This window comes from Mycobacterium ostraviense, from assembly GCF_002705925.1.
GTDB lineage: Bacteria > Actinomycetota > Actinomycetes > Mycobacteriales > Mycobacteriaceae > Mycobacterium > Mycobacterium ostraviense.
On record NZ_NKRE01000001.1, the window covers coordinates 2,504,870 to 2,559,181 of the forward strand.

Annotated in this window: 44 protein-coding genes and 4 pseudogenes; 13 read left to right on the forward strand and 35 right to left on the reverse strand. The window is 66.9% G+C overall.

Features of this window, described 5'->3' with window-relative positions; all coding sequences use genetic code 11:
* Positions 1 to 489: PE family protein (locus CDN38_RS11465; protein WP_099318963.1), on the reverse strand; the 489-nt coding region annotated here is incomplete at its 3' end.
* A 519-nt stretch (positions 490 to 1,008) separates the two neighbouring features.
* Between CDN38_RS11465 and CDN38_RS11470 the strand changes: the two genes are divergently transcribed.
* Together CDN38_RS11470 and CDN38_RS11475 are read left to right on the forward strand one after the other, a co-directional pair.
* On the forward strand, positions 1,009 to 2,364 hold the full coding sequence (locus CDN38_RS11470; protein ID WP_075509485.1) for an adenylate/guanylate cyclase domain-containing protein: 1,356 nt from the start codon (positions 1,009 to 1,011) through the stop codon (positions 2,362 to 2,364).
* Between the two features lie 1,183 nt (positions 2,365 to 3,547).
* Positions 3,548 to 3,853 carry a hypothetical protein gene (locus CDN38_RS11475; RefSeq protein ID WP_233026851.1) on the forward strand — a complete coding sequence of 102 codons (306 nt, stop codon included), beginning with the start codon at positions 3,548 to 3,550 and terminating at the stop codon, positions 3,851 to 3,853.
* Between the two features lie 1,277 nt (positions 3,854 to 5,130).
* Here the strand turns inward: CDN38_RS11475 and CDN38_RS11480 are convergent.
* From CDN38_RS11480 to CDN38_RS11515, 9 genes and pseudogenes are all read right to left on the reverse strand, one after another.
* The gene (locus CDN38_RS11480; protein WP_082276995.1) at positions 5,131 to 6,492 is read right to left on the reverse strand and encodes a glucose-6-phosphate dehydrogenase; all 1,362 of its coding nucleotides are present in this window, start codon (positions 6,490 to 6,492) and stop codon (positions 5,131 to 5,133) included.
* Positions 6,492 to 8,330 (reverse strand): glycoside hydrolase family 15 protein, encoded by a 1,839-nt coding sequence (locus CDN38_RS11485; RefSeq protein ID WP_075509660.1) that lies wholly within the window; start codon positions 8,328 to 8,330, stop codon positions 6,492 to 6,494. The genes CDN38_RS11480 and CDN38_RS11485 overlap by 1 nt, the downstream gene beginning before the upstream one ends.
* 362 nt (positions 8,331 to 8,692) lie before the next feature.
* A complete protein-coding gene (locus CDN38_RS31765) occupies positions 8,693 to 8,824 on the reverse strand; it encodes a hypothetical protein (protein WP_267888221.1) in 132 nt (43 codons plus the stop codon).
* Between the two features lie 202 nt (positions 8,825 to 9,026).
* Positions 9,027 to 9,563, reverse strand: a pseudogene (locus tag CDN38_RS33550) (serine/threonine-protein kinase); the annotation flags it as partial.
* On the reverse strand, positions 9,449 to 10,462 hold the full coding sequence (locus CDN38_RS11495; protein WP_075509596.1) for a serine/threonine-protein kinase: 1,014 nt from the start codon (positions 10,460 to 10,462) through the stop codon (positions 9,449 to 9,451). The pseudogene CDN38_RS33550 and the gene CDN38_RS11495, both read right to left, overlap by 115 nt.
* A gap of 36 nt (positions 10,463 to 10,498) precedes the next feature.
* Positions 10,499 to 11,995 carry a bifunctional phosphatase PAP2/diacylglycerol kinase family protein gene (locus CDN38_RS11500; RefSeq protein WP_075509597.1) on the reverse strand — a complete coding sequence of 499 codons (1,497 nt, stop codon included), beginning with the start codon at positions 11,993 to 11,995 and terminating at the stop codon, positions 10,499 to 10,501.
* A 20-nt stretch (positions 11,996 to 12,015) separates the two neighbouring features.
* On the reverse strand, positions 12,016 to 12,630 hold the full coding sequence (locus CDN38_RS11505) for a muconolactone Delta-isomerase family protein (protein WP_099318964.1): 615 nt from the start codon (positions 12,628 to 12,630) through the stop codon (positions 12,016 to 12,018).
* Positions 12,631 to 12,688: 58 nt separating this feature from the next.
* Positions 12,689 to 13,570 carry a glycoside hydrolase family 16 protein gene (locus CDN38_RS11510; RefSeq protein WP_075509599.1) on the reverse strand — a complete coding sequence of 294 codons (882 nt, stop codon included), beginning with the start codon at positions 13,568 to 13,570 and terminating at the stop codon, positions 12,689 to 12,691.
* Positions 13,571 to 13,697: 127 nt separating this feature from the next.
* Positions 13,698 to 14,717, reverse strand: coding sequence for an NADP-dependent oxidoreductase (locus CDN38_RS11515; protein WP_075509600.1), 1,020 nt, complete (start codon positions 14,715 to 14,717; stop codon positions 13,698 to 13,700).
* 56 nt (positions 14,718 to 14,773) lie between these two features.
* Between CDN38_RS11515 and CDN38_RS11520 the strand changes: the two genes are divergently transcribed.
* Positions 14,774 to 15,508, forward strand: a complete 735-nt coding sequence (locus tag CDN38_RS11520) for a DUF3060 domain-containing protein (RefSeq protein WP_075509601.1) — start codon at positions 14,774 to 14,776, stop codon at positions 15,506 to 15,508.
* A gap of 4 nt (positions 15,509 to 15,512) precedes the next feature.
* Here CDN38_RS11520 and CDN38_RS11525 read toward each other — a convergent pair whose 3' ends face one another.
* From CDN38_RS11525 to CDN38_RS11540, 4 genes are all read right to left on the reverse strand, one after another.
* A complete protein-coding gene (locus CDN38_RS11525) occupies positions 15,513 to 15,896 on the reverse strand; it encodes an Rv0313 family protein (RefSeq protein WP_075509602.1) in 384 nt (127 codons plus the stop codon).
* 67 nt (positions 15,897 to 15,963) lie between these two features.
* A complete protein-coding gene (locus tag CDN38_RS29395; RefSeq protein ID WP_099319375.1) occupies positions 15,964 to 17,373 on the reverse strand; it encodes a DUF7159 family protein in 1,410 nt (469 codons plus the stop codon).
* Positions 17,374 to 17,599: 226 nt separating this feature from the next.
* Positions 17,600 to 19,489 carry an Hsp70 family protein gene (locus tag CDN38_RS11535; protein WP_075509603.1) on the reverse strand — a complete coding sequence of 630 codons (1,890 nt, stop codon included), beginning with the start codon at positions 19,487 to 19,489 and terminating at the stop codon, positions 17,600 to 17,602.
* 153 nt (positions 19,490 to 19,642) lie between these two features.
* Positions 19,643 to 20,872, reverse strand: a complete 1,230-nt coding sequence (locus tag CDN38_RS11540) for a hypothetical protein (RefSeq protein WP_075509604.1) — start codon at positions 20,870 to 20,872, stop codon at positions 19,643 to 19,645.
* A gap of 43 nt (positions 20,873 to 20,915) precedes the next feature.
* On the opposite strand from CDN38_RS11540, the gene CDN38_RS11545 reads away from it, so the two are divergent.
* The gene (locus CDN38_RS11545; protein ID WP_075509605.1) at positions 20,916 to 21,428 is read left to right on the forward strand and encodes a nuclear transport factor 2 family protein; all 513 of its coding nucleotides are present in this window, start codon (positions 20,916 to 20,918) and stop codon (positions 21,426 to 21,428) included.
* Positions 21,429 to 21,437: 9 nt separating this feature from the next.
* On the opposite strand, the gene CDN38_RS11550 is transcribed toward CDN38_RS11545, so the two are convergent.
* Both CDN38_RS11550 and CDN38_RS11555 read right to left on the reverse strand, forming a co-directional pair.
* Positions 21,438 to 22,094 carry a L,D-transpeptidase family protein gene (locus tag CDN38_RS11550; RefSeq protein WP_075509606.1) on the reverse strand — a complete coding sequence of 219 codons (657 nt, stop codon included), beginning with the start codon at positions 22,092 to 22,094 and terminating at the stop codon, positions 21,438 to 21,440.
* Positions 22,095 to 22,196: 102 nt separating this feature from the next.
* Entirely contained in the window at positions 22,197 to 22,865 is a 669-nt protein-coding gene (locus CDN38_RS11555; protein ID WP_075509662.1) for a phosphatase PAP2 family protein, read from the reverse strand.
* A gap of 57 nt (positions 22,866 to 22,922) precedes the next feature.
* Here CDN38_RS11555 and CDN38_RS11560 point away from each other — a divergent pair, with 57 nt between their 5' ends.
* The 3 genes from CDN38_RS11560 (at position 22,923) to CDN38_RS11570 (ending at position 25,608) form a co-directional block, all read left to right on the forward strand.
* Positions 22,923 to 23,405, forward strand: a complete 483-nt coding sequence (locus tag CDN38_RS11560; RefSeq protein ID WP_075509607.1) for a hypothetical protein — start codon at positions 22,923 to 22,925, stop codon at positions 23,403 to 23,405.
* Positions 23,406 to 23,460: 55 nt separating this feature from the next.
* The gene (gene bluB, locus CDN38_RS11565; protein ID WP_075509608.1) at positions 23,461 to 24,111 is read left to right on the forward strand and encodes a 5,6-dimethylbenzimidazole synthase; all 651 of its coding nucleotides are present in this window, start codon (positions 23,461 to 23,463) and stop codon (positions 24,109 to 24,111) included.
* A 66-nt stretch (positions 24,112 to 24,177) separates the two neighbouring features.
* Positions 24,178 to 25,608, forward strand: coding sequence for a sulfatase family protein (locus CDN38_RS11570; RefSeq protein ID WP_408633070.1), 1,431 nt, complete (start codon positions 24,178 to 24,180; stop codon positions 25,606 to 25,608).
* Between the two features lie 504 nt (positions 25,609 to 26,112).
* On the opposite strand, the gene CDN38_RS11575 is transcribed toward CDN38_RS11570, so the two are convergent.
* A complete protein-coding gene (locus CDN38_RS11575; protein ID WP_075509609.1) occupies positions 26,113 to 26,895 on the reverse strand; it encodes a trans-aconitate 2-methyltransferase in 783 nt (260 codons plus the stop codon).
* Between the two features lie 153 nt (positions 26,896 to 27,048).
* On the opposite strand from CDN38_RS11575, the gene CDN38_RS11580 reads away from it, so the two are divergent.
* Entirely contained in the window at positions 27,049 to 28,260 is a 1,212-nt protein-coding gene (locus tag CDN38_RS11580) for an alpha/beta hydrolase family protein (RefSeq protein WP_075509610.1), read from the forward strand.
* On the opposite strand, the gene eccE is transcribed toward CDN38_RS11580, so the two are convergent.
* From eccE to CDN38_RS32185, 16 genes and pseudogenes are all read right to left on the reverse strand, one after another.
* Entirely contained in the window at positions 28,247 to 29,242 is a 996-nt protein-coding gene (gene eccE, locus CDN38_RS11585; protein ID WP_099318965.1) for a type VII secretion protein EccE, read from the reverse strand. The genes CDN38_RS11580 and eccE overlap by 14 nt on opposite strands.
* Positions 29,239 to 30,639, reverse strand: coding sequence for a type VII secretion-associated serine protease mycosin (gene mycP, locus CDN38_RS11590; RefSeq protein ID WP_075509612.1), 1,401 nt, complete (start codon positions 30,637 to 30,639; stop codon positions 29,239 to 29,241). The genes eccE and mycP overlap by 4 nt, the downstream gene beginning before the upstream one ends.
* Positions 30,636 to 32,054, reverse strand: coding sequence for a type VII secretion integral membrane protein EccD (gene eccD, locus CDN38_RS11595; protein WP_099318966.1), 1,419 nt, complete (start codon positions 32,052 to 32,054; stop codon positions 30,636 to 30,638). The genes mycP and eccD overlap by 4 nt, the downstream gene beginning before the upstream one ends.
* A gap of 64 nt (positions 32,055 to 32,118) precedes the next feature.
* A complete protein-coding gene (locus tag CDN38_RS11600) occupies positions 32,119 to 33,024 on the reverse strand; it encodes an ESX secretion-associated protein EspG (protein WP_075509613.1) in 906 nt (301 codons plus the stop codon).
* Between the two features lie 8 nt (positions 33,025 to 33,032).
* The gene (locus CDN38_RS11605) at positions 33,033 to 33,323 is read right to left on the reverse strand and encodes a WXG100 family type VII secretion target (protein WP_023369886.1); all 291 of its coding nucleotides are present in this window, start codon (positions 33,321 to 33,323) and stop codon (positions 33,033 to 33,035) included.
* Positions 33,324 to 33,368: 45 nt separating this feature from the next.
* Entirely contained in the window at positions 33,369 to 33,662 is a 294-nt protein-coding gene (esxG, locus tag CDN38_RS11610) for a type VII secretion system protein EsxG (RefSeq protein WP_036410178.1), read from the reverse strand.
* 33 nt (positions 33,663 to 33,695) lie between these two features.
* Positions 33,696 to 35,261 carry a PPE family protein gene (locus CDN38_RS11615; protein ID WP_075509614.1) on the reverse strand — a complete coding sequence of 522 codons (1,566 nt, stop codon included), beginning with the start codon at positions 35,259 to 35,261 and terminating at the stop codon, positions 33,696 to 33,698.
* Positions 35,262 to 35,263: 2 nt separating this feature from the next.
* Positions 35,264 to 35,572, reverse strand: coding sequence for a PE family protein (locus CDN38_RS11620; protein WP_036410182.1), 309 nt, complete (start codon positions 35,570 to 35,572; stop codon positions 35,264 to 35,266).
* Positions 35,569 to 39,561: a type VII secretion protein EccCa gene (gene eccCa / locus CDN38_RS11625; protein WP_075509615.1), complete on the reverse strand. Its 3,993-nt coding sequence runs from the start codon at positions 39,559 to 39,561 to the stop codon at positions 35,569 to 35,571. Before eccCa ends, CDN38_RS11620 begins: the two co-directional genes overlap by 4 nt.
* Positions 39,558 to 41,144: a type VII secretion protein EccB gene (gene eccB / locus CDN38_RS11630; RefSeq protein ID WP_075509616.1), complete on the reverse strand. Its 1,587-nt coding sequence runs from the start codon at positions 41,142 to 41,144 to the stop codon at positions 39,558 to 39,560. The genes eccCa and eccB overlap by 4 nt, the downstream gene beginning before the upstream one ends.
* Entirely contained in the window at positions 41,141 to 42,994 is a 1,854-nt protein-coding gene (eccA, locus tag CDN38_RS11635) for a type VII secretion AAA-ATPase EccA (protein WP_201258252.1), read from the reverse strand. Before eccA ends, eccB begins: the two co-directional genes overlap by 4 nt.
* 498 nt (positions 42,995 to 43,492) lie before the next feature.
* Positions 43,493 to 44,392, reverse strand: a complete 900-nt coding sequence (locus CDN38_RS31770) for a hypothetical protein (RefSeq protein WP_075509618.1) — start codon at positions 44,390 to 44,392, stop codon at positions 43,493 to 43,495.
* Positions 44,325 to 44,876, reverse strand: coding sequence for a PPE family protein (locus CDN38_RS30685; RefSeq protein WP_075509619.1), 552 nt, complete (start codon positions 44,874 to 44,876; stop codon positions 44,325 to 44,327). Before CDN38_RS30685 ends, CDN38_RS31770 begins: the two co-directional genes overlap by 68 nt.
* Before the next feature lie 134 nt (positions 44,877 to 45,010).
* A complete protein-coding gene (locus CDN38_RS11645; protein ID WP_075509620.1) occupies positions 45,011 to 45,916 on the reverse strand; it encodes a class I SAM-dependent methyltransferase in 906 nt (301 codons plus the stop codon).
* A 10-nt stretch (positions 45,917 to 45,926) separates the two neighbouring features.
* On the reverse strand, positions 45,927 to 46,145 hold the full coding sequence (locus CDN38_RS32180; RefSeq protein WP_075509621.1) for a PPW family C-terminal domain-containing PPE protein: 219 nt from the start codon (positions 46,143 to 46,145) through the stop codon (positions 45,927 to 45,929).
* Positions 46,146 to 46,269: 124 nt separating this feature from the next.
* A pseudogene (locus CDN38_RS32185) lies at positions 46,270 to 46,800 on the reverse strand (PPE family protein); the annotation flags it as partial.
* 255 nt (positions 46,801 to 47,055) lie between these two features.
* Here CDN38_RS32185 and CDN38_RS11660 point away from each other — a divergent pair.
* From CDN38_RS11660 to CDN38_RS11680, 5 genes and pseudogenes are all read left to right on the forward strand, one after another.
* A pseudogene (locus CDN38_RS11660) lies at positions 47,056 to 47,682 on the forward strand (PE family protein); the annotation flags it as partial.
* A gap of 8 nt (positions 47,683 to 47,690) precedes the next feature.
* Positions 47,691 to 48,599, forward strand: a pseudogene (locus tag CDN38_RS11665) (MFS transporter); the annotation flags it as partial.
* A gap of 78 nt (positions 48,600 to 48,677) precedes the next feature.
* Entirely contained in the window at positions 48,678 to 49,820 is a 1,143-nt protein-coding gene (locus CDN38_RS11670; protein ID WP_023369822.1) for a uroporphyrinogen-III synthase, read from the forward strand.
* Positions 49,817 to 50,542, forward strand: coding sequence for a sirohydrochlorin chelatase (locus CDN38_RS11675; RefSeq protein WP_023369820.1), 726 nt, complete (start codon positions 49,817 to 49,819; stop codon positions 50,540 to 50,542). Before CDN38_RS11670 ends, CDN38_RS11675 begins: the two co-directional genes overlap by 4 nt.
* Before the next feature lie 97 nt (positions 50,543 to 50,639).
* The gene (locus tag CDN38_RS11680) at positions 50,640 to 51,095 is read left to right on the forward strand and encodes a TetR/AcrR family transcriptional regulator (RefSeq protein ID WP_023369818.1); all 456 of its coding nucleotides are present in this window, start codon (positions 50,640 to 50,642) and stop codon (positions 51,093 to 51,095) included.
* Between the two features lie 37 nt (positions 51,096 to 51,132).
* Here the strand turns inward: CDN38_RS11680 and nirD are convergent, their stop codons facing one another.
* On the reverse strand, positions 51,133 to 51,489 hold the full coding sequence (gene nirD, locus CDN38_RS11685) for a nitrite reductase small subunit NirD (protein WP_023369816.1): 357 nt from the start codon (positions 51,487 to 51,489) through the stop codon (positions 51,133 to 51,135).
* A 14-nt stretch (positions 51,490 to 51,503) separates the two neighbouring features.
* Positions 51,504 to 54,077 (reverse strand): nitrite reductase large subunit NirB, encoded by a 2,574-nt coding sequence (nirB, locus tag CDN38_RS11690; protein WP_099318969.1) that lies wholly within the window; start codon positions 54,075 to 54,077, stop codon positions 51,504 to 51,506.
* Between the last annotated feature and the right edge of the window lie 235 nt (positions 54,078 to 54,312).

Genomic DNA, 54,312 nt, shown 5'->3' on the forward strand with positions numbered 1-54,312 from the left:
GGCGGGGCCGGTGGGTGGTTGTCTGGCAATGGTGGGGCCCGCGCCAGACCCGCCGGCCCCACCATTGCCAGACAACCACCCACCGGCCCCGCCATTGGCCCCGGTCCCCGGTGCCCCATTGGCGCCGTCGCCGATCAGCTTGCGCCCGGTCAGCGTCACGAAGGGCGCGTTGATCAAGTCGAGCAGACTCTGCAGCGGCGTGGCAACGGCGGCCTCGGCGCTGGCATACGAGCCCGCACCCGCTGCCACGGCCTGCACGAACCGGGCGTGGAACTCCGCGGCCTGCGCACTGAGCGCCTGATATCCCTGGGCGTGCCCGGAAAATACCGCCGCGACGGCCGCCGACACTTCATCGGCGCCCGCGGACAGCACCGCGACCGTCTGAGCCCTCGCGGCCGCGTTGGCCGCGCTGAGCGCCGACTCGATACCGGCCAAATCTGAGGCCGCCGCAGAGAGCGCCTCGGGCACCGTGATCACGAAAGACGACATCTGAAACCTTACAACTTCACGGCCATTCAGCCATGCCGACCCGGGAACCGCTTCGTCCAATTCGCGCAATCCGCAGGAGCACATCGTACCCATATGCCAAAAAGAATCATCCGAAAAACGAATTTGGGTTGTCTGAAATTGTTTTCCGGTCACGGACCAATCCTCCTGCGGCACACATTTCGGGGACGCTGGACCCCCGCATGGGTCGAGCAACAACTTCGGGCTGCCGCTGTTGCTCCTCTTCGGGGTAGCGGGTGCGCCGGTTGCCGCATTGGACGGGCTCGCCAGTGGAGGCCGAATTGGCAAAAGCCCACAGGCTCAAAGCTATCCATGGTGGCCGGCTATTGAGCATCACCGCGAGAAGGCGCCGGAGGGGCCGTGAGTGGCTGTCGGTGCGAAGTAGCGGCGTGGCTGTGATCACGTCAAGGGTAGGTCGCGCCCCGCCGTGGCGACGCCGCGCCCGGAAGCGCATGAGTGAAATCCAAAGACCTTCGACCCGGCTGATGCCAAGATGTTGACGTGAGTGACGCGCCGCTGCGCTATGCCCGCAACGGGGACGTGCGGTTGGCCTACCGCGTATTCGGTGATTCCGGCCCATTCCTCATTTGGGTGTCCGGATGGGTGCTGAGCAACGTCGACACGATCGACGAACCCGGTAGCCTGTATGCGGAATTCGTCGACCTGGTTTCTCAGTCGACCCGCTTCATCGTGTGGGACAGGCGCGGGACGGGCCTGTCGGACCCGTCGACCGAGCCATTGTCATTGGACCAGCGGATCGACGATGTGCGGGCGATTCTGGATGACGCCGGGGCCGACCGGGCGGCATTCCTGGGCACCAGCGAGGGCGGCTCGGTGAGCGTGCTATTCGCCGCCACCCACCCGGAACGGGTTGCCTCCCTTGTTCTTTACGGCACCGCGGCACGGTATTCCCAAGAGCTGCCCGAGTTCCCGTGGGGATTCACGCCCGCCGATATCGAATCTCAGCTCGACGAGATCGACAGTCGCTGGGGAAAGGGCGCACTCGCCGATCTGTTCTACGGCGCGACAGCTGACACCACGGGCATGCGAGAAATGTTCGGCAGGCTCCAGCGCGCCATGGCGAGTCCGACGATGGCCAAGCTGTGGTGGAAAGCGTTCATGGAGATCGACGTCCGCGGCGTACTCGCCTCCGTGCGAGCGCCGACCTTGGTCATGGCGCGCCCCGGTGATCGGTTGGTGCCCATGGAAGCAGCCGCGGCCTTGGCCGCCGGCATTCCGGAGGCGCATTTTCAGCCACTGCCGGCGGGTCCCCATAGCCCCTTCGACATCATGGCCGACCGTGCGCATTCGGTCCTGGAGTTCGTCTGCGAGAAGCCAAGCGAATTGCCCGACGAGCGGATCCTGAAGACGGTGCTGTTCACCGACATCGTCGGCTCCACCGAACAACTCGGCGCCCACGGCGACGCGCACTGGCGTCGTCAGCTCGATGCGCATGACAGGGCAGTCGACTGGCTGTTGGAGAAGTACGGCGGTCACCGGGCCAAACACACCGGAGACGGAATCTTCGCGCTCTTCGACGGGCCGACCAAGGCGGTTCGGTGTGCGTTGGAGCTGGTGCCGACCCTGGCCACCCGCGGCATCCCGATCCGAGCGGGCGTCCACATCGGGGAGTGCGAGCGACGCGGCGACGAGTGGAGCGGCATGGCGGTACACACCGGCGCTCGCATCGGCGCATTGGCGGGAGCCGGTGAGGTGCTGGCCAGCCGCACCGTCCGGGACCTCTCCGCCGGGTCGGGCCTGACCTTCGAAAGCCTTGGGCCACAACACCTCAAGGGTCTACCCGAAACGATCGACGTCTACCGGGTCACTACACCGACGAGCGGCCTGACGACGTAGCGCTATCCCGTTGCCCGCTTCTGCTTCAGCAGCGTGTCCGCCACCGAGGTACCACCGGCCAATCAGGAGAATTCGTTTGGCTGCGAGCTGACGCCGGTGCACGTGAATGGCCGCCGCGGGGCGCGGGCTTGCCGGTGACGACGTCCGTCATGCCCTCGGTGCACCGCGTTCCCGACCGTGGCTTCGCTGGGAACCACCAGCGTCCAACGTTATTGCGGTGCTTCGGAGACCAAACGACGCGGTAGCTGCATCGACCAATCATTTTCCGTAGTGCCTCCTTGGTTCTCGTGCACCTGATGCCAGCGAGCGACCCACCGGGCAAGCGGTCAAACCGGCCAGCCCGTGTGAGGCATCAGAATCACAAGGCAGCATTGGCTTCACTGCGCGAAGAAAACGGATAGCGCTAAACGATCCCTACGGGCCGGCCACATATCCTTCTCGATTGTAGCGGTGCGGGGCGGGTCTAGCCCGTACCAACTACCCGAAATCCATTGATGTGAGCGAACACACGCATGCACCATGCGCTGAGGTCGCCGCGCGGGTGGCGTCGAGCCTGCATCTGAAGCGGGAAGCAAGGGCTAACGATCTACCGGGTCGCCAAGGTAGCAGCTGCACCAAATGTTTGGCCCGGAACCGGTTGTGGTGGTGAGGATCGCTGTGTCCGACGTCGTGGGCGCCGTGGAGCACCGCCACCTGCCGCATTTCGACTTACGTCAACGACTTGGCGTGGCCCAACAGAGTTTGCCGGGCGGGCCTGGTAGTTATGGGGCAATTCGACACAAGCGGCTGCCTGGCTCAGGACCGCCGTGGACGCCGACGGTGGATCCGCCCGAGCTGGACCCACCTTCGGCCGCTTCCCTGCCCGACCCCCCGACCTCTGTGGTCGAATACCGTTCCGACACAGGGTGTTACCCCGCATTTGTCAGGAAACATGAGATGCCATCGGTATTGGCGCCGGGCCGCTGGTGTGCACGATCGGCCTCGAACTCGACGGCGGCCTCAGCCTCATTGGCGAACCCCGCAGCGCTTCAAGCGGGTTCTTTCACCATGCCGTCGCCGGCCTTCGAGCACCGAAGACCGATCGCACGGAGCAACGCAGTTCCGCTGACCGTGGAGTGATCAGCGCACCAATGGGTATGACCAAAGCATGCTTGTACGACAAATACTGCTTTTCGCTGGCGCGGTGGCGTTACTGGTGAGTTTCGCGGGGCTGCTGGCTCCGGTGTCGGTTTCCCCTGGATTGCACACCGTCTGGTGCGGAAGCGCTGTGGCCCCGGATCTCTCCGCCGCCCGAGGCAGAGACGACCGGACCCCGGTCAATATGCCGATTGGCGGCGAGGTTGTTACGGATATCAATTACACAAGGCTGTGTCAGATGGAGATCGAGGATCGACGGATCTGGACGATCAGCCTGGCCTCGGCCGGAGCGCTCGCGGTCATCGTGGCGGTGGCGCTGGCAGTGTGGTTCAAGCGCGCGCCACGGCGTTGATAAGATCGACACTTCAAGCGCTCTCCTGACTACGACGCGGTGCGCCGATCGATTCATTCGCAAGGCGCCCGCTGCAGAGCGAGTCCTCCATCGTTGCCGAATTGATACCTACTCCGGTGTTTCAGCCGGAATTTCTGTGGCTACGCCATCGTGGAAGGTGATCTCTCACCGAAGGCGGCAGCAACATGCATCGGCGTGCGCGGTTTGACCTGACTTGAAAGTACCTGGTTGCGCCGCCGCATGCCGTGAGCAAAATGAGTGTCGTAGTCACGTGAAAGGTTGGTATTGCGTTGCATAACCGAGCCCTCAGGGCAACGACGGCGGCATCGGTCATTGCCGCTGTCGTAGCCGGATGCTCGTCGGAATCCCACGCTCGGGTGGAGGCCCGCACCATCAAAGTGCTCATTACTAAGCCGCGCATAAGTAAGGCGACACACGGTGTACGGTGCACCGTCTTTCCGGGGCGGTCGTGTTGACTTATTACTATGCGGGACAACGATGGTCGTAAGCTCGACCATGCCACGACTTCAAAGGCGAGTCAATACGATCCGCGGATTCTTCGCCGACCCTCACCTCGCTTACATCACCGCCTAAGTCGCCTTACTAACGCTCGGCTTAGTAACTTAATTTTAATGCGGTCGGCACGCCGATCTGTCCCAAACTGGAAGTATTTGCCGGGATCACGGAGGATGTTGTGGTGCGTGATGGAGGTTCTTGCGGCGAGCACCGGATGGGCCCGTCTCGCGGTATCGGCATCGCGGCGGACGTCGACATGAATGAGCCTGCAACAGATTGGCGGTGTGCGGGTCACACCACGGCGCGAAGGAAAGTATCGCCGCATCCACTATTTCGGTTCTAGCGCAACGATTATCGCTGCGGAGCTCGCGCCGCCTCCGCGTGTGTTCGCTCGACATCCCTCCGTTTCACTTGCGCCGGACCCCGCCTGGCGCAACGAGGCGCGCAGCATGTCCGGGTCCGGAGCCGCAACCGGGGAAGACCTCACTGTGATCCAGCGTCGGGTGGTGCAACTCCAACTTAGCCGCCTAGGGAATACCCGTTGGAACCAGCGCCACGACCACCGCCAGCGCGTCGTGCATCCCAGAGTTTCAGGAAGCGACCACCTTTGAAATGGGCCGGCCAGGAAACCATCACTGGGGATCAGATCGGCCGGGTTGCCGAAGGTGTTGTTGCGTAGGACAATCCACGGGTGACGACGGATCGCACGAGTCGTGCACCGGCTGGCGAAGGTATGGCGAACATGGACAACAGTCCGGTGTTCAAACGAACACCGGCGCAGAGCCGCTTGGGTATTCGCGGAGCGGCACAACATCTCGCGACCATGCATCGAGGACCGGATCGATGATGCGCCAAGATTCCTCAGCCTCGGCAGCGCTGATCGACATCGTCGGCTCACCGGCCAACACGTCGAGCAGCAGGCGCGCATAGGCCGGCAGCCGTTGTGGCGCCAGTTCCGTGCTCAAGCTGGCCCGCTCCAGATCGAACGGATCACCGGCACCATTGAGATTCATGGTCAACCCGATGCGGTCTGGGTTGAGGCTGAGTTCCAATACGTTGCGCGCCGGGTCGTGGGACTGACCGAACACCGGGTGCGGCACGTCACGGAAGGTGATCACCATCGCGTTGCGCTCCTTGGCTAGAGCCTTGCCCGATCGGAGCATGAAAGGCACACCCGCCCAACGCCAGTTGTCGATCCAGCACGTCATTTCGGCGTAGGTCTCCGTGTTACGAGCTGGGTCAACTCCGGGCTCGTCGGCGTAGTTACCGATCTCGCGTTTTCCGATTTTGCCGCTGGTATAGCGAGCCCGCACGGTGTGCCGGGCGACATCGTCAGCGCCCAAAGTGCGCACCGCCCGTAGCACGTCGGCCTTTCGACCGTGGAAATCGCAAGGGCTCAACGTAAGTGGCGGCTCCATAGCCACTAGACACAGCAGCTGCAGCAGGTGGTTCTGCACCATGTCCCGCAACGCACCGGCCCTGTCGTAGTATTGGGCGCGGTTTTCCAGCGTCAACGTTTCGTCCCAGACGATGTCCACCTGCTCGATGTGCTGTGCGCTCCACAATGGCTCGAAGATTCGGTTCGCGAATCGCAACCCGATGATGTTTTGCACCGTCTGCTGAGCCAGGAAGTGGTCGATGCGGAAGATGTTCGACTCGCCGACCACCTCGATCAGCAGCCGGTTGAGCTTGCGAGCGCTGTCTTGGTCTATCCCGAACGGCTTTTCGACGACAATGCGGCTGCCCGGGGGCAAACCTGCCTCGTCGAGAGCACGCACGACGCCGTCGAACACAAGGGGCGGTAGCGCCAGGTAGCACGCGACCGGCCCCGGCAAGTCACCGAGGGCCGCTTTGATGCCCGCGGGCGCAGTGGCGTCGACGGCGATGTAGTCGAGTCGGCCAAGCACGTCTGCGCGGTTCTCGACCGGCAAGTCTGCGGCGAGAGAATCGAGCCGCTCCCACACATAACGGGCGAAACTACTTGTGCTGAAGTCGTTTTGGTCCGCGCCGCGGATGCGCAGTCCCGAATCGAGTTGTCCTGCGACCGATAACTCGACGAGTGCGGGAATCAGGTGTCGCGAGGTCAAGTCACCCGCCGCTCCGATGATAAGAAGTGATTTCATCACGGTGAATTGCCCCTTCGTTGGCCGCAGTTCTGCAGGCACCGCACCAAATTGATGCCCGAGGAAATCACGCCGATATGGCTGAACGCCTGCGGATAATTGCCCAAAAATTCGCCGCTGTTCGGGTCGATCTCCTCGGGCAGCAGACCGAGCGGACCGGCTCGCTGGCACAGGGAGTCGTACAGCTGCATGGCCCGGTCCAGATCACCTTGCGCGGCAAGGTTATCCACCAGCCAAAAACTGCACAACAGGAACGCGCCTTCATGCCCGGCAAGTCCGTCCGGCGAACAATTGGGTAGATATCGGTACAGCAAGCCGTCGCCCGCGCCCAGGCGCGCTTCCACAGCGCGTGTAGTGGCGACCATGCGCGGATGCGCCGCGTCGATCACCCGACGCAACGGCAGCGCCAATACGCTGGCATCGAGTTCGTCGCCGCCCATTTGATCAGTCAACGACTGCGCCCGCTCGCTCCATGCTTCTTGCACGACGAGTCGTCGAAGCTCCTCGGCCTGTGCGGCAAGCCGCGGGGCGTCGCAGGGCAAGTTCAGGTCGCGGCTCAGCCGCGCAGTGCGGTCCAGGGCCACCTGGCACATCGCGACCGAATAGGTGAAAGGCTTACCGGCAGTGCGTACTTCCCAGATGCCGTGGTCGGGCCGACGCGCACTTCGGGCCGCCAATTCGGCGAATTGGACCAGGTGGGACCAGAGCTGGCCGTCGAGATGGTTGCCCGCGCGCGCCCATTGATATGCGCAGTCGATTATCTCGCCGTACACATCGTGCTGGGTCTGGCCGGCGGCCGCGTTGCCCCAGCGCACGGGCCGCGAACCCCGGTAGCCGGCGAGTCCGGAATCCAGACGTTCGTCAGGCGGTGGTAGACCGTCGAGTGAGTACATGACCCGCGGAGCGCCGTCGCGCTCCACAGCGTCGAGTACCCAAGACAGGAACCTGTCGGCTTCGTCGGGCAGCCCGATGCGGCGCATCGCGTAGACGCTGAACGCGGCATCGCGCACCCACGTGTACCTATAGTCCCAATTGCGTGCGCCGCCAATCTCTTCAGGCAGACTCGAGGTCGCCGCGGCGATGATCGCGCCGTTCTGGGTGTAGTCGAGGAGCTTGAGGGTCAGCGCCGAGCGCCGCACCAGGTCTCGCTGCGGTCCGTCATAGTCGATCCCGGCAGCCCACCGGCGCCAGGCCGACACCGTCGGAGCCAGATCGCGGGGCCATTCGGCGCGGTGCAACCGACCGGACCCCGGTGCCCAGCGCAGCACGACATCGGCCTGTTGACCGGACTCGAGCACGACGGGTTGATCCACATCGAGCGCAGGGTCGACGAACAGGCGCAATTCCACACGGCCGGGAGCCTGCGGCTGCAGCAGAACTCCCGCCCAGAACCTCGACCTTCGCGCCGGTGAACGCAGTGCAAGATCGGGATGGACCGCCACCCGGCCCGAAACCACCCGAATACGACGTAATAGCTCTCCCCTGCCGACGTACGCCTCCCGACGCAGGTCAGCGTCCGAGCACAATAGGAACGCATCGGTGACCTCGGCGACGCCGTGATCGGTGCGCACCGTGGTGACCGTCACGGCGGTGTCGTCGACATATGTCTGGGCCCCGGCCACGACGTCTTCGGCCACGATACGAAACGCGCCGCCGCGATAAGGGTCGAGCAGTCCGCACAGCACCGGCGGGCAGTCGAATCGTGGTACGCACAACCATTCGATCACCGAATCGCGTCCGATCAGCGCACAGCCGTTTCCGTCACCGGCCAGCCCATAATCTGCAATCGGCAGGTGGCCGCCGATGCGCGCGACCCTGCGCAGGTCCGCGACCGTCATCGCACAACTTTCGACATGCATCCATTTCCTCGGCAGGGCAAACCACGTTGCCGACCAGGCTTCCCGGCACGCCAGTCCCAGTTTTACCCGTCATCTTTCGCCGCCAAACCGATCACGCGTAATGTCCTGGCGACCGCGTGGATTACGTTGTCGGTCAACCAACGACGCCGCCAACCAACCCGGTGTGTTCCGAACTGTGTAACCGCCACCGCGGCCGAAGGCAGGCCACCGCGAGCCTAATCGCCGGTGCGCTCGAATGTTTGGTCGAACTCGACGCTGAGGGTGCACGACGTGATCTGTTCATGGTGACCGTGCGCGGTGAGCAGCATGATCGGATCCTGCGGCGGTTGCGGCAGGGCGAACTACGCGGTGTCTTTGACCGGCGTCGTGCCGCCGCCGGCGCAGGTCGCTTCCCGCTCGGTCGACAGGATCCAACTCCTGCTGCTGAACACCAGCGGCTTGGAGCCGTCCGGTGGCGCGTGAAAAAAGCTCATGCACCGCTCGCCGGTGCGCAGACAGTCGGTGCGGACGGCCCAGTCGTATTGCTTGGGTGTCGCGCCGTTGGCCCATTTGACCGTGTCGTGGTAGCGGCCATGCAGTGCCCTCGGCCGGCGACACCACCCGCGGCGCCTGGCTCGCCGGATCCGACACCGCAGTGACGTCGACGTCTCCGGTCCGGGTGAAGGTGACGGATTTCTTGATCGCGCAGCCGTTGGCGCTCGTCTTGCTGATTTCGCCGGCCAGCGTGCCGTCGGGACGCGGCTGCAGCATCATCACCACCCAGAATTCGGCGTTGGCGCCCTGGCAGGTGTCGGTGGCGAGACCTACCGCCAGCCAGTGGCCGCCGACGTCGTCGAACACCATCGTCGGCAACGACGTCGTTTCGCCGCCCAGACGTGCCGCGGTGGCAACGCAACCGGTATTGCGGCACACCGAGCGCACGCCCCACGTGGTCGTCGAAGGCTTTGCACCCGGGATCAATTGGCCATCCAGGCCGGGGCCGGTGGCCGCGTCGTAGTCGCCCCGGTAGGTTCCGGTGAACGGACCGGGGCTGGGCACGGCGGCCGAAGGCGCCCCCGCCACCGCCGCGCTGCTCCGACTGTGGTTCCCGGATAGTTTCACGGCCGCCAAGACTGCGGCCGCGCTGAGCACCGCGACGGCCACCAGCGCGGCAACCAGGACCCGAGTGCGCCGTACCGGCCGCTTGCCGATGTGCTGCTGGGCTGGCGGCACCGGGGCCGCACGGGTCGGCGCCAATTGGGTGTCCTGGTGGTGTTGCCCCTGAAGGGTCGCCGGCACGCAACGGAGTCCAGATGCTCGGTGAAGTCGCGGCAGTGGCCGAACCGCTCGGCCGGCTTCTTGGCCATCGCCGTGGCGAACACCGGGTCCAGGGCCGCCAGTTCGGGGCGGAACTCGCCGATCGGTGGCGGCGGGGCCATCACATGTTTGGTGATGACGGCCGCGGCGCTGGGCGACTGGTAGGGCTGGGTGCCGGTGAGCATATGAAAAGCCGTGCAGGCCAACGCGTATTGATCCGCGCGCCCGTCGATCGGCTCGCCCATCAGCTGCTCGGGAGCGGCATAGGCGACCGTGCCGATCGCGAAGTTCGTGGCGGTCAGACCCGCGGTGTCGTCGACCGGCCGGGCGATGCCGAAGTCGGCCAGGAACACCCGTTGTGACTCCGACCCGGGATCGGCGATCAGGATGTTGGCCGGTTTGACGTCACGATGCAACAGACCGCGCTGGTGTGCGTAATCCAGTGCCGACCCCACCGCGATGATGATCGGCACCGCCAGGTCCAGCGGCATGCCGCCGGGATAGCGTTCGCCCAACAGCTTGGCCGCATCGGTGCCGGCGACGAAGTCCATGGAAATCCAGAACTGGCCGCCGGACTCGCCACGGTCATGGATGCCGAGAATGTTGGGATGCCACAGGCTGGCGGCGATGTCGGCTTCCCGCAGGAACCTGCCCCGGTACTGCGGGTCGGCGGTGAGCTCAGCCGAGAGCACCTTGAGCGCGTCGCGGCGCGGCAACCGCGGATGCTGAGCCAGGTATACCGTGCCCATCGCGCCCGCGCCCAACACCCGCAGGATGGTGTATCCCGCAAACACCTCGCCCACCGCGAGCGGCATTGGCACATGGTAGGTCGGCGTTTTCGGTCACCGAGGTCAATTCGGGGGAAGCGGACGAAAAACCGGCAACGCCCGATACTTGGCGCTAAAGCTGGCCTTGTCGTATTCCTCGCCGACTTCGCCGTCATGAGCGACGACGGTGGGCCCGTCGACGGCGACGAAGCTGAACTCCGGCACTTGCAGTTCGTGGTAGAGCGGGCTGCGTTGCAGACGGCCCAGCGCCAGCGCGCCCAGAATCCGCATGGTCGCCAGTCGCCGGCCGGTTTCCAGGATGCGGACGTCGATCAGGCCGTCATCCATGCGGGTGCGCCGCGCCGGGGCGAACCCGGCGGGCAGATAGACCGAGTTGCCCAGGAAGAACAACGAGGTGTGCACGGTCTTGTTGTCGTAGCGGATGCGCACGGGCTGATCGTTGCGCAGCGTGTGCAACGTGGCATAGATGCTGGCCAGCGGCTTGCCGATGCGTCTTTCCAGCTTTTCTCGGTACCGCACGAAGGTGGGGTACGCGCCGATGCTGGCGTTGTTGACCACCATCCGGCTTTCGTTGAGGCACACCAGGTCGACGCAGGCCACGCTGCCGGCCCGGATTGCGTCGACGGTCTTGCCCACCGTGTCGCACCCGATGTCCTTGGCGAAATGGTTGAACGTCCCGGCCGGAAACACCGCCAGCGGGAGCCCGGCATCGTAGGCGACCGCCGCGGCGGTGGACACCGTGCCGTCTCCCCCGCCGACCGCCAGCACCTCGGCGCGCCCGGCCGCGGCACGCAGCACCTGTTGCGGGTCGTCGTCGGGAGCCAGCTCGACGATCTCGGTCCGAGATAGCTCGGAACGTATCTCGTCGAGCACCTGGGCGCCGTTACCGCCGCCCGATGCCGGGTTGATGACCAGGACGACTCCGGCGCCGTCGGGTCGGGGCGGGGTCTGTACCCGGAGCGGTTCGGTAGTCGGCAACGTCGTCTCGACGATCGCTGGCACCAGCCGCCCGCCCAGCACGGCGATGCCGGCGCCGATTCCGAAACCGGCAAGGACATCGCCCGGGTAATGCGCTCCGGTCGCCACCCGGGACAAACCCACCAGGCCGGCCAGCAATGCCAGGGCGAACCCCAGCGGTGGGTTCTCCAGCCCGACCCCGACGGCGAACGCGGCCGCACTGGCCGAATGCCCGGACGGCAGTGAATTGGAGGTGGGGCGCCGACGCACTCGTCGGACCAGCGGTACCGAGTCGTCGAAGGGACGCGGGCGCCTACGGATTCGCTTGGCGACCTGGTTGGTCACCAAGCTGGTGACCCCCAGCGTCACGACGCCGCGTACCGCGCCGCGCTGCGCCGCAGGCCGTTTCGTGGCGAGCAGGCCCGCAGCGATGGCGAACCACAACTTGGAGTGATCGGCCGCGCGAGTCAGCGGCGGCATCACCGAGTCGAGCAGCGGAGTCTGCGCCTCGGCGATCACCCCGAACAGTTCCCGATCGAGACTGCCCAGGCCCCGGGTGATCGCTGTGATACTTCGCGCGCGTTGCCGGGGCCACCTGTTCACTCAACCCACCCTAACGCCGGTCACCGCGACCGAATCGGGTCGTTGGGATGCGGGCTCAGCGGCGTGGTCTCGATGGTCATCCATCCCGACAGCGGCAGCGATTCCAGGATGGCCATCAGCTCGCCGGGATCACGGGCCCGCCACAGACCCACCATGCACGGGCCGTCCGGCCCGTCGGGCAGCGTCCAGAGCCGCACCAGGTGGCCAGCCTCGGCCAGGTCACGGGCGCGGCGGGCCTGGCGCGCCGAGGCGTCGTCGACGACGTGCGCGGCCGTGCCCGGCGGCACCGTGACGGTCATGGCGATCAAGAATTCCGGCCCCTTGCCGGGCCGCGGAGTTATCCCCGCGCTCGGCGGGTCGTCGGGATGCCAGCCGAGCGCGCAGACCTCGTCGGTGCGCCAGATCCGCAGTGGCATCGAGGCGAGCAGCTGCTCCAGACAGTCGTCGTCGGCGGCGGCGAAAAGCCCTAGCGTGCGCCATTCGCCGGGCCGAACCGGTGGGCGCCACAGCCGAAGCAGGCTTCCCCGGGCCGCGAGCTCGCGGGCGTGCGCGGCCTCACGAACGCGGACGTCGTTGACCTCGTCGGCCGACGTGCCCTCGGGAACACGGGTGGTCATCGTGACCAGAAATTCCATGCTGTCTCCCGGGCAAGCCGTGCCGAGGGCTATTCGGAGTGACCCCGGAGCTCGATGCCTAGAAGACGCGGACCCAGTCGACGAGCATCTCCTGCGGGTAGCTGCCGGCCGCCGGATCGCCGCCACCGGAACCGCCGACGGCGAGATTGAGAACCGGGAACATCGTGTAGTCGGGGTCGTTGAACGGCCACTCACGGATGGGCTCGTCCAAATTCTCGATACCGCTTGCCGCAACAGTGAAGTACGGCTGCATCCCGTCGACATAGTCCAGCCAGAAATACATGCCGCTCGGATTCCAGGTAACCCGCCAGTTGTGCCAGCCGCCGTCCACACCCATGGGGCAGGTCTCGAATGCCGTCCCGTCCGGGTTCGCGTGCACCGTGGTTCCGGACGGCCAGGTGCCGTTGCCGTACCACTCGATCAGGTCGACCTCGCCGCTGCGGCCGGGATCGTCGTTGGACAGCCACCAGGCAGGCCACATACCGGGCGCCAGGCAGTTGAACTTGATCCGGGCTTCCCAGGTGGTTCCGATGCCGCCCCGCCACAGGCCGTGGACCAAGCCGCCGAAGTATTCGTTGCCGTCCCGGGTGGCGCGCAACACCAGGTTGGAGTTGCCGTCCAGGAACACGTTCTGGCGGCTGTTGCGGTACTGCCCCCAAAATTGGGGCTGGTCGAACCCGACGGGGTTCCTGATCGGCGTCCGGTGGCTCGACACCGCCCACTTCGACGGGTTGGGGGCCGAGCCGGCCGGGCCGTCGAACTCGTCGTGAAAGAGGAATCCACCGGTTGCCCCCGCGGCCGGGGCCAACGGCGTCGGACTCGCCGGCGCGGCCGGAGGGGACGGGGCGGCCAAGGCTGTGGGGGCGGGGATCGCGGCCGCCAGCGCGCCGAATCCGGCCATCATCATCAATCGGCGACGGTCAATCTCGGGCATAAGCATGGGACGATAGCAGCTCACTGTGCGCCGCGCCGACTCTGGGGCGACCCGTCTTCGCTTCGTGTCCAGGCCGGCGCGGTCGCCGACATCGAGCGAGAAGCGCAAGCGTCACAAGCGCTCTCGCGTACTCTCAGGCCCCGGAGGGTTCGCTGATCTTGACCAGGGTCTTGCCGATGTTGGCCCCGGTGAACAGCCCGTTGAGGGCCTCGACGCACGACTCGATGCCGTCGAAAATGGTCTGCCGGTGCTTGAGCCGCCCCTCGGCCTCCCACTGGCGCAGGTGGGCGAACGCCTCGTCGAAGCGGCCCCACTGCTCGAGCGTGTTGAACCCCTGCATGAGCGCGCTCTTGGACAGCAGGTTGACATAGTTGGCCGGACCCGGGTGCTCCCCGGTCAGGTAACTGGAGATGACACCGCACAGCACCACCCGCGCCTTGTGGGCGAGCCGGCCCAGCACCGCGTCGAGGATGGGGCCGCCGACGTTGTCGAAGTAGACGTCGACGCGCTGCGGGCAGTGCGCTTTGAGCGCGGCGGCCAGATCCTCGTTCTGGTAGTCGATACACGCGTCGAAGCCGAAGTCCTCGACCACCGCCCGGCACTTCTGCGGCCCGCCGGCGATTCCCACCACCCGGGCGCCGGCGATCTTGGCGATCTGCCCGGCCACCGATCCGGTGGCGCCCGCTGCCGCCGACACCACCACCGTCTCGCCCGGCTTGGGCCGGCCGATGTCCGTCATCCCGAAGTAGGCGGTGGCCCCGGTCGGGCCGTATACCGACATGATCGCCAGCTGGTCACTCTCCCCCGGGATGGGTGTGCTGAAGACGTCGTCGCGAATGATCACATATTCCTGGAAGCCGGTCAGCGTGGTCACGACGTCACCGACAGCGTAAGCGTCGCAACGTGTTTCGACGACCTCGCCGATTCCTGCCGCCCGGATGACCTCGCCCAGCCGCACCGGCGGAAGATAGCCGGGCTGATCGTCTAGCCAGGTTCGGGCGGCCGCGTCGATCCCCACATACGTGGTGCGCAGCAGCGCCTCGCCCGGCGCGGGCTCGGGCGCCGCGGACGTGACCAGCTCGGTGTCGCCGGGCTGGACCAGCCCGGCGGGGCGGCGACGCAACACGATCTGGCGGTTGGTCAAGTCCGGCACGATGTCGAGCTTATTCGGGCCTATACCGCAAGATCCCGGTATGGGAGCATCTGTGCATGAATCCAGAGGACGACCCGGAAGCCCGGATCCGCCAGCTCGAGCAACCGCTGGCCGACGCGGCGCGCGCATCGGAGTTGGGGAGTTCGCAGCCGCCCGGCGGGTCCGCATACCAGGGCTACCCGCCGCCGGGCCCGGTGCCGCCGCCACCGCCGATGCCGCCTCCGTACGGCGCGACGTATGGCTCGTATGACTCGTTTGGCTCTCAGCCGCCGTTCCCGGGAGCCACACCGCGATCGTCGTCGGGCAACCGCCTGTTCTGGATTTTCGCCGCGGTCTTCGTCGTCGGGATCCTGGTCGTGGTCGGTGGCATCGTCGCCTATGCGGGAAGCCACATTTCGCGCACGTTGTCCACCCTGACCCCCACCTTCCCGACGATCAGCAGCCCACCCGGGACCGTCCCGCCGCCCTCGGGCAGCAAGACTCAAACACCGACGGCCGGTCCGACGATGTCACCTGTGCCGCCGCCGGGCGGCAACCTCGGTGTCAGCGGCCTCAACGAGAACAAGACACTCGCCTGCAACGACAGCGTCGTCGAAATCAGCGGGATGTCCAACACGGTCGTCATCACCGGCCATTGCGCAAGCCTGACCGTCTCGGGCATCGAGAACACCGTCACCGTCGACGCCGTCGACACCATCGAGGCCTCCGGCATCAACAACAAGGTCACGTATCACTCGGGCTCGCCGAAGGTCAGCAAGTCCGGCAGCGGGAACGTCGTCCAGCAGGGCTGAGGGGTTACGTCGGTTCGTCGGGATCGTCGAGGACGCTGACCGCGATGCCGTAGGGCAAGAAGCGCACTTTGCGCTTGGGGTCGGTGTTGTCCTTGTTTGCCCGCAGCGCGTCCAGTTCGGTCGCATACACCTGTTCGACGCGGGCACCGCCGTCGGCATCCACCGTGTAGATGGCCCACACCCCGTCGCCGGCCTCGCCGGCGGTTTCCGGCGCCGGACGCCTGCGCCGCCCCAAATCCTCGAAGATCATCGACCACCCCGACCGGTCGCCCGGGCCGGTGAGGAACCTGTTGATCCGCTCGAACGCGTCGCGCAGACCCTCGCTGCCTTCCCTGATCACCCGATCGAAGTCGTCGGGGTCGAAACCGAACGGACCGTTGCTGCCCACGCGACCTCCTTGAAATTCATCCGGATACTGCCCAGTGTGCGGGCAGTCGACCCGATCCGCTACCCGCCTACGGCCCCGGCTCGGGTGGGGGCGGCGGTGGCGCCGGCGGGTAGATCGGAATCGGGATGGTGACGAACGGGACGTGCAGGTACATCGTCGCGATCGGGCTGGGCGGGGGTGCCGCCGGCGCCGGCGCTGGCGCCGGCGGCGGCGCGGCCGGCGGCGTGGTCGCCGGTGCTGCCGGTGGCGGGGCCTGCTCCGCGGGAGCCGGCGCCGGTGCTTGGCGGGTCGGCGCGCGACGTGGCGCCGGCGGCGGTGCGGCATTGGCCGCCGTTCGGGGCGGCTGGGCAACCACCGGGGGCGGCGCCGACGAGGCCGGTGGCGGGGCCGCCTCCGGTGGCGGGGCCGCCTCTGGTGGCGGCGCGGCCGGCGCAGCGCTGGGAGCAGGCAACTGCGCCTGCGGCGGTGTCTCGGGCTGGGCCTGGACCGTCGGCACGGCGACGACGCCCTCGGGTGGGCTGGGCTGCGGAGCAGCCATCGGCCGCACATCCGACGAGATCACCAGCAGCCCGGCCGCCAGGGCCGCCGCTGCGGCCAGGGCGCTACCGGCCAACTTGGCCGGCCGGCGCCGCGGAGCGATCTCGTCGTCGTCCTCGTCGAGGGCGCTGTAGGCCAGTGCGCCCTGCCCCGGGTCCGCATGAGCACTGACATCCAGGTAGGTCGGGGTCAGGGCGCGCGGGTTCACTTCGCCGGTGCCCGGATCCAGCGCGTAGGCCAACGCGGCCGTCGACGACACGAAAAGTGGCGCATTCGCCGACGCCAACGCCGCGCCGCGGGCCAGTGCCATGTCTGGCTCCTCGGGGACGCTCACCACCAGCGACGTCGCGGCCTCCAGCGCGGGCTTGACCGGGACGATGTCGACCCCGCAACCAATCAGGAATATCCCGTCGGCCCGCGAACCCGCCGCGTCCAGACCGGAGACCATCGGCGCCAGTTCGGTCGCCATGGTGCTGTGGGCGCCAAGGGACTGCCGATGCAGGTCGACGATCGAGCCGTCGGTCACGTCGACGACTGCCAGCGTCGCGCTGCCGGCCTCGACGAACAGCATCGCGATGTGCTGGTAGTCGAGCGCGGCGCCGACGGTCTGCGCCAGGGCGGCCGCGGCGAGCAGCGGCGAGACCAACATGACGCCGCCGATGTCGCGAGCCGCAAGCTCGTCACGCAGCGCACCGGCCCCGCCGGGGTCGACCCACGTCACCCCGGTCGATGTCAACCAGTAGCCGCCCTCGGTCGCGCCCTGACGGGTGCCGACAATGGCCGCAACCGCCTCGGCGGCCGCCGCCGAATTCGCCGAGTCCTGCGACCCGGCGACCTCGAAGCTCTCTTCCTCGACGGTGGCACCGTCGGCGTTTTCGCCTTCGATGAGCACCAAGCGGACCGCCGAGGGCTCCATTGATACCCCAAGTACGATGTCCATCTGGCCCTCCCAGGCCATGTGGTAACTAGCTATGGGGGTCTAAGGCGGACGAGCGTACCGCGCCGGCCGCCGTCGACAATCCTCACGCCGCATTGCTGGTGCGACTAGTTACATCCAAATAGCTGGCGCTTATAAAGTTGTGCCCAATTCGGACACTACTCGCGTCCAGCAGGTCGCGGACCCGTTCTGGTTAAGCTCAAAGCTGACTGCCAGGCGCGATGCCGGCTCAGGGGGTGCCGGAACTCGCGAACGGGTTTTGCGGCCCTTGAGGCTGCTGGGTCTGCGGCGCCGGGTTTTGCGGAGCCTGATTCGCCGGCACCTGAATCGGTATCGGCACGGGCAGCAGCGGGACGCGCAACCACTCCGTGGTCATCTTCACCGTCGAGGTGGTGGTCGGTGCATCTTCGGGCGTGGTGTCCTCGGGCTCGGCCGTCGTGGTCGGCGTCGCCGAGGTGGTGCTGGTCGGCCGGGGACTCGTGGTAGTGGTGAGCCGAGGCGCGGTTGTCGTGGTCACCACCGGCGAGGGCGCCAGCGTCGACGTCGGCGGTGGCGCCGTCAACGTCGGTGATGGCGGCGCGACGCTGGTAGGGGCCGGTGCCGCGCTGGGCACCGGAACCGAGCTGGGCGGCGGCTTGACCGGGCTGGGCACCGCCGCACTCGGCCGCAGCGGCACGGAGGGCGCGGGCAGCGGCACCACACTGGGCACCACCGGAGCCTGGCGCCGCTCGACGCCGGTCAAGGTGACTGCCACGCCGCCGATCGCGGTCATCGCCACCACCGTGGAGAGCCCGATCAGCAGCTGAGAGAACCGCAACCGGCGCCACGGTGGTTCTTTGGGGGGGTCGATCACGTTCAAGCGCATCGACCAGCACGGGCCGTCCTCGTTGTACGAGTCACCCTCGAACCGCACCGGCACGTCGCCCGGGAAGTCCGTTTGCGACCAGGCCAGCTCGCGATCGGTCACCGCCTCCTGGTCGATCACCATCACGTCGCCGGCCGGCAGCTCGATCAGGGCGGTGCCGGACCCGGCCGCAGCCCTGGCCATCAACCCGACGGACGTCCGAGTGCGGAAATCCAGCTCTGGTCCACGGGCGGCCAGCAACAGCGCACCGGCCGCGGCCGCGCAGGCCGGACGCGAAACAGTCAGCACCGGGAGCCGGGTGTGAAAGGAAAGGCGTTGAGTGACAAGCGGAATGCTGGCTCCACCGCCGACGGTGACCACCGCCGCCAGGTCGGCCCAACTCGCCTTGTTACGCGCCAGCATGTCGTCGAACGCGTAGATGAAACCGGTCAGCCGATCCTGGATCAGGTCATCGAACGTGTCCCGGGTGAGCCGGATCGTAGTGCTGGTTCCGGCCAGCTCCGCAGCCAATTCCGTGACCGCGTCGGTGGATAACCGCTCCTTGGCCTCCCGGCACTGTTCCTTCAGCAGGCCGAGCTGGGCGACGGCGGCGGTGCCGGCCGAATCGATGTCGTCATGGCCGAGCCCGTTGATGACATGCAGCAGTATCGCCTGGTCGATCTGCTCGCCGGAAAAATCCTCGTAACGCAGTGTGGCGCTTACCGGTTCGAAATCAGACTTGGTCTCCACCAAAGTGGCGTACGAGGCCGAGCCGCCGAAATCGAGCAAGCCGACCACGCCACCGGCCGGGATAGCCAGTTCGGTGTTCGCCGCCGTCATCGCCGCGATCACGTCGGGGACCAGCTGCGGCGCCATGCCGCTACGCACGAAGCCGACATGCGTGCGCAGGGCGTTGCGCAGCGCCTGGACAGTTCCGGGTTTCCAGTACGCGGGGACGGCGATCGCGATCTCCGACGAGCTCGCGTCCGCGCCGGCGGCGACCACCATTGCGTCCAGCGCCTCGACCGTCAGCAGGTCCGGATCGTGAGCCGACCCGTCCGGGGACACCAGGGCAACCGAGTCGCCGACGCGTTCCACGAAGCCACTCATCAATGTGCCGGACTCGGCCACGCCCGGGTTACGGCCGAGCACACCGATTTTCGGGGCGCAATGCGGGTACAGCGTCAGCACTGCGCGACGGATGACCGGACTGCTTCGGTGAGATGCCGCAACCAGGTTCGTGGTCCCGATCGACAACCCCAGCGGGTCGTACATAGAGCGGATACTTTCGTCGATAGGGTCGAAGGCCAGGGTCAACCATATCCGCGGGCATACCGTATTGGGTTCGCTGCCAACCTCATTGGTATGCGGTCGATGCCGTGTCGTCACCGAAAAGGTACAGCCATCGCCTTGACATACGGCGTGGGGTCAGACCGCGGTAAGCGGCAGCGAACGCCTGGGCTGGAATACAAAGCTCGACCCGCCACTTACCTTGGCCACCAACACCTCCGGCAATTCGGATGCCGGGGTCTCGGTTTTCACCAGCTCGGCGGTCCACTCGGTGTCCGTACCACTGACCCGGACGGCGATGCGCGGGTCGATCGCGGTGGCGATCGCCTGCAGCGGTTGTCCGGATTCGGGTGTGCACAGCGAAATCCATGCGGCGTCGTCGTGCCCCGGCGAGCGGTGCGCAATCAACCTGTCCCCCGTCGTCTCGGCCTCGATATAGCCGGCGGGGTTGAACAGCGGGTGCAACTCGAATACCCGCAACACGCCGTCGATTCCGCCGGGCAGGGCCAGTGCGCGGTGGATGCGTTCCGCGGCCAGCCCGGCTATCCCGATCAACTGGCGGGTGCCGATCGACCGCGCCAGTTCGGCGTCCGCGCCGGCGCGTTTGCCGACCGCGATGGCGAACGACAGGTAGAGCAGGTGCATTTGCAGGCAGACTTCGTCGGTTATCCGCACCAGCGCCGAGTGGGAGAAGGCGCCGAAGTCCAAATCGGACAGCAGTGGACCCGAATAGTCGGCGAGTCCGTCATCGGAACGGTCGATGGCTGCCAATTCCCATCTGGCAGCTTTACTTTGCGTAACGACGTCCATCGCCGGGATGCCCCGGACCTCGGGGTGAGACTCGTCGATGACGACGGTCCACGCGCAGTGCGGATGCCGGTCGGCTGGTATGCGCGGCGGCCGGTGGATGGGCCGGACCTGCGCCCGCGGGCTGGTCGCCACGGCCGTAGCGTCGAAGGTCGGGTCTTCGATGGTGTGGCACATGCCGAAGACATACTCGTCGCCCATCGGTTCGACATCGAGCAGCGCACCGCAATGGTCGAGGCGGAATTCGCCGTGCCAGCGATCGTGGACGGTGAAGCGGAAATCCATGAATTGCGGCGGAGCGCCGATGTCGAGTTGCAGGCCCTTGAAAATAGTGGGCACGTCGTCGCCCTCGAAGTTGAGCGCCCGTTGCATGCGCTTGGTGTAGATCGGGCTGGCTGCGGCCCACTCCTCGATCGCGATCTGCAGCATCTCCTCGCGACCGAACGCCTGGATGCACCACGCCATGCCGGAACGGTCGATCAGCTGCCCGATCAACAGCAGTTCGGGCACCAGGATTGCCAGCTCCGCGCGCGACAACCCGGCGTAGCGGGATGGGCTCATGCCCCGACGATAATGTCGGCGGCGAACGTGCTGCAATGACGTGATGAACCCTGCAGACCTGGCAGCCCTCGCGGCGGATGTCGCACATGTCGCCGATGTCAAGGATGTCGAAGCAATCAAACGGATCAAGTACCGCTATCTGCGCGCCCTGGACACCAAGCACTGGGACGACTTCGCCGACACTCTGACCGAGGACGTGCGCGGCGACTACGGCTCGTCGATGGGCAAGGAGCTGCACTTTTCCAACCGCGACGACGTCGTGGACTACATGCGCTCGGCGTTGGGGCCCAACATCATCACCGAACACAGGGTGACCCATCCGGAGATCACGGTGACCGGCGACACCGCGACGGGCAGCTGGTATCTGCAGGATCGCGTCATCGTTGCCGAAGCCAATTTCATGCTGATCGGCGCGGCGTTCTACCGCGACGAGTATCGGCGCACCGCCGACGGCTGGCGGATCAGCGCCACCGGATACGACCGCACCTACGAGGCGACGATGTCCGTGGCCAACCTCGGGTTCACCGTGCGACCGGGCCGCGCTCTGGCCGACTGACGGCGCCGGTTATTTCGCGATCGCGATCACCGCGCCGGGCCGCAACCACCGGATGATCTGCACCAGCGTGGCATCGTCGATTGCCACGCAGCCCGCGGTTGGTCCGCCGTCGGTGGTATGGAAGAAGAACGCGGCACCGCCTCCGGGCACCTTGTTCTTGTTGACGCCCATCACCACCGAATGCTTGTACTGCGGGATCTGGAGGTTCTCACTCTCGGCGATGTTGAACGGGCATTGGGCCTTCTGACAGACCTGCATGGTGTTGAAGGTGGGGCTGTGGTCGTCCCCGCTCCACCAGTGGTTGGGTCCGACCTGCGTATACGGAAGTCCGCCACCGGGATTGGGCGCGGTGCCGAACGCCGAGTCCAGGCTGTAGACGCCCATCGGGGTAGCCGGATAACCGCTCTTGGCCTGCGGCGCCATTCCCGCCGAACCGACATGGGTGGCAATCCCGGTCTTGAGTGGCTGCCAGCCGGCGGCGGTGCGCTGGTACACATCCATTTTCGCGGTAGAGCCGCCGGTCGAGACCACCGAAACCACCTGCGTGGCATTGCCGACCGAGTTCGCGAACCACGGATTGCCCGCCGCGACGGTCACCGGCGCGAATCCCAGGGCCGCCCCGGCCAGGCACACCGCAGCACTCAGTACGGCTCCCAGTCGGTGCATCGTTTCATCGTCACGGGGACGAAACCTCAGGGTCAAGTAAAGGTTTAGTCCCGGTTGGATCACTGCGCCGAGACACTGCGAAAAGCGCCGCGCCGCAGGGCGTCAGCCGACTTCGGCAAGCCGGGCCGGCTCCGCATCCGTCACCGGTACCGGGCGAAACACCCACAGGCACACCAGGAAATACACGTATCCCAGCAACCATCCCGCGATCACATCGGACGGGTGGTGCACATTCAAAGCCACCCGGGCAGTGCCGACCGTCACCACACCCAGCGCGGCCACCGCGACCGAGACGACGCGCAGCCACCGGTGATTCGTCATCGGCAGCAGGAAGGTCAGCAGCGCAAGCACACTGGCCGTCAACTCGAGCGCATGCCCGGACGGGAAGGACGTCGATGGCGCAGTGACGAACTCGGTCACCGGTCGTGGCCGGCCGGCCAGATCCTTGGCGGCCATCGTGACCAATCCGTTGAGCGGCAAACAGGCCAACAGCAGCAGCGCCATCCGCACCTTGCGCTGCAACGCCGCGACCACCGCCATCCCCATGCCGAGCAGCCGCATGGGGATCGGGCCCAGCACGAACGACACGCCGACCCAGAAGTTCACCCAGGCCGGGTGCTTGATCCCGATGTCGTGCGCGGCGTTCAACAACGACCAATCCAGGCCGTGCACCCAACCCCAGTCCTGGCGGTGCCCCACCCACAAGACGGCGTAGCCGACGGTCGCAGCCGCCGCGAGCATCACGGCCACGCTGATGGGGCGACGGATCATGTTCAACGGATACCAGGCGAGGGTGCAGCCCGCCCCGAGCGGCACCATACTGGCCTCATGGCGGTGATTTTTCGCAGAATGTTCGGCATCGGCAAGCTACCCGCCGACTTGCGGGATCAGCTCGAGGCCGAAGGACTCATCTACCTCGAAGAGTATGTCGCGGTCACCAGGCGGTTCACCGGCGCAATTCCCGGTTTGCGGGCATCGCACAGCATCGCCAGCTACCCGGGCGCGCTGGCGTTCACCGAGCAGCGGGTGCTGGGAACGCTCTCGTCGCTGCCCAAGCTGGCCGGCCGCGCCGTCGACGTGCGCTGGGACGCGCCGCAGACCGGCGCCGCAACCGCCGAGATCTCGTCGACGGGACTGCAACTGGATCTCGACGTCGCCAAGGTGGACCCGCGGTTCCACGGCCAGCTGTCGCTGCACTTCAAAACGGACATCGACGAGGACGTGCTGGCTCGCCTGCCGCTGCGGTCACTTGCCTTCGACGTGCCGCCCGAATACGTGTTCCGCGCGGTCGGAGTCACCTACAGTCCCTGATCCGGGTAGTCCCTGATCTGGGCCACACGAGCCGCACCTTTTCTACGATGACCGGGTGACCGAATTTGCGTTCACCGCCGCCGAGCGGCAGGCGGTGTATCGCGTGATCTCCGAACGTCGGGACATGCGCCGCTTCGTACCCGGCAGCGTAGTGCCCGAAGAGGTGCTGTCTCGGTTGCTGCACGCCGCACACGCCGCGCCCAGTGTGGGTCTGATGCAGCCCTGGCGGATCATCCGGATCACCGATGTCGCGCTGCGCAACGACATCCACGCCCTCGTCGACGAGGAGCGCGCGCGGACTGCCCACGCCCTGGGCGAACGGGCCGAGGAGTTTCTTGCGCTCAAAGTCGAGGGCATTCTCGAGTGCGCCGAGCTGCTGGTGGTGGCGCTGTGCGACAACCGGGACGTGCACATCTTCGGCCGGCGCACGCTACCGCAGATGGATCTGGCGTCGGTGTCCTGCGCGATCCAGAATCTGTGGCTGGCGGCTCGTTCGGAAGGGCTCGGCATGGGTTGGGTGTCGTTGTTCGATCCGCAACGGTTGGCGGCGCTGCTGGGGATCCCCTCCGATGCGGAACCGGTGGCAGTGCTGTGTTTGGGCCCGGTGCCCGAGTTTCCGGAACGGCCGGCGCTGGAGTTGGACGGCTGGGCCGTCGCGCGGCCACTCCCGGAGTTCATCTGGGAGAACCGCTGGGGACGGGCTTGAACTTCGCCGGTTGGGTCGACACCGGGTATCGTCGCCGCCGCAAGCATGCTTGAGAGGCGGCAGACGGTGACCGGTGAACGCAACGACGGCATAGACCTCATAGACGGCATAGACCACAACGACAACGTGCTGCTCGTGCATTGGCACGACCTGGGGCGCTACCTCGGTGTCTACGGTCACCCGGCTGTCCTGAGCCCGCGACTGGACCAGCTTGCCGCCGAGGGGATTTTGTTCACCCGTGCGCACGCCACCGCGCCACTGTGCTCGCCGTCGCGCGGATCGCTGTTCACCGGCCGCTACCCGCAAAGCAATGGGCTGGTGGGGCTGGCCCATCACGGCTGGGAATACCGCACCGGCGTCCGGACACTGCCGCAACTGTTGGGCGAGCAGGGTTGGTACTCAGCCCTTTTCGGGATGCAACACGAGACGTCCTACCCGGCGCGGCTGGGATTCGACGAATTCGACGTGTCGAACTCCTACTGCGAATACGTGGTCGAGAAGGTCCGGGAATGGCTGCAGGATTGCGCGCCGAACCTTTCCGGCCAACCGTTCCTGCTTACCGCGGGTTTCTTCGAAACCCATCGGCCCTACCCCCACGAACGCTACGAACCGGCGGACAGCGCAGCCGTCGACGTCCCCGACCATCTCCCCGACACCCCCGAAGTGCGCCAGGACCTGGCCGATTTCTACGGAGCCATCACCACCGCGGACGCCGCCGTCGGTCGGATGCTGGACACGATGGCCGAAACCGGGCTGGACGCCAGCACCTGGGTGGTGTTCCTGACCGATCACGGCCCGGCGTTTCCGCGTGCCAAATCCACGCTCTACGACGCCGGAACCGGCATCGCGATGATCATCCGTCCACCCACCCGCCGGGAGGTTGCCCCACGCGTCTACGACGAATTGTTCAGCGGCGTCGACCTGTTACCGACACTGCTGGACCTGCTCGGGGTAGACATCCCGGCTGACGTCGACGGCCTGTCGCACGCGCATGCGCTGATCACCTCCCGCGGCGACGGTGAGCCGGTCCGCGACCATGTGTACACCACCAAGACCTACCATGACTCGTTTGATCCGATACGCGCAATCCGCACAAAGGAATTCAGCTATATCGAGAACTATGTGCCCCGCCCGCTGCTGGATCTGCCGTGGGACATCGAGGAAAGCCCGTCCGGGATGGCCGTCGCACCGTTCGTCAGGTCACCGCGACCGCACCGGGAACTGTACGATCTGCGCGCCGACCCCACCGAGACCACGAATCTGCTGACCGGTGACGCCGCTGCCAAGATCGATGCGGTCGCAGCGGATTTGGCTGTCCGGCTTCATGATTGGCGTCAGCGAACCGGCGACGTGATCCCGTCGGAATTCGCCGGTACCCGGATTGCGGAGCGTTACACCGAAACGTATCTGCGGATCCATCGAATCGCGCCGAGCAGCAGGTCGGCGATCGCTGCCGACCGCGGTATCGAGGAAGAAGCCACGCCGGCCAGCCAATAGCATGGCCGTCGAATGCGCTTCGCACCAGCCACATTGGCGACACCAGCCTCCTCGGGTCATTGTGCCCGCCTCACTCGATTCATCGATGTCCTTGAGCGCAACCTTGGCTGAGTACCCACAGCTGGGCGTCTGTTTCGGCACGTCGATGCCCCCGCTTTCGTTCAAACCTGTTGTGACGGCAGGTGTTCGGGGGTGACTCATTGCTCGCCGGGTGGGCTGTCATGCCGCCGTATCGAGTGTGCGGTGACGGCTTTGAGTGTGCTTGTAGGGCGGGAACATCCGCGATTGGCCCGCCCTGGCGGCACGCTCGGCGCCCTCAGCGCACAGTCGGCGCCCTCAGCGCACGCCCGACACGGCCAGCATCAGCGCGGGCTGGAAACCCCTGTGACGAAGGTGACGGCAATCGCGCATGGATCGGCGTCGACGCGGGCGGTGCCAAACGCGACTGGGCCAACCGGGTCCCGACCAGCGCGACGTCCGACCGCGATACCTGGTTGCCAAAGCTCACGAACCGCGGCGTGCTCCCCCGACCTCGGCGACGACGAACAGCCGGCGGAACGGGAAGATCGTGGTACCGTCCGCCCGGCGCGGGTAGGCGTCGTCCAGCAGCGGAATCAGCTCCTGGCGGAACTGCTCCCAACCCGCGTCGTCCAGCCTGTCCCGCACCGGAACCAGCGCGGTGCCGGTGATCCATTCCAGCACCGGGTGCTCACCGGTGAGCTGGTGCAGGTAGGTGGTCTCCCAGGCATCGACCTTGCATCCGGCGTCCATCAGCAGGTTCGCGTAGTGCGCCGGCGGATGCACCACCGCTCCAACCCGAAACGGGATGTCGCGCAGCAGCTTTGCGTACGGCTCCCGCCGGGCCAGGGTCCGCACCACGGCGTGCGACGGGGTGTCGAAGTTGCCCGGGACCTGAACCGCCATCCAGGATCCGGCCGGCAGCTCGCCGGCCCAGCGGACCAGCAGTTCCGAGTGTTCGGGCACCCAGTGCAGTGCGGCGTTGCTGACCACCACGTCGGTGTCTGGCCGAGGCTTCCAGTTCCGCACGTCGCAGGTCGTGGCGTCGATACCGCGTTCCCGGGCGGCGGCGACCATTTCCGGTGAACTGTCCAAGGCCTCGATCGTCGCCTCGGGCCAGCGTCGCGCCAGGTGCCGCGTCAGGTGGCCGGGGCCGCAACCCAGGTCGACCACCCGGCGTGCCCGCTTGGCACCCACCCGCGACACCAAGTCGTAGAACGGACGGCTGCGATGATCCGCAAAGGCCAGGTAGACGTCGGGATCCCACATGTCGGTCCTTCCTGATCAACACCGTCGCCAATCGGGTGTTATGGAACAACCTATTACCGATGGGGTCCGGACGCGCACCGCGTTGCCCAAGAAATTGACGACGCTGTCGAATTCGCCGGCACCCTGCGATATCGGCGCGATACCATCGACGGGATGTCGGAGTTTTCGGGGATGTCTGAAGCGGATCCCATCGATCCGCCGGTCCCGATTCCCGACGTGCCCGGGGCCGACGCCGGCGCCGAAGGGCTCCCGCCACGATCTGCGCTCTCGCTGCGGCAGCGTATCGTCGTCGAGTCATCGGCGGTCGGCGATATCGCGCTGCGCACCGCGGCGTCGTCGGTGCTGTCCACCACGGTGGCACCGGCCGTCGTCGCCACCGCTTTGCTCCGGCTCAATTCCGGCAGCGAGCGCAGCAACTTGAACTTCTACGCCGAACTGGCCGCCGAACATGATCCGGCGAAGTCCTTTCCGGCACCGACGGATCCGCCCAAGATTTCGTCGCGGCCCGCCAGCCCGCTCGCCGAGTGGATCGCGCGCGGCACCGTCGACGACATCTCGTTCGCCAGCGGCTTCCGGGCGGTCAACCCCACCATGCGCAAGCAGTGGAGCGGGTTGACCACAAACAACGTTGTGCGGGCGCAGCATTGGCGCCATGACGACGGGCCGCGCCCCACGCTGTGCGTCATCCACGGTTTCATGGGCTCGTCGTACTTGCTCAACGGGCTGTTCTTCTCACTGCCGTGGTATTACCGGTCCGGCTACGATGTTCTGTTGTACACCTTGCCGTTTCACGGCAAGCGAGCCGAGAGGTTATCGCCGTTCAGCGGTTTCGGTTTCTTCGCGGGCGGCTTGAGCGGCTTCGCCGAGGCGATGGCCCAGGCGGTGTACGACTTTCGCTCCATCGTGGACTACCTGCGCCACACCGGCGTCGAGCGCATCGCGCTGACCGGAATTTCGCTGGGCGGTTACACGTCCGCGCTGGTGGCGTCGGTGGAGAACCGGCTCGAGGCGGTCATCCCCAACTGCCCGGTGGTCAGCCCGGGCAAACTGTTCGACGAATGGTTTCCGGCTAGCGGGCTGGTCCGGCTGGGCTTATGCCTGTCGCGCATCAGCCGTGACGAGTTGAGCGCCGGGCTGGCCTACCACGGCCCGCTGAACTATCGGCCGCTGCTGCCCAAGCACCGCCGGATGATCATCACCGGCCTCGGCGATCGGATGGCTCCACCCGAACATGCCGTAACGCTGTGGGAGCACTGGGATCATTGCGCGCTGCACTGGTTCCCCGGCAGTCACGTCATGCATGTGAGCCAGTTGGATTACCTGCGGCGGATGACGCTGTTCCTGCGCAGTTTCATGTTCGACTAGCGGCCTCGGTGAGCGACGTGTGGCTCGCCCAAGCCGACGGGGTGGGCCACACCAGTCGCTCCAGCAAGCCCTCGGGTGTGTCGGTGTGTCCGTCGAGTCGCCGGGTGGACGACGGCTCCAATGCCGCCAGCGCCGGCCACTGGCTGCCGCGTTGCAGAGTCAGCCCGGCCAGCGGCGCCGCGCCGTCGGGACGCGTATCGGTGCGGAACGCGCACGCGACGGCAACCGTGGCCGGGCCGCCCGGTCGACCGGCGGTGCCGATCTCCAATGCCGCCCATGTCTCGCGCGCCGGATGCGACCACACGGCAGCCAATGTTTCGGGCAATGCGGTATCCACGCTGACCCGGTATGCGGCAAGGTAATCGGAGTCGCCGTGGCGCATGCACCGCCACGTTTCGCGATCGGCTCGAGCCAGCAACCGCGGCACGTCGTCGCGCCCCATGCCGACGTCCCAACCGATTTCGCGAAGGTGGTCGGCGAGCCGGCGCGCGGCGACCTCGGCGGTCTGCTGCAACGGGATTCGCGGTGACCGGGCTTGCAGCGCCGCCAGGTTGGCGGCGGCCGACACCGTCATCCCGATCCACAGCTCCCGCTCACCCGCCGCGTCGACATGCCCGGTGATTCGGACGGCGTCGGCGCGGATGCCGTAGCGGTCCAGGTACCCGGCTATCAACGGCAGCGGGAGCACCTCCAGGCCCGGGGCCGGCGGACCGATGCGCAGCAGCGCCGTGGTGCGCACCTCGGTTGCGGAATCGGCACCCGACCGCCGTCGGCGCATCATGGCCAGCCGGCGACGCGTGATGGTGGTGAAGTGCAGTCCGCGCCACCAGCCGAACAGGACGATCACCACGACGGCGGCGATCCCGATCAGCCAATAGTCACGGGTCGACTGCCACGGATAAGCCATCGCCGCGGGCACCACCGCCAGCAGCGCCACGGCGATCCGCCCGTTTCCCGGGCGCGGAATCGAGTTGAGGCTCACGGGATCGGCTCCTTTCGCCGGCGCACTGTCGCCGCAGTTGCTGCGGTGATGCCGACCAGCAATGCCAACGCGGCGGCTCCGGCGAACGCGACGTTGCGGGGTGTGGTGTCCTTGGGCTTCGGCGCCGGTGGAACCGCAACCGGTTTGGCCATTGGCGCCGCGGGCGCCCCTGATTGCGGGGCGGGCAACTGCCAGGTCAGCGCCGCCACCGGATCGACCGCGCCGGCGCCGACGATATTGGACGGGGCGCGGGCGCCGTTGTGCGCGGTGGCGGTGATGCGGCGCACCACCTCGCCCGCGCTCAGGCCGGGATACTTGCTGCGGACCAGCGCGGCGACGCCGGAGACGTAGCCGGCCGCGTAGCTGGTGCCGCTGATCGGCACCAGTTGCTGGTGGTCATTGGGAAGGCCGTTGGCCAGGCCACCGCCGTCGCCGTTGCTCACCGACAGAATGTTTTCCCCGGGTGCGGCGATACCCACCCACGGACCAGCCATGGTGAACTTCGACGGCTGCCCGTCCGGCGCCAGGGATGCCACCGACAACACGTAGGGCTGCCACCACGACGGGATGGAGATCGACGTGACGCCGGCCCAGTTGCGTGGATCGTCCGGGCGGCTCAGGTCGGTCAGCGGGTTCGAGTCGCAGGAGCTGCCACCGCCGCCCGAGCCGACCGCGCCGCTGTTACCGGCGGCGGCCACGATCACCGCGTCCTTGTCCACGGCCGCATACCGGATCGCCGCTCCCAATGCGGACTGGTCGACCGTCCGGTCGGCGGGCAGGCAGGTCACCGCGGAAATGTTGATCACCCGGGCGCCGAGATCGGCCGCACGCACGATCGCGCGGGACAGCGTGTCCACGTCGATCGCTGCCCGGGCCAGCGTGGGGTCGCCTCCTGAGGTCCGCGGCGAGAACTTGGCCGAGGTCACCCTGATGGACAGCAACCGCGCCGCCGGCGCGATTCCGGCGAAGCCGTCGTCACCGGGCTGCCCGGCGACGACGCCGGCAACCAGGGTGCCGTGCCCGTCGCAGTCGGTCAAGCCGTCGGTCGAATCCACGAAGTCGCCACCGCCGTCCACGTTCGGCAATCGCGGACCCGGTTGCACCCCGGTGTCGATGATGGCCACCAACTGACCGTCACCGCGCGAGAATTGCCATGCCGCAGGCAGATTCAGCACCGCTTGGCTGGGTGCCGGGACACCGACGTCGGTACCCGCCATGAGCCCGGAGACGCTGCAGGCGCCGCGTTGCTCCATCGGCTGCACCGGCCCTGGGGTACCGCTGGGCGGATTCACGGTGGCGTCGACCGCCGGCGGGCCGATAGCCGACGCCGGCGCAGCGGTGGCTACCAGCACAGCCAAAATTGTTGCGCAGCAACCTAATCCGGCAGCACGTGTCATCGATTTAGCACCCAGGTGAACAGGCCGACCAGGTATGCCATCACCGGGATAAGCGAAACGTCCAGGCCGGCGGCGACAAAGCCCAGCACGCGGCGCAGCGGCAGGGAGTAGCTGTCCGGCGAGGCAATGGCCGGGTTCAGCGCAACGGCGATCCAGGCCAGCACGAGTACCGCGAGCACCAGCACCACACCCAAGGCGGCGGCGTAGCGCCCGGTCGCGGTGTAGACCACCACCAGGACTCCCGCCACCAGATGTGGTTGGGCCAGCAACCAGGCCTTGCAGGCGGCCGAATCCCATACCCGGGCGCGCAGCGCGGTCGCGGCGGCCGTCGCCGCCACCACGTACCAGCCCACGCCAGCGACCGCTTCGGGGCGCACCGCGATTGCCACCGATCCCAGGACGCTCAGCAGCACGGCCGCGGCGATGAAACCGCTTTGATGGGCGTCACTGACGCGCACCCGCCGCGGCAGGTCTTCGAGCACCCGCAACGACGGAGCCGACGGGGTGGGATCCCCGGGCGCCGGGATGACCGGCAACGGAAAGCGCGCCCACAGCGCCGACAGCTGAGCCGCCTGGATGGTGATCAGCAGCGCGGCCACGATCAGCCCGCAGCCGACACTGCGCAGCGGCAGCTGCCACAGCAGCTCGGCGCCGGCGGCCAGCCATACCCCGGCCGCGGTCACCGCGATCGCGGTGAACAAGGCTACGATGCGCTCGCGTTCGGCGCTGGGCACCATCAGGCAGAGCAGTGACCACGCGGTGACACCCGCGGCCGCCAGCAGCAGCTGCGCCGGCCCGAATTTCCCCGGTACCGCCAGCGCCAGAGCCCCGGCGATCGGCACCAGTGCGGCAATCGACACCGCGGTCCCCGTTCGTGGCGAACGGGCCGTGATCAGTAACCCGGCCAGCGCCATGACGACCGCGATCCCGCTGACCGTGACCAGGCCGGCCGACGCTCCCGTCGCCACCCGGTAGCTGACTGCCAGCCCGGTCGCCACCAGCGCCACACCGATCACCGCGGCCAGCGCCCCGCGCTGGATATGCTTTGGCCCCCAAGGGTTTAGCCGCGAACTCGAGAAGATCATGGCGGCGTCGGCGATGTCCTCGACGATTCCCGGGGCGGCCGGACCGGTGGGCACCGGCTGCAACGCGAGCAGATCACCGTCGACCACCCCGACGGTGTCCAGGCTGGCGTCCAGGCTGAACGGTGCACCGCCGATGGGCGCCAGACTTAGGTGCGCGGCCGCACCCAAGCCGGCCTCGCCGCCGTCGCCGTTCTCCGCCGCGGGAATGACCAAACGCTGGACCGCAGGCAGGATTTCGCGCAGCGGCAGCTCCGCGGGCAGGGCCATCTCCGTCAACCGGCTGTCGGCGAGGATAGCGACGCGGACGATCGGCATCACGGTGCCCGACATCACCGGACCGTCCAAATCCGTTGGGGCCGTTGCGGAGACATCGTACTCACTTTCTGAATTTCGGTTATGAGGGTTGTCCGGAGAAGTCGCGGGACAACCGCTGACCCGAGAACCATTGCCCCTCCGGCAGGTTGGCGATGAGTTGTTCGATCGCGACGGCAGTCGCGAACGGTTTCCCGGGGCTGAAGGTCGACACCCACTCGCCGTCGAAGGCTCGCGACGGACTGACCAATACCCGGCCCGCGGTGGTGTCGACGATGCTCAGACCGACGTCGGTAGTGGTGTGCTGGCCGTCCCGGTTGCAGCCGGCGACGATCTCGACGTAGCTGCGCGGCCCGGAGAAGACCGCCTCCACCACCGGCCGTGCCGAAGCCGGGATGCCCAGGTAGTCAAGGACTTCCTCGAGCGGGGCGCCGGAGCGCAGCCGCTCGTCGGCGCGAGCGCCGACCCGCATGGGCATGCTGAACTCCTCGAACCGGGCCGGCGGCCGCTGCGACAGCCCGACACCGAGGACCGGAACCAGCGCCCGCGGGTCATCGATATCCATTGCCGTGAAGGTGACCAGCGCAGCGCTGCGCAGCGCGACAACGGTATTGAACTTCCGGGAGGTCTTGCCGGCGGCGCCGACCCGCCGGGCGACAATGCCACGCAGCAACTCGCCGGACCCCTCGGCCGATGCCGGCCCTATGTAACGTAAGTCCAGCCACCGGTCGGGGAAGCACACCACTTTGATCCAGTCGGCCACCGCGGAGTTAACGGTACCGTCCGGCGACATCAAGCCCAGCCCCGTCAGCTCGTCTTTCTGACGGTCGAAAAACGCATTTCGTTGCGCGCCATCGGTGTATGGCGGGGTGATGGCCAGCACCCACGGGAAACTGCCGGCCCCGACGCTCTCGGCGATGAACCACGCGTTGTCGACCGTCAACTCGACGGCGTTAGGCTGCGAGGGTTCTGCAGATTCTGCAACCATCTAACTTGCTAGCCGCCCCATTTTGCGGCTTCAGCCTGGTCGCGAGCCATCATCGCCATGGTGTTGGCCTCGTGCGTGCCGGCCATCGACTGATAGGCCCGCACCAGGTCTGCCATGGCCTGGTTCCACTGCGCCTGCCATGCCTGATACGTCAACCCGGTGTCGCCTTGCCAGGCGTTCGACAGCGCGGACTGCTCGGCGGCGATATCCGAGCCCAGCCCCTGCATGGTGCCGGCATATCCCGACATGTCCCCGGCGTGTCCGAGCATCGCCGGGTAGTTGTACATGATCTGTGACATCACAACTCCTTTCGGTTGTCTGTGGGTTTTCGGTTGTCTGTGGGCTCAGAACGCCGTGTAGCTGGACGCAGCCGCGGAATCGGCGGCCACATACGTTCCGGCGGCGTCACCGAGGTTGGCCTGGGCGATGTCCAGCAGGGCGTTGACCCTGGCCGCTGCCTCCACGAACCGGGCATGGGCGCCCTGAAACGCGGCGGCGGACTCGCCCTGGTGAAACGCCTGCGCCGACATCGCCGACTGCTCGGCCTGGCCGATCGTGTGCCGCATCAACGCCGCCTTGGCGCCGAATGCCGACTGGGAGGCCACCAACTGCGGAATGTGGGCATCCAGAAGACTCATAACAACCCCTTTCTCTGGCAATTCGGATTTCGGTTACTTGCTGTCGTGGTGCGAAGCGTCGGCTCCCCCTTTCGGTACGCCTTCCTGCAGGCCGTCCCAGCTGCTCGGTACCATCGGCATCCGCGGACCGCCGCCGAACTCGTCACCGGCCAGCGCCGTCAGGCCGACAGCATGCAGCACTGGCTCTTTGGTTGCGGTCCCGGCGAACCCGAGCGGGCCCGCCCCCCAGTCGGACGCCTGGGTGGGGTTCTCGGTTGCCGCGGGGCCAGGGCCGTCACCGGAGTCCATGTCGAGGAATTCGTCGCCATAGTCTCGTAATTCGCGCCGCGCGCGGCGTCGCGCGCGGGTTGCCACACGGCTTGCCGCTGCCACGCCGGCGGCCGGGATGGTCGCTGCCGGTGCCTTGAGGCTGCCGCGGCCACCCACCGTCGGACCCGAGGTGGGTCCCCAATCATCAATGCCGCCAACCACGTAGGCGAAACTTGCGGGAGCCGGGGCAGCCGGCGCCGGCGCGGCGCCGGCCGAAGCACCAGCTCCGGGTGGTGCTGCCGGAGACCCCGCGAGGCCACTGGCCGTTGACGCGAGACTGACAGCCGGCCACGCAGACGCGACGGCGACAGCCAGCGGTGCTCCCGCGGCCGGGGCGGCAGCCACCGCGATCTCAGTAGGCGCCAGCGCCGCGAACGCAATCGCGCTCAGGCCCAGGCTGAGCCCGGTCGGCACCAGGAAGGGCGAACTCAAGATCATACCCCAGGTGGGCCAGCCGACGAGGTTGAAGAAAACCTGGTATCCCAGCGCGAACAACAGTGGGCCGTAGGTGATCAACGCCGCTTCCGGGTTGGTGAGGAAGGCGATGATGATCTTTATCGAGTTACCGATGGGGTCCTGCAGGAACGTCGCGATCTCTCGCAACATCCAGCCGTAGAATCCCGTGTAGGCGTTCCACATGTCCTGGAGCAGCTGCCAGAGAAACTGCCAGGGGTTGAACGTGGCTGCGGCGGCTTGCGCCTGAGCCGCGTTGGCCACCACCCCGGCGGCCGGTTCGCCACCGGGATTCACGATTGTCGGCGCTAGCACAGGGCGCGGGACCGACGCCAGCGCGCTACCCGCGGCCGCCTGATACAGGCCCATGGTCGCGGCGGCCTGAAGCCACATCCGCAGATAGTCGGCCTCGTTGAGCGCGATCGGAATCGTGTTGATGCCAAAAAAGTTCGTCGCCACCAGGATGCCATGGATGACGTGGTTGGCCGCCAACTCCGCCAGAGCCGGCATGGCCGCCGAGGCCGCCGTGTAGGCCGCCGCCACAGCCTCGTGCTGGGTTGCGATCGCGGCGCTGTCGGCGCTGGCCTGCGTCAGCCACGCCACATAGGGCAGATGCGCGGCGACATACTGCTGCGCGCTCGGCCCCTGCCAGCCTCCCGCTTGCACCGCATCCAGGAGCCCGCTGAGTTCTGCTGCCGCCGCGGCATATTCGGCGCTGAGCAGATTCCAGGCCGCGGCCGCCGCCAGCAGCGAACCCGGACCAGGACCACTGCTCAGCAACGCCGAATGCACCTCGGGCGGCGACGCAATCCAGATGGGCCCCAAGGGCGCGACCATGGTCAGGCGCCCGCGATCCCGTAGGTAGCCGCGGCCGCCGCATCACCGGCGAGATAGCTGGCGCCGGATTCGCCCACTCCGACGCCCGCACGCCCCAGTTCTTCGACGCCTTGGGCAGCGACGACGGCGTGCTCCTGCCCCTGCACGCTGAACTCTGCGGCCGTCTGCAGCGACACCGGATCCACGGCAGGCGGCACCACCGCGGTGATCGACGGAGCCGCGACAGCATGCGCGGCCGCCAGCCGCGCCGTCAGCGCTTCCACTGCCGCGCTGGCCGCGGCCAGTCCCTCCGGAACCACTCGCAACGTCATGACTGACTCCCCTTCTGTTGCGTTTCACCAAATGTCGCGGCCTCCCCGACGAGCGGGTTGACCAACTGCATGTAGGTCGGAGATTCGCTGTCGCTCAACAAGACCGCGCGTCCAGGAGGCAACCGGTCGAAACGTTGACCGCGGATCTTGCCGCTGTCGGCCGGATTGCCCGAGAGCATTACGGTGGTCGCCTGCAGGTCGTTGAACCGCCGCAGCAGCTGGCTGGTCATCAGCGCATGGCCCGAGCCGGAGGCCCGCGCCGTCACGATCACCCGCAAGCCCAAATCGCCCGCCTGCCCGAGCAGACCGATGAGCGGGGTCCAGGGCCGCTGTCCGATGTACGGACCCGTCATGGCCGCCGAATCCGGGATCTGATCGACGTCGTCGATGACGAGGTAGTGGGTGTGGCCGTGGAAAGTCCAGCGGGCCAGCTCGGCAGGCGACAGACCGGCCGGTGGCCGTCGCGCCTCGATGAGGTTTGCCAGCCCGAGCACAGCCGGGATAATCCGGTCGATGTTGGCGGTGTATTCGTTGTCGGGGAACAGCGGTTCGTCGACGAGATGCAGCCGGCGGTCCAGCACGGTGAAGGCCACCTCGTCTGCGGTCGAATGCTCCCGAATGGTGCGGATCAGGTGGCGCAGCAGCGTGGTCTTTCCCGACTTGCTGTCGCCAAACACCATCAGCAGCGGATTGGCGGCGAAGTCGAGCAGCACCGGCGCCAGGTCCTCCTCGCGCTGGCCGATGACGATCTGATCCGGTCCGTGATACAGCGCACCAAGCGCCTCGGGGGCGAGGTTGGTGGGCAGCAACCGCACCGGGGGGGCGGCAACCCCCGGATAGCGGGCGTTGATCGCGGCAACCTGTTCCGGCTCCGGAGCGGCGAACAGGAAGTGCTCGGCGGCCATGGTCAACCCGCGGCCCGGCTGGTCGGCCGGGACGGCGTCGGCCGGGCGGCGCAGCGCACCGACCACCCGCACATTGCTGTCGCGCGCGTCGTGCAGCTTCAGCTCCAGGCGCAACCCCAGGCCGTCGCGCATCGCCAGCGGCACCTCCAGCCAGCTCGGGGTGGTGATGATCACGTGGATGCCGTACGCCAGGCCCACGTTGACCAACTCGGTCACCTTGGCTAGCAACGGGTTTCGTGTGTTGAACTGGTCGATGTTGTCGCGGCCGAACGCGTAGAGGTTGTCGATGACCAGGAACACCTCACCGTAACCGTCGTCGGGAGCCGAACCGTTGCCACCGCGGTTGCGGAACACCTCACGCTGCTGCCGGGACAGCAGCAGCTGTTCCAGCTCGCCGAAGGTACGCCGGATGCGTTCGGGTTCCAGCGCCGACGCGACGCTGCCGACGTGCGCCAGGCCCTCCAGCGTGCGCAGTTGTCCGCCGCCGTAGTCCAGGCAGTAGAACGTCACCTCGCGCGGTGAGTGCAGGCTGGCGGCCGAGAGCATAAACGTCTGCAGCGCAGTCGATTTGCCGGACTTGGGACCACCATGGATCACCACGTTGCCGGCCGCCGACCGGGCATCGAACACCAGCGGATCACGGCGCATCTCGAACGGCTTGTCGATCTCACCGAGCGGCCACCGCCAGTTGCGGGGCGGCACCGCGGCTCGGGCCAACAGTCCGGTGAGCGGGATCCGTTCGTCCAGCGGCGGCAGCCACAGCTGGGGAGCTCGCGGTCCGTAGCGGGCCAGCTGTTCGCCGACGGTTGCGATCAGCTTGCGTGGCGGACCGGCCGGTTCCTCGGCGTCGGCGGTGGCGATCACCATGCCCGGGTCCGCCTCCACGGCTGCGGCCGTGAAGATCTTGGGTTCTGGGAGTGCTTGCACGACGCGGACTTTGGTGGTACGTGGCGGCTCGTAGATGCCGTCGACGTAGGTGCTGCGGAACTTGATCGGGGTGGCCCCGGGCGCGGGCACCAGGAAGCCGATGCCCTTGTGTTCCTTACCGGACTCGATGTGGTAGGCGTCCTCCACACCGATGATCTGGCGGGAAACGCTGGGGCTGGCCACTTTCAGCCCGATCCGGTAGGAGGTGTTCTTGTCGATGTCCTTGATCTTGCCGACATCCAGCGTCTGGGACGCGAACAGGATGTGGATGCGGAACGACCGCCCCTTGCGTGCCACGTAGTCAAACAGCTCGGCGTATTCCGGATGATCGGCCAGCATCAGGGTGAACTCGTCGGCCACCACGAACAGCGTCGGGATCGGCGGTAAGTCGAATGTCCCGGCGGCCCCGGATTCTCGAGCATTTTCATACTCGAGCACGGAGTTGAACGCGCTGCCCTGCACGCGGCGGCCGGCCTCGCGCAGCAGCGTTTCGCGGCGGGCCACCTCACCGCGCAGCGTGTCGGCGAACCGGTCGGCCAGCGACTTCTTCTCGGCCATGTTCGAGATCACCGCGACAACCTGCGGGAAATTCCGGAAGCTGTCGGCGCCGGCCTCGCCCTTGAAGTCGGCGTAGATGACGATCAGCCGGTCTGCGGAATGAGTCGTCAACAGCGCCAACAGAATCGACATCAGAGTCTGCGACTTGCCGGAACCTGTCATTCCGATCATCAGCCCGTGCGGACCCATTCCGCCTTCGGCCTCGTCCTTGAGATCGAACATCAGCGGCTCGCCGGTGGCGGTGACGCCGATCGGCACCCGCAACTCGTCGTCGCGCCGGCGCGGCGCCCACAGCGCCGGAACGTCCAGCCGGGACGCGTCCGGGATGCCCAGCAGCGTGGTGAAACTCGCGCCGCGGGTGGCCGCGGAACGCAACCCGGCGTGCGTCGGGTTGGAGTCCCACCGGGACAGCCGGCGGGCCAGGTGAGCGGCGTCGTCGGCGCCGAACTCGTCGGCATCGTCGATATAGGGCTGCCAGCCACCGGTCTGCCACCGCTCGATGGCACCGTCGGTCACCTGCAGGATCGGTTTTTCCGGATCCGAATATTGTTCGCGATGCGGCGGTGTGGCCGAATAGTGCACGATGGTCACCCCGGCGCGGCCCACCGCCAACGTCGACGCGTTGACGTCGTAGTCGGGATCGTCGACCACGATCAGCAAGTGCCGCAACGCATCTGCCGCCGCACCGGTGAATGCGGGACGGTCGAGCAGGGTGGGGCCCAGCATTTCGACCAGCTCGTCGGCGTCGGCGGCCAAATAGCGGGCCGGGCCCACGCCGTCGGCCTGCCCGGGAATGTCGACGTGCGGCAACCACTTCAGCCAGGACCAGTCACTGCTTTCCAGATCGGGGCTGGCCAACGCCACCCTGAGCACCGTCGGGTCGTGCCAGGTGACCGCCTGAGCCAGCCACGCCCGCAGCGCCGCACGCACCTGCCCGTGGTCGCCGAGCACGGTGATCCGCGAAACCTTGGAGACGTCGATTCCGGTGGGAACGTCACGGACGGTGCGCTGCGTGTCGAGCAGGCTGCGTAATGCGCTGTGCGACACCGGTTCCAAGTCGACTTCGTCAGCGGTGTCGTTGACCCGCAGCGTGGCAGCCAGCGGGGCGGAGTGCCGTCCGGCCCGCAGCACCAGGAAATCCGGGTCGTGCGGGTCGCGCTCCCACTGGCGGCGGGATCCGGGCACCGAAGCCAGGGCATCCGGTTCCGGATGGGACCACTGCGCGGCCGCGCGCTGCTCGGCTGCCTGTGCACGGATGTTGTCCCGAACCACCGACAGGTAACGCAGATAGTCGGCCCGCTCGGCGTCGACTTCCTCGGTGCGCATCTTGTTGTCGTTGCCGCGAAACAATGAGGTGGCCGCCAGCAGCATCACGAAGGGAAAGAACAGGATCTGCGGAGAAATCAGCCGCATCCCGGTCGCGACCATAGCGACGATCATGCCCACGATGAGGATCCCCATCAGGTAGGGCATCGCGCGTCGCAGCAGGGACGGCGGAATGACCCGGGGCAACTCGGGTGGCGCCTCGATGGTGATGGTGCCCTTACGGGTCGTCGGCGGCGTCAACCGCCGGCGAGCCTCGAAGATCAGTCTGCTCATCGGGCCCCTCCCTCGGCCGACACCGCGTGCCCGGGCTTGGTGTCCGGCGGCAGGGCGTCGTGAGCCAACAACGCGTCGGCCCGGGACAGCGTCGGACCGGACGCGAAGAGCGACAGGACCGACCACGGGATGGTCAGCGGCGGGGGCTGCAGGCCAAGTGCCTCAACGGTTTTGCGTCCGCCTTCGCCCTCGGTGTCGATGCCGTAGCGCACCCCGGTATCGGAGACCCAGAACAGCGAGCCCGTGGCCGGAGCCGTCGCGCCCCCACCCACGCTCTGGGTGAAGTAGCCGGTACCCGGCGGCAGCGCGACCTGGGTGGCGGTCGAACCGCCGCCCCCGACCAGGTCGACGGTGTACACCGCGTCGGCCACCGGCAGCGCCGCACCGCTGAGCAAGCTCAACGAACTGGTGGCCGCCCCGGCCGGCTTGCTCCAGTACGCGCACGTGACGGGGCTGCGCGCCACGTCGACCAGACTTAGCGACTGCGCGGGATAACGCGTGGTGTCCAGCATGCGTGACACGGGCAGCTTGGCCACCTCGTCCGCACCGAGACGTGGCGGCTGCTGCAAACCATAGGAGTTGGAGTTGCGCAGGATCGCGGCAAGCACCGGTGAGATCGGCTGCAGACCGTCCGGCAGCACCGCGTAGTACTGCGAGGTTTCGGCATTAGCGGTGCCATTGAGGGTCAGCGCCTCGACCACCGCACCGATCGGGGCGGGCACCGCGAAAGCCGGCTGGCCACCGGCGTTCGGAATGACCGGCGCCGTCAGCGGCGGCGCCTCGGGAATGGCGTTGAACAACCCCAGTGCGATGGGCCGCGGCGCCAGTGCGTCGGTGCCCAGCCCGAGCGCGCTGGTGACCGCATGGTCGGACAGGTCCAGCTGGCTGCGCTTGCCGTCCCATAGCAGCCAGCTGCCCGTGCCGTTATCCACCAGGACCGCCTGGGCGGAGCCGAGCGCGGCCGCGCGAGCGCCGTCGCTGTCGGGCCGGCCCGCGATGACCGTCACCGCCGTGCTGCGGGCGCTGCGCCCGCCCTGCCCGCTGACGGAGTCACACACCGTCCAGTTGGCGTCGCGGGTGGTGTTCTGCACCATCCGCTCCGGTGCGCCCGGAATGCCGATCAGATTCCCACGTGGAAAGCGGTCCAGTTCAGAGCTTTTCACCGTCGTGGGGTTGACCGGCTTGCCGGCGATCAGCCGCGCGGAGGTCAGGTTGAGCACCGGGTGCACCGCGTCGCCGACCCGCACATACAGTGCGGCGGTGGACCGGTCGGCCAGCACCGGACTGGTGCCCGCCTGGCCGTTGGGCCGGATCAGCGAGAACACGAAGCACCCGACCAGCCCGGTGATCAGCACCAGCGCCCCCATCAGCACCGCGCGCGACTGGGTGCGCAGCGGGTCGACGAGCATTCGAGTGTCATGCAAGGCAATACCCGAGGCGATGCGCCGCATCACGAACCGCCAACCTGTCACCTGATGGCGCGTGACGAAACCCCGCCGGTAGACCACCTTGTCGGGGTTGTGATTGACCGGGGTGCGCGAGGCAAACGAACGGCGTTCTGGATCGGGCTCACGGGTAGTCATGCCGGCACCGAGAGCCCCAGTCCGCGCAGCAGCGGTTCCACAGACCTGTTCACGTCGTCGGCGGTGATGGTCATCAGCTCCTCATCACTGAACTCCCCGGTTCCCGCATGCTCGGAGTGGTCGAGGCGGAATTCACGTTCTTCTTCCGCACGTTCGACGATGTTGCGGACGAACCGCCCGTTGCCCGCTATGTCGAGGCTGCGGCGCATGATGCCGTTGGAGTCCGGTGTCGACGATGCCGCCAACGTGGCGAACAACGCCTCCAGGTGGTCGAGCGCTGATCGCTCGAAGACGCTGTCTCGCTGTTCGGCCATCTTGTGCGCGATCTCCACCAGCTCATGCGATGTGTACGACGGGAATTCGATGCTGCGGGTGAACCGCGACCTCAGGCCCTCGTTGGTGTCGAGGAATTTGTCCAGGTCGGCCCGGTATCCGGCGATGATCACCACCAGCCGGTCACGGTCGTTTTCCATGCGGGCCAGCAAGGTGTCGATCGCCACCAGCCCGAAGTCGTTCTTGGCGCCGGTGGCCACCAAGGCGTATGCCTCGTCGAGGAACAGCACCCCGTCCAGCGCGCTGTCGATGATCGCGTTGGTCTTGGCCTCGGTCTCGCCGATGTGTTGGCCGATGAGGTCGGCGCGGTGTACCTCGCGGATATTCTCCCGCTTCAAAAGGCCCAGGCCGCAATAGATTTTGGCGACGACCCGGGCAATCGTCGTCTTACCCGTCCCGGGCGGCCCGGCGAAGATCAGGTGCTGCGTGCGCTGGGCCACCGTGAGCCCACGCTGCTTGCGCACCAGCTCCATGGCCACCGAACTCTTCAGCCGCGACACCTGGTTCTTGACTTCGTCGAGCCCGATGAATTCGGCGAGCTGACGTTCAGCCTCGTGCAGCAGCGCGGCTTTGCGCTCATGTGCCGCAGGATCGATGAAATCATCTGCGCTGGGCTCGGTTTCGGGATCCCACGGGTCGCTGCGGGCCTCGATCCGGGCGGCGGTGGTGGTCACGATCCCGAAGCTGGTATCCGACAGGGCCTGCTCGACTTGCTCGTTCTCCGGATGGGCCGCATACAGATCCTGCAATACTTCGGCGGCCGACTCCTCGTCCACATGTGCGCGCAGCACCAGGGCTTTGGCCAGCGCGCCGTCGAGCGCCGCGACCGGGACCGGACCTTCGGGCTCCTCGAGATACGACAACGCCGGGGCGAACATGCCCAACCGGGCCAACGCGGTGCCCAGGGTGATCTTGGCGGCGTGGGCGAAAGTCTGGTCGAGATCGGGATCGTTGACGATCGGGGTCAGCAGCTTGACGACGTCCGACCAGCGTGCGGCGCGGTAGTTGACCACGACCATGAGCCAGCGGGCTTCGCGCCAGCCGGGCCGACGCCCGGTGATGCCGGCAACCACGTCGTACGCCTTCGCACAGTCACCGGCCGTCGCCAGCGCCGCCGCGTACGCGAGATGGAAATCGTCCGGGCCGGTGGCCCGGAACCGCAAGTACAACCCCGTGTCGTAATGGAACCCCAAGGTGTTGGGCGTCAGTTCCACGTGGCGCTGCAACACGCCGGCGGTAGCCGCAGTGCGGGACACGGCTTCGAGCACGCCGATGGACTGGTCACCGGCGGCAGCCAGGCCCGTCCATGCGTCGCACTGGTCGCCGGCGATGCGGGTGAGTGCGGTAAATCCCGATTGGGCGGCAGTCAGGTCGGCCGGCCGGCGCCGGTCGTAGACGGCGATGCCCAGCGCCCGGCAGCAGGTGGCGAACCGGCTGACGACGTCAGCATCTACCTTGCCGCTTGTCCGGGGTACGACGGAGTGAGTTGCGAGCATGCCGATATCACTGCGTTCCACGCTCCCGCCGTCTCCTGAACCTAAGGTCGCCACTGGTCACTACCGCCTGAAGCTGGCCTCCCGAAGTTAGCATTGCATAAGCTAACCTGTCGAGGGCGGTCAGGGCTGGGTTGCCCCGCCATGTTGCCGACATTCGCATGGCACTGACCAGCGCCTTGTTCGCGGATGATCACCACTGCCGACTTCATGCCAGACGTTCCTTCCTATATCGAACCCACCCAGCATTATGCATCTTAGTGAACATGATTTTCATTACCAAGGGCGGGGCGGTCCCGGCTCGGGGCGGTGACCGAGGTGTTGTTAACCACGACGCCACGCAATGACCTGGAAAAAAATCTCCACATACCGTATATCTTGTCAACTGTTGCCGAATGCTATATGTGGCGGCCGGCCTGGCCACCGTTACCCGGTCAGTGCGGCGCGGGTCTCGCCGTCAGGGACGGCTTATCCCGATCAATTCGGCTACCGCACCGGCACTTTCGAGCACTTGCGAGCTCACTACGACCGACTCTCCGGACGGAGCGCTCTGTTGAGCTTGACCGTCGTTGACAGCAGCGGGGTCCGCTGCACCCGGACTGGCATCCCACAAGGGAAAGGCTCTGCATCCGAAGCTGATTCGGACTCCAGGAATTCGTAGCGGTAGCCGGGATCGGGCAGCCTCGCCCGTCGGCGCCGGCGCGCCCGCGCTGCCACGGTGGCCGCCGGGATGGCAGCCTGGTCGGGTTCTGACGCCGTGCGCCGGGCCGATGCGCTCATCGCCGAGTCGAAGACCACACCGGGACCGCCGACCACGTACCGGAATGCCGGACCGGCGACTTCCGCAGCGGGCGGTGCCGGGGGTGTCGCCGCTGACGCCGGGGTGGAGCGGCCGGTGGTGCCGAGGCTGCCGTTGGAGCCGCAGCCGGCGCTGCCGCTCCGGTCCCGAAAGGGGGCTCCCGACGGCATGCGGTCGGGCTCCGACGTGGCAGGCATCGGCGCAACCGCCACCCCCGGGCACTGCGGCCGGCTGCCCGCCAGCCACCCGACCCAAACCCGGTAAAGCCGCCCAACAGACCCAGCGCGGCGATCGGCAGAGCGAGCGGAAGCGCCTGCAATTGCGGGAACGTGCTTATACTGTAACTTCGCCACGTGGCTGATTTCGTCGGCCACAAGGAACGGAATGTCGTTCTGAATCAGCGCAATCGACGCCGACGGGTTCTCCGGAAATTCCTCCAGGTCCCTGGCCAGGGTCTGGGTGATTTCGGTGAAACGGTTTATCCACCAACTCAATTGCGTTGGGTCGCTGCCGTCATTGTCGATGATTCCGCCATGGTCACCGTTGTCTGCGCCGTCATCGGCGTGCATCACCGCGATTTCCGGTGCGGGCTCGGCCGGCGGCGCGGACCGCCACCGCAGCACCGGAGAGCGCCTGATACGTCGACATGGTGACGGCGGCCGGTATCGATATCTGGACGTAGTCGGCCTCGTTGAGCGCGATGAGAATGGTGTTGATCCCGAAGAAGTTGGTCGCGACCAGTACCGCATGGATCGTATGGTTAGCCGCCAGTTCCGCCAGCGTCGGCATCGTAGCCAGCGCCGCGGTGTAGGCCGCGGCCGCGGCCTCATGCTGAGCTGCCCTCGTCGCGCTGTTCGCGCCCGCCCGCATCAGCCAGGCCAGGTACGGCACGTGGGCGACCACATGGCCTCCGACGGTTGGTCCCTGCCAGGCGCCAGCCTGAACCGCGCCCAGAAGCTCGGCTAGCCGATCTGCCACCGCGGCGTATTCGGCACTCAACGAACTCCACGCCGACGCCGCGGCCAACATGCCGCCCGGTCCGGGGCCGCTGCTGAGCTGGTTGACTGCACCTCTGGGGGCCAAGCCGTCCACACCCGGTGCCGTCATGGTCAGACCGGTCGGTCGACAGCAGCCGCTAGCGCCATGCAGGCCTGCTTGCCGGAATACGTGGCGGGCTTCAGCAGTCGCGCCGGCCCCGGAAAGTTCCCGCGCAACGCAAACTCATGCGTCTTCCGGTGCACCTACGGCTTGGTGGCACTGACCAGGGTGTTGCGCACAAACAGCGCCCCGGCCTCGGTCCCCGGTTCCGGCACCGGCCGGCCGACCTCGCGGAGGTAGTCGACCAACGGGGTACCGATTGCCGTCCAGCCACGTGCCCCGAACCATTCGGCGGCCGGTGCGCACTGCTCGTTGTAGACCAACTGAAAGAACGGATTCGCGTCACCGGCCGCGACGACGGCACGTTCTTCTTCCACTTTGGCGGCGAATTCCTCCGGGGGAAGCGGGCTGCCGTCCTCCACGGCGGCATGGCTGCCAAGGCAGGCCAGGTGGTCGATGCCGGTGAACAGTTGCTCCTGCGCGGCGGCCGGAAGATAGATCAGCAGCCCCTCGGCGATCCACGCCGACGGCTTGCCAGGATCAAAGCCTTTGTCTTGCAACGCTTGTGGCCAGTCTTCCCGCAGATCGACCGCGATTTCACGTCGCTCGGCACGCGGCTGGGCGCCGTGCCGAGACAGCACCTCACGCTTGAAATCGAGCACCGGCGGCCGATCCAGCTCGAAGACGGTTGTTCCGTCCGGCCAGGGCAGCCGGTAGGCGCGTGAGTCCAGTCCCGCCGCCAAGATGACCACCTGGCGCGCTCCGGCGTCGGCGGTCCGCTGGAAGTACGCGTCAAAGTACCTGGTACGAGCCCCCTGGAAGTTGACGAAGTGCTCGCCGAACTCCTCGCTCTTCAAATCGTGGTCGGGAACCTTGCCGTCGAGCACGTCGGCCCAGGAACCGCCGACGGCCCGGCAGAACAGTTCCGCATACGGATCGACGGCCAGCGGGTCGGGCTTTTGGGCCTCCAAAGCCCGTGCCGTGGCGACGAAAAGCGCGGTCGATCCGACACTCGTGGTGATGCCCCAGGTGTCACCTTCACTACGCACCCAACCGACATTAATGCGTGGCTGGGCCGTCCGGCTCCCAGGTACCAGGGAGCATCGGCTCCCTGGGTCCGGCACCGAACTGATCACCGGCCAGCGTGGCCATGCCTGCCGCCGCGCCGGCTGTGTCCTTGTGAACCGTGCCGGTAAACCCCAGGTTCGCCGCGACTTGACCCGAGGCGGTCGCCTCGTCCTGCTCTACGTCCCGGTCCGGGCCGACCTCCACGTCCACAAACTCCTCGCCGTAGCCGCGCTGCGCCGCGCTGCGGCGCCGCCGCCGTCGGGTCTGCTCACGGGCAGCTGCCGTGGCGGCCGCGGCGGCGGAATCGGGTTCAGTCGCCTTCTTCTTGGCGCGGGTCGCCCCCGTGGCCAGGGCCGTCGTCGGCGGCTTCAGCCGTCACTATCCGCGGTGCCGGGGAAGTCTGCGGTGTGGATGCGACAGCCGCCTGGACACCGCTCGTAGGTCGTCATGGTGGTGGCCGCCTGCATCCACATCCGCGCTTAGTCGGCCTCGTTGAGCGCGATCGGGATGGCGATCCCGAAGAAGTTCGTCGCCACCAATACGCCGTGGATGGCGTGGTTGGCCGCCAGCTCGGCCAGCGCCGGCATCGCGCGAGGGCGCTGCTGTAGGCCGCGGCCACCGTTTCGTGCCGGGCGGCCGCAGCCGCACTGACCGTGCCGGCCAACGTCAACCACATCAGATAGGGCACGCAGGCAGCCACATCAGCGCTCAGCGCTGACAGCCCTCCCAGGCACCTCCCCGGACCGCGCCCAGAACGACCATGAGTTCGTCTGCCACGGCGCCGACGCAGGGAGCAGGGTCCTGGGCCGCTGCTGAGCAGCGCCGAATGCACCTCCGGTGGCGACCCCATCCACACCGGCCACATCACCGCGAACTTCCGTCGCTAATGAACATGGTTTTCATTATTGTTATTCGAACACCGGGGACGGCCACAGTGCAAGGCCCGTCATCGATGTGGGTGGCCGCGACAGCATGCCGGGAAAAGACGGCGAGGATTTCCGGCAAACCCACAACTGTGTCGGCCGCACAGCGATACGCTGTTGTGGCCGATTTTCGCTGGTGATGGGGAAGCCCCAGGTCGGCATGACAACGTTAGTCATGGCGTATCGGGAGGTGTCACATGCTGTTCGTGATCGCGGCGCCGGAGGCGCTGGTTTCAGCGGCAGGGGATTTGGCCACTATCGGGTCGACGGTCGGCGCGGCCAACGCCGCCGCTGCCGCGAATACGACGCAGCTATTGGCCGCTGGGGCCGATGAGGTGTCGGCGGCGATTGCGGCGCTGTTCGGTGCGCACGGCCAGGCCTACCAGGCGCTGAGCGGGCAAGCGGCCACATTCCACGAACAGTTTGTCCAGGCCCTGACCGCGGGCGGGACATCGTATGCGGCCGCCGACTATGCCGCTGCGACGCCGCTGCAGCCCCTCCTCGACGCGATCAATGCGCCGTTCGTCGCGGCTACCGGGCGTCCGCTGATCGGCAATGGCGCCAACGGGGCCCCGGGGACCGGGGCCAATGGCGGGGCCGGCGGTTGGCTGATCGGCAACGGCGGAGCCGGCGGGTCCGGAACGTCCTCGACGACGGCCGACGGCGGCAAAGGCGGCACCGGCGGGGCGGCCGGGCTGTTGGGTAGCGGCGGGGCCGGCGGGGCCGGCGGCAACACCTCGGCCGCCGGCAAAGCCGGCGGGACCGGCGGGGCCGGCGGGAACGCCATGCTGATCGGCGCCGGTGGCGCCGGCGGGGCCGGCGGGAGCTCAACAAATGCGTGATCCAACTGGTCGGCCTGTTGGTACTGGCTTCAGCTGGCCACGAGGCACCGTACTGGGTCTGTGCGACGTATCTGGTGCTGTTGGCGGCCGTGGGCATCGCGGCGGCGGTGTTCATGGACAATCTCGAGCACCGCATCGAGATCAACCACATGCGGTCGATCCTGTTCGACCGCGACACCTGGGTGATTTCGCTGCTCTACGTCTGTACGTTCGGCTCCTGGATCGGGTTTTCGTTCGCGTTCGGGCAGGTCTTGGAGGTCAATTTCACGGCCAACGGCGAAACTGCGAAGCATGCGTCACTGCACGCCGCCCAAATCGCCTTCGTCGGACCATTATTGGGATCCCTCGCCCGGATATACGGCGGACGCTTGGCCGATCGCATCAGCGGCAGCCGCGTCACGCTCGGCGTGCTGGCCGGCATGATCGTGGCCGCCGGGATGCTGGTCGGCATCAGCACCTACACCGACTATGCCGCGGCGACAACCACCACCACCATGGTGGACGACGTCGTCGAGGTCGTCGGGATCATCGGATTCATGGCGCTGTTCATCCTTTCCGGAATGGGCAATGGGTCGGTGTTCAAACTGATTCCGTCGGTGTTCGAGGCGCGCAGCAGGTCGCTGCTGGTCACCGACGCCGAACGCCGTCACTGGGCGCGTGCCATGTCGGGATCGCTCATCGGAATCTGTTCGGCAGTCGGCGCACTCGGCGGCGTGGGCATCAACCTGGCTCTGCGTGAGTCCTACCTTAGGAGCGGCACCGAGACGTCCGCGTACTGGGCGTTTCTGGCTTCCTATGGCGTTGCCGCCGTCCTGACCTGGATGTTGTATGTACGCCGGCCGGTTTCGGAAACAATGGTCCGCGACGCGAAGGCTCCAGCCGAACTCGCCCGGGTGTGAGCACCGCCTCAGCCAGGGGCAATGCCCAGGCAATTGCTTTGTAACGCCACCGAAATTTCCGAAGCTTAAACAGTTGATATGGCCCAGCGGAACTCTGAGCCACTGCGGGGCTACCGCATTGCAGTGACATCGGCGCGCCGCGCCGACGAGCTGTGCGCGTTGCTGCGCCGCCAGGGTGCCGAGGTATGCAGCGCCCCGGCGATCTCCATGATCGCGTTGCCCGACGACGACGAACTCCACCGCAATACGCAGGCGTTGATTGCCGATCCGCCGGACATACTGGTGGCGCACACCGGTATCGGCGTTCGGGGCTGGATAGCTGCCGCCGAGGGGTGGGGGTTGGCCGGCGGGCTGATCGGGGTGCTGTCCGCGGCCCGGGTCATATCTCGCGGGCCGAAAGCCACCGGGGAGTTGCGCGCCGCAGGGTTACGTGAGGAATGGTCCCCGGATTCGGAGTCGTCGCTCGAGGTTTTGGACTACCTGCTGAGGTCCGGCGTATCCGGGAAGCGGATCGCCGTCCAATTGCACGGCGCCGCCGACGGTTGGGACCCGTTCCCGGAGTTTGTCGGCGGGTTGCGTTCGGCGGGTGCCGAAGTGGTGCCTATCCGGGTATACCGCTGGAAGCCAACACCATTGGGCGGTGAATTCGACCAGTTGGTCGCCGGCATTGCCCGAAGACAATTCGACGCGGTCAGTTTCACCTCGGCACCAGCCGCGGCGGCGGTACTGGAACGTGGCCGCCAGTTGGGTATCGAGGAGCAGCTATTGGCAGCGCTGCGCAACGATGTGCACGCGATGTGCGTGGGCCCGGTCACATCGCGCCCCTTGGCCCGAAAGGGCGTCCCCACGTCAGCTCCGGAGCGAATGCGGTTGGGAGCCTTGGCCCGCCATATCGCCGAGGAATTGCCACGGCGCGGATCGTGCACCCTAACCGCCGCAGGGCACGTCATCGATATCCGCGGGACCTGTGTGCTGGTCGACGATTCCATCAAAACGCTGCCGGCATCGGGAATGGCGATTCTGCGTGCGCTGGCCCGACGCCCCGGCGACGTCGTGGGGCGCGACGAACTGCTCGCCGTGTTACCCGGCAACGGCGAGGACACCCACGCCGTCGACACCGCCGTGTTGCGGCTGCGGACGGGTTTGGGCGACAAGAACATCATTGCAACAGTGGTCAAACGCGGCTACCGGCTGGCCGTCGACACACAGGACGCCGTATGAGTCTGATCCTGACGGCACACGGCACCCGCAGACCGGCCGGCGTCGCAATGATCGGCGACCTTGCCTCGCGGGTAAGCGCACTGGTCGAGCAGACCGTGCACGTTGCGTTCGTCGACGTGCTGGGACCCACACCCAGCGAAGTGCTCTCCGGATTGTCCCCGGCAGCGGTATCGGCCCAACCCGCAATCCTGGTGCCCGCCTTCCTGTCTCGCGGATACCACGTCCGAACCGACCTGCCGGCTCATGTCACAGCCAGCGGCCATCCGGACGTCACCGTCACCCCCGCATTGGGGCCCAGCCGGGAGATCACCAGAATCCTGGCCCACCAGCTGGTGAAATCCGGTTGGCGTCCAGACGATTCGGTGATCCTGGCCGCGGCGGGAACATCGAACGACCGAGCACACGCCGATCTGCACACCGCTCGGACGTTCCTGTCGACGCTGACCGGGTCCCACGTGGAGCTGGCGTTCGCGGCCACCGGTGGTCCGGATGTGTGCACGGCAGTTGCCGATGCCCGCCGAATGGGCGCGCGCCGCGTCGTGGTGGTCTCTTATCTGCTGGCCGAAGGTCTGTTTCAAGAACGGCTGCGCGCCTGTGGCGCCGATCTGGTGACGCCGCCGCTTGGCGAGCATCCAGGATTGGCACGGTTGATCGCCGGACGATTCCGCGGCGCCATCCGGCGTCGATTGGGTAGTCGCCGAATGCAACGCATGCCGAATTAGGTGGAAGACAAGTTCTTTGCCGGCACGGCTCTGCCGGGATGGCACGCCGACGTCACGGACGCTTGATCTTTGGTGACATCCGCGCAATCCTGGCACCATGGCCCATCACCAGGAGCCCTCACGCGGGCTCCTCGACCCGGTAGCCAAGATGCTGCGGCTGCCGTTCAGCACACCGGAATTCATCGACAAAATCGTCACCGGAAGCGTCAACCAGGTCGGCCGCCGTACGCTTTACATGCTGATTACCACCTGGGACGCCGCGGGCGGCGGTCCCTTTGCGGCCAGCGCCATCGCGTCCACAGGCTTGGCCAAAACCGCCGAAATCGTTCAGGCGATGTTCATCGGGCCGGTTTTCAACCCGCTGCTGAAGATGCTGGGGGTCGACAAGATCGCCGTCCGGGCCTCTTTGTGCGCTTCGCAGCTGGTCGGCTTGGGCATCATGCGCTACGGGGTGCGTTCGGAACCGCTGCATTCCATGTCAGTGGAGGCCCTTGTCGACGCCATCGGCCCGACGATGCAGCGCTACCTCGTCGGAGACATCAGCCGCGGCTAGGCCTCTGCTCGGCCTGATAGGCCGGCGGTCGGCGCTGTCAGGCTGCGATCCGCGCGACCTGGATGTGGCCTTCGGTTGTGACGCGCGCCGGGTAAACCGGCACCGAGACCCGCGGATCGTCCAGGCAGCTACCGTCATCGAGCGCGAAAGCCTGCTTCAGAATCGGTGATTGGACCGTGACCCGTCCGCCGCGATCGCCGACGATCCCACGGGACAGCACGGCCGCGCCGGAGAACGGGTCCACGTTACCGACCGCGCGCACCGAGCCGTCGTCCAGCCGGAACAGCGCCGCCTGGCTACCGTCGTCGAGCAGCACACCGACACCACGGCCGGGAATGAGCTGGTCATACGCACACGCGGTGGTCCAGACCTGAATGTCGTTGAGAAGTGTCATGATTCCCTCCCTGACTATGAGCGCATCCGCGGCATGCCAATGGGCACAGGGACTTTTCGCCCGGCACGCTCGGTGAACGTCACGGTCGAGTCGACCGCGTCGGGGGCATTGACGAAGGAGACGAACCGTGACAGCTTGTCCGGATCCTCCAGCACGCCCTTCCACTCGCACTTGTAGTTGGCAACATGCCGCTCCATTGCGGCCTCGAATTCCTGGGCCAGGCCGAGCGAGTCTTCGCAGACGACCTCGCGCACGTGGTCGAGCCCCAGCGATTCCACCCACGGCGCGGTGCGTTGCAGCCGGTCGGCCGTGCGGATGTAGTACATGAGAAACCGGTCGATGTAACGGACCAGTGTCTCGGTGTCGAGGTCGCCGGCCAACAGCTGGGCATGCTTGGGAGTCATGCCACCATTGCCGCCCACGTAGAGGTTCCAGCCTTTTTCGGTGGCGATGACACCCACGTCCTTGCCGCGAGCCTCGGCGCATTCCCGCGCGCAGCCCGAAACGCCCAGTTTGATCTTGTGCGGCGCGCGCAGGCCGCGGTACCGCAATTCGAGATCGATGGCCAGCTGCACCGAATCCTGCTGCCCGTAGCGGCACCAGTCGCTGCCCACGCAGCTCTTCACGGTGCGCAGCGCCTTGCCATAGGCGTGGCCGGACTCCATGCCGGCGTCGACCAGCCGCTTCCAGATCAGCGGCAGCTGATCCACCCGGGCGCCGAACATATCGATCCGCTGACCGCCGGTGATCTTGGTGTACAGCCCGAATTCCTGGGCGATCTGGCCGATCAGAATCAGGTGCTCGGGCTTGATGTCACCACCGGGAACCCGCGGGACCACCGAGTAGCTGCCGTTCTTCTGAATGTTGGCCAGGAAGTGGTCGTTGGAATCCTGCAGCGCGGCTTGCTCGCCGTCCAGGATGTGGTCGGAGCCGGTGGAGGCCAAGATCGAGGCGACCACGGGTTTGCATATGTCGCAACCCTTTCCGCGGCCGAAACGCTCTAGGAGGCCGGAGAAGGTTCGGATCTCGGTGGCCGAAATGATCTCGAACAGCTCCGCCCGCGACTGGCTGAAGTGCTCGCACAGCGCCTTGGACTGCTCGACTCCCTCGGCTTCCAGCAGCTGTTTCAGCAACGGCACGCAGGACCCACACGAGGTGCCGGCCGCGGTGCATGCCTTGAGGGCCGGCACATCGGCGCAACCATCGGCGATCGCGCACTTCAGGTCACCCTTGGTGACGTTGTTGCAGGAGCAGATCTGAGCCGAATCCGGCAGCGCCCCAACGCCCAACCCACCACCGCCCGGGCCGGATCCGGCCGGCGCGATCAGCGCCAGCGGATCCCCGGGCAACTCGCTGCCGACCATGGGCCGCAGCACCCCGTACGACGAGGCGTCACCCACGAGCACACCGCCCAGCAGCGTCTTGGCGTCGTCGGAGAGCACCAGCTTCGCGTAGGTGCGCTTCACCGCGTCGTTGATGACGACCTCGAGGCAGTTCTCGGTCGCGCCCATCGCATCGCCGAAGCTGGCGACGTCGACGCCCAGCAGCTTGAGCTTTGTCGACAGATCCGCTTCCGGGAACTCGGCAGCACCGCCCAGCAGCCGGTCCGCCACCACCTCGGCGCTGGTGTATCCCGGTCCGACCAGGCCGTAGCAGCACCCCTCAATCGCCGCCACTTCCCCGACCGCATAGATATCGGGATCGCTTGTCCGGCAAGACAAGTCGGTGAGTACGCCGCCGCGCTCGGCGATCGCCAGACCCGCCGCCTTCGGCAACTCGTCGCGCGGCCGGATGCCGGCGGCGAAGATCACCACGCCGGCGTCGATGGTGTCACCGTCGGTAAGCCGCACCCGAACCGTCGCTGAGCCATCTGAGTGTTCAACGGGCTCAATGGATTCGGTGCCAGTGCCAACATGGACGGCGATCCCGAGGTCAGTGATCATGCGAGCGAGCAGGGCGCCGCCGGCCTCGTCGATCTGCTGGGCCATCAATCGGGGCATCATCTCGACGACGTGCGGCTGCAACCCGAACTGGCGCAGCGCATTGGCGGCTTCGAGTCCCAGAAGGCCGCCTCCGATGACCACTCCGGCGTCGGTGTGAGCCGAGTTCAGTGTGTGTTGGGCGCCGGCGCGGATCGCGTCGAGGTCGTCGAGGGTGCGGTAGACGTGACACTCGGGCAGGTCGTGCCCGGGCACCGGGGGGACGAATGCGTAGGAGCCGGTGGCCAGCACCAGAGCGTCGTAGCTGTGTCGCTGTCCGTCGGCGGTGACGACCGACTTGGTCGCGCGGTCGATCTCGGTCACCCGGGTGTTGAGCAGCAACCGGACCCGGTCGTCACCGGCATAGTCGTTGCCTGGCAAAGCGAGTTGCCCGCGGTCCCAGGTTTCGGTGTAGGACGTCAGCCCGACCCGGTCGTAAGCAGCGTCGCCCTCCTCGGCCAGCACCGTGATCCGCCACAAGCCGCTGGTGTCGCGAGCACGCAGTGCCTCCACCAGTCGGTGGCCCACCATGCCGTGCCCCACCACGATCACATGCCGCCGGCAGGGCGATTCCCCGTCGCGCGCGCGAGTGGTTCCGGCTGAAGCCATGCCATGAAGGTTAAGGGCGGAAAATTGCCGCAAAATCGCCCAATGTGACAGCCCGATGACATGGCGCTCACAGCTGGGAACAGTCTGTGTGACTGCGTTCACTATCGGCGAAAGCCCAGGTGGAACTTTAGCGGCTTCGACTCATGTTCTACGAGATAGCCAACCCGGCACGGCGCCGGACACAGCTAACTCACAAGGAAGAATCAGGAGATATCCATGAGCACTCTCGCATTGT

Bases quoted from the DNA above. Each gene is read 5' to 3' on its own strand.
- CDN38_RS11670 (WP_023369822.1), top strand. From the start codon at position 48,678: ATGGCCCAGCGGAACTCTGAGCCACTGCGGGGCTACCGCATTGCAGTG.
- CDN38_RS11575 (WP_075509609.1), bottom strand. From the start codon at position 26,895: ATGTGGGATCCCGACGTCTACCTGGCCTTTGCGGATCATCGCAGCCGT.
- CDN38_RS11535 (WP_075509603.1), bottom strand. From the start codon at position 19,489: ATGTACGACCCGCTGGGGTTGTCGATCGGGACCACGAACCTGGTTGCG.
- CDN38_RS30685 (WP_075509619.1), bottom strand. From the start codon at position 44,876: ATGACGGCACCGGGTGTGGACGGCTTGGCCCCCAGAGGTGCAGTCAAC.
- CDN38_RS11615 (WP_075509614.1), bottom strand. From the start codon at position 35,261: ATGGTCGCGCCCTTGGGGCCCATCTGGATTGCGTCGCCGCCCGAGGTG.
- CDN38_RS11620 (WP_036410182.1), bottom strand. From the start codon at position 35,572: ATGACGTTGCGAGTGGTTCCGGAGGGACTGGCCGCGGCCAGCGCGGCA.
- CDN38_RS11495 (WP_075509596.1), bottom strand. From the start codon at position 10,462: ATGCCGCTCGCGGTGGGCGAGGTGTTTGCGGGATACACCATCCTGCGG.
- mycP (WP_075509612.1), bottom strand. From the start codon at position 30,639: ATGACACGTGCTGCCGGATTAGGTTGCTGCGCAACAATTTTGGCTGTG.
- CDN38_RS11550 (WP_075509606.1), bottom strand. From the start codon at position 22,094: ATGCACCGACTGGGAGCCGTACTGAGTGCTGCGGTGTGCCTGGCCGGG.
- CDN38_RS11520 (WP_075509601.1), top strand. From the start codon at position 14,774: ATGAATCCAGAGGACGACCCGGAAGCCCGGATCCGCCAGCTCGAGCAA.
- CDN38_RS11510 (WP_075509599.1), bottom strand. From the start codon at position 13,570: ATGCTTATGCCCGAGATTGACCGTCGCCGATTGATGATGATGGCCGGA.
- nirD (WP_023369816.1), bottom strand. From the start codon at position 51,489: ATGACACTTCTCAACGACATTCAGGTCTGGACCACCGCGTGTGCGTAT.
- eccD (WP_099318966.1), bottom strand. From the start codon at position 32,054: ATGTCGGGCACCGTGATGCCGATCGTCCGCGTCGCTATCCTCGCCGAC.
- CDN38_RS11555 (WP_075509662.1), bottom strand. From the start codon at position 22,865: ATGATCCGTCGCCCCATCAGCGTGGCCGTGATGCTCGCGGCGGCTGCG.
- CDN38_RS11605 (WP_023369886.1), bottom strand. From the start codon at position 33,323: ATGTCACAGATCATGTACAACTACCCGGCGATGCTCGGACACGCCGGG.
- CDN38_RS11485 (WP_075509660.1), bottom strand. From the start codon at position 8,330: ATGACGGTCGCGGACCTGCGCAGGGTCGCGCGCATCGGCGGCCACCTG.
- CDN38_RS29395 (WP_099319375.1), bottom strand. From the start codon at position 17,373: ATGGACATCGTACTTGGGGTATCAATGGAGCCCTCGGCGGTCCGCTTG.
- CDN38_RS11540 (WP_075509604.1), bottom strand. From the start codon at position 20,872: ATGAGCCCATCCCGCTACGCCGGGTTGTCGCGCGCGGAGCTGGCAATC.
- CDN38_RS11480 (WP_082276995.1), bottom strand. From the start codon at position 6,492: ATGAAATCACTTCTTATCATCGGAGCGGCGGGTGACTTGACCTCGCGA.
- CDN38_RS11580 (WP_075509610.1), top strand. From the start codon at position 27,049: ATGTCGGAGTTTTCGGGGATGTCTGAAGCGGATCCCATCGATCCGCCG.
- CDN38_RS11505 (WP_099318964.1), bottom strand. From the start codon at position 12,630: ATGGAATTTCTGGTCACGATGACCACCCGTGTTCCCGAGGGCACGTCG.
- CDN38_RS11560 (WP_075509607.1), top strand. From the start codon at position 22,923: ATGGCGGTGATTTTTCGCAGAATGTTCGGCATCGGCAAGCTACCCGCC.
- CDN38_RS31765 (WP_267888221.1), bottom strand. From the start codon at position 8,824: ATGAGCTTTTTTCACGCGCCACCGGACGGCTCCAAGCCGCTGGTGTTC.
- CDN38_RS11600 (WP_075509613.1), bottom strand. From the start codon at position 33,024: ATGGTTGCAGAATCTGCAGAACCCTCGCAGCCTAACGCCGTCGAGTTG.
- nirB (WP_099318969.1), bottom strand. From the start codon at position 54,077: ATGGCTTCAGCCGGAACCACTCGCGCGCGCGACGGGGAATCGCCCTGC.
- CDN38_RS11545 (WP_075509605.1), top strand. From the start codon at position 20,916: ATGAACCCTGCAGACCTGGCAGCCCTCGCGGCGGATGTCGCACATGTC.
- CDN38_RS11680 (WP_023369818.1), top strand. From the start codon at position 50,640: ATGGCCCATCACCAGGAGCCCTCACGCGGGCTCCTCGACCCGGTAGCC.
- eccB (WP_075509616.1), bottom strand. From the start codon at position 41,144: ATGACTACCCGTGAGCCCGATCCAGAACGCCGTTCGTTTGCCTCGCGC.
- esxG (WP_036410178.1), bottom strand. From the start codon at position 33,662: ATGAGTCTTCTGGATGCCCACATTCCGCAGTTGGTGGCCTCCCAGTCG.
- CDN38_RS11675 (WP_023369820.1), top strand. From the start codon at position 49,817: ATGAGTCTGATCCTGACGGCACACGGCACCCGCAGACCGGCCGGCGTC.
- eccCa (WP_075509615.1), bottom strand. From the start codon at position 39,561: ATGAGCAGACTGATCTTCGAGGCTCGCCGGCGGTTGACGCCGCCGACG.